A 48,743-nucleotide genomic window follows, 5' to 3' on the forward strand; every position below is an offset into this window, starting at 1 on the left:
TCAATACTTGAATTGAGGCAATTGCTTTTTTTTATATTTGATTTTTATCATTATTATCTGTAATTTCACATTGCGTTTTCTTAAATGTTTCGTTACCTTTTCATGTTAAAACTAATAAATGTGTAAAGAACTATCTTATTGATAGTTCTTTTTTTTAAAATTTGATATCCTAGACATATGAAAAGAATCAAAATTGATGTTGTAGTAGTTCCTTTAAGTGGACATTTGTACCCAACAATGAATTTATTAATCCCCTTACTTAATTACCCTCGATATGATATTCGCTTGTTCACTGGTCCTCAAAAAAAAGACGTTGCTGAGTCTGCAGGTTTTCATGTAGTTCCAATACTAGAAAATCACATTGAGGATTTTGAACGTGCAGCTAATAATGATCAGCAATTAGGGATATTATCAGCTTATCAACAACTTTCTTCTAGTATTGATTTAATTAATCTAGTTTCTGATCAATTATTGGAAGAGTGGCGAGAGAATCGCCCTGATATCGTTATTGCTGATTTTATAACCTTGTCTGGAGGTTTAGTAGCTAATCAACTTGAAATTCCTTGGATAACCACCATGGCTACACAATTTGTTTTAGAGACTACTGACGGCCCGCCTTGTCTAATTGGTGGGATGGGAAGTCCCAAGAATGGTTGGCAAGCTTCGGTCCAATTCCTAGGTAGAAAAGCAACTCGTTTAGTGAAACGAATTGTATCTTTTCTGCTTCGTGATCGCTTAAAAAGATATAATTTTAAATTGTATAATCAACTAGGTCATGAGACCATTTATTCTCCATATTCAATTCTTGGTATTGGTATGAAAGAAGTAGAATTAAAAAAGGGATTTCCAAAACACTACAAGTGGGTTGGTCCTTCTGGTGCTTCAGTTGAGGCAGGAGAGGATTATCCTTTAGATTTGTCTCCTTTTATGGAGCGAAAGAAAGTTTTGATAACTTGTGGGACACAACTAGCTTGGGCAAAAGAAAATCTTATTTATCAAGCTACGCAACTTGCAAAAGCTCATCCTGATTGTCACTTTTTTTTAACTCGTGGTGTAGGTGGAGAGGCCTTCCAATGTGAAAATCTCATGGAGAACCTTTCCGTAGTTTCTTATCTACCTTATAAGGAGTACATTCCCCAGATGGATTATGTGATTCATCATGGGGGAGCTGGGATTTTTTATCAATGCATTATTTATGGTAAACCAGCTTTGATATTGCCTCATGATTATGATCAATTTGATTATGCCGTTCGTGGGGTTGAAGCCGGTGTTGCTTTCTCAGCTAAAAGAGATAATAGCAAGGCCATTGGACAAGCCTTTGAGGAGCTGTTAGCTAAAGAAAATTGGCCAGAATTAGAGACTTTGCGCCAAGCAGCACAGTCTTATCATCCGACGGAAATCTTAGAGAGCGAAATCCATCGTCTGCTGACAAATAAGGAGAAGGAAAAATGAAAACAGTTTTAGTAACTGGAGCGACAGGTTTCTTGGGTAAATATGTTGTAGATGAATTAGTCCAGCATGGCTATCAGGTTCGAGCTTTTGGTAGAAACAGTAAGGTTGGTCGTTCTTTAGAGAATTCTTCGGTTAGTTTTTTTCAGGGTGATTTGACCAAAGCTGATGATGTGCTAGAGGCTTGCAAGGAGATGGATCTGGTCGTTCATGCGGGAGCCCTGTCAACAGTTTGGGGTCCTTGGGAAGATTTTTATCAGGCTAATGTTTTAGGAACTAAATATGTTCTCGAGGCATGTCGCCAAACAGGTATTCAACGTTTAGTCTATGTATCCTCACCAAGCATCTATGCTGCTCCTAAGGATCAGTTGGCTATCAAAGAAACTGATGCTCCAGAGGAAAATAATCTCAATAACTATATCCGTAGCAAATTGGCTTCGGAGAAACTCTTTAAAGACTATCCAGATGTTCCGAGTATCATCTTGAGACCTCGGGGCCTGTTTGGGATTGGGGACACTAGCATCTTGCCACGGGTTATCAATCTGAGTCAAAAAATAGGAATTCCTTTGATTGGAGATGGGCGTCAGCTCATGGACATGACTTGTGTGGAAAATGTTGCTCTTGCAATCCGTTTGGCCATAGAAGCTCCAGAAGCTAAAGGGGAGGTTTATAACATTACTAATGGTGAACCGAGGGCTTTTAGAGATTTGCTAGAGGAAAGTTTGACAGGTCTGGATTATCCAATCAAATATAGAAAAATTCCAGCATCTCTCTTATCAGGAATTGCAAGTAGTTTAGAATTTATATACAAGACCTTGAACCTTAAAGGGGAACCACCTCTAACTCGATATACCTATTATCTGCTTCGCTATAGTCAAACGCTGGATATTAGCAAGGCCGAGAGGGAATTGGGGTATCATCCGAAAATTAGTATTTCAGAAGGGATTGAACAATATGTCCAAGATTATCGAAAGCATTGAGTATTTCCCAGCCGGGTATTGTACTAGTTATGCAGGTTTGCTTTTTAAGGGTGTCAAGAATAGAAAGATGACTTTCCCTGCAGGAGTGTTCCTTATCAAGCACAGGGATAAGGGCCATCTGCTCTATGATACTGGCTATCACTATGATATTAAGACGAAACTTCGTTATGCTTTTTACCGTTTGGGGACGCCAGTTCAAATGACGGAGGAAGATCAGGTTTTGCACTTGCTGAAAGCTAAAGGGATTAAGCCAGAAGAAATCAACTATGTCTTGTTGTCTCATCTACATCCAGATCATTTGGGAGGGGCTAGCTTCTTTCCGAATGCAAACTTTATCCTGGCCCAGGAAGTCTATGATGTTTACAAGAAACCAAAACTAAAAGATTTAATTTTTAAAGAATTTTTGCCGAGTGACTTCGAGGAAAGATTGACAGTCATCAAGGCAAATCAGCAAAATGCTAACTTTAAGTATCGCCCTACCTATGATTTGTTTGGAGATGGTAGTATCTTAGTTGCTTCTATTGATGGGCATGCTAAGGGCCAAGCCTGTCTCTTTATTCCAGACTATGATCTCTTTATCGCAGCAGATCTTTGTTGGGGAATAGACCTCTTACCTTACACCAAACAGATGCATCTGATTCCTTCCTTGGTGCAGGACAACAAGGAAGCCTATATCAAGGGAACAGAGCTCTTGGAAGAACTTTTAAAGGATGGCATAGAAGTACTAGTTAGCCATGACCCTGTAGAAAGGATTGAGCAGATTTTGTATGAAAAAAATAACCTTTCTTAAAACTTTTATCCAAACTCGCTGGCTTCATAACTTTAAGTCTCGAGAAGCTTTAGAAAACTATCAGAAAAAGCAACTGGCTGCCTATATGGACTTTCTCAAACGTGAGTCACCTTATTTTAAAAATGGTGTACCTAGTGAATTTGATCATATGGATAAGGCTTTTATGATGAGTCATTTCAATGAGCTTAATACTCAAGGTGTGGATCGAGACGAGGCCTTGGCTTTGGCTATCGAAAGTGAAAAGACCAGGAATTTTACAGAGCTCAAGGGAGAAATAGCTGTTGGGTTGTCTTCTGGAACATCTGGACACCGGGGCCTTTTTATCACAACTGAAAAAGAGAGAAGTATGTGGGCAGCAGCTATCTTGGCAAAGATGTTGCCCAAGGGCCAACTTTTTGGGCACCGCATAGCCTTTTTCCTCAGAGCGGATAATGAACTTTATCAGACCATCAATACGGCACTTATTCATTTAGAGTACTTTGATATTTTCAAGAATACAGATGAGCATATCGAGCGTCTCAATAGTTATCAACCGACTATTGTAGTGGCACCTGCTTCTATGTTGATTGAATTGAGCAAGCGTCTAAAAGATGGGGAGTTAGTCATTCACCCACAAAAAATCGTTTCGGTGGCTGAAATCTTGGAAGATAGTGATAAAGAGCGAATTTCGAACGCTTTTGAGTTGCCGATTATTGACCAAGTCTACCAGGCAACCGAAGGTTTCCTAGCCTGTACTTGCTCTGCTGGGAATCTTCATCTCAATGAAGACATCATTTTTGTGGAAAAACACTACTTGGATGACCGACGTTTTTATCCAGTCATTACTGATTTTAAGCGGAGCAGTCAGCCTGTTTATCGCTACCAGCTCAACGATATCTTGGTTGAGAATCCTGAACCTTGTCCATGTGGATCTCATTACACAAGGATTGACAAGGTCGAAGGGCGTTCTGACGACATCTTCTATTTTGATGGACGAGATGGAGGTCAGGTAACGATTTATCCTGACTTTATCAGACGTTGCATTCTCTTTGTGGAGAATGTTGGAGATTACCAAGTCAAACAACATTCTGAGAAGCTAGTGGAAGTTTGTCTGAGTCGAAGAGATGAGCAAGTAGAAATAGCGATTACAGAGCAGTTTCGACTTTTGGCGCAACAAAAAGAGTTTAAAGAACCTGAAATACAATTTTCAGATTATCATTGGGATACAAGTCGTAAGCTCAAACGTATCCAACGTTTATGAAAGGACAAAAAATTATGACAGAAGTAAAAAGACATGTAGAAATTGCAGGTTATGGAGTCTGCCTTCCAAAAAATACAGTGCAATTTAAAGACCAGACCCGTCATCGTGTGGTTGAAAATGAAGAAACGCAACTAGATTTGGCAGAAGCAGCTATCCAAGCTGCACTTGAAAATGCAAATTTGAGTATGAAAGACATTGATTGCCTGGTATCAGCTAGTGCGGTTGGTGTTCAGCCGATTCCTTGTACGGCAGCTTTGATCCATGAACGTGTGGCAAAAGGGCTCTCTATCCCGGCTATGGATATTAATACGACTTGTACAAGTTTTATCTCTGCTTTATCAACCATGTCACATTTGATTGAAGCTGGGGAATACTGTCGTGTTTTGATTGTATCCAGTGAAGTTGGTAGCTTGGGTCTCAATCCAAAGCAAAAAGAAAGTTATGAACTCTTTAGTGATGGAGCGGTTGCCTTTATTTTCCAATCAAGTGATAAGGATAAGGGAGTTATCGCTAGTCTTCAACGTACTTGGTCAGAGGGGGCTCACGATACAGAGATTCGTGGAGGCTTAACTTCTTATCAGCCAAAAGAGTACTCTGAAGAGACCAAGACAAATTTTATGTTTGATATGAAAGGCAAGAAAATTCTCTTGCTTTCTGCTCGTGTCATTCCAGAAATGTTCCAAGAATTCCAAGAGAAATCAGGTATTTCTAAAGATGCTGTAGACTATATTATTCCCCACCAAGCCAGTCGCGCTCTTCCTTTGGTCATGGGAAAACTGGGTGTAGACGAAGACAAGTACCTTAATCTCGTTACGGATTATGGAAATATGGTCTCCGTTGCTGTACCTTTTGGTTTGGCTTATGCACTCGATCACGGATATGTGAAGGAAGGAGATACCATCTTCTTAATGGGAACTGCAGCTGGCATGACGGTCAATATGTTGGCTTTGAAATTGTAAAATAATAGCAGGCACATATAAGTGGCCTGCTTTTTAAATTAATTTTAAACATAGAACTATCGGCCTATACAGAAAAAGCTTGATAACTTTTACGAAACTAAGTATACTAGAAGGTAACAAACGTTTTCAGACAGTATATTAGGGAGTATACTTAGAAATTGAGAGGGAGATATGGGAATCAGAAAATTTCGCTTATTAATGTCCAAGTATGGCTTTAGCATTGCGATTATCCTGATAGAATTATTTCTTGTTTTCGGAATTATTCTTTACATGAGCCAGATTGCTCCGATTATTTGGGTGACTCTTGTATTTTTGATTAGCGTAGCAACCGTTATAGCGATTGTCAATCGTTCGATGTCACCTGAAAGCAAAGTGACTTGGTTGATTGTGACCTTTGTACCGGTGTTTGGTCCACTGCTTTATCTCATGTTCGGTGAGAGAAGACTATCAAAAAAAGAACTGAAACAACTCCAGGAATTGAATTCTATTGCATTTCATGAGAATAATGGGCGCCAATTCCATTTGCAACTACAGGAGACAGACAAACCAGCTTACGGAATTATCAATGCCTTGCTACATATGGATAGTAATGCAGAAGTCTATGACCAGACAGATTCACAATTTTTCGCAAGTGGTGAGGAAATGTGGAAACAGATGCTGGAGGATCTTAAAAGAGCAGAAAAGTTTATTTTTCTTGAATACTACATTGTCGACGAAGGTTTGATGTGGGATAGCATACTCAAAATTCTGGAAGAAAAGGCAGCTCAGGGAGTCGAGGTCAAGATGCTCTATGACGACATCGGTTGTATGGTGACTTTGCCTGGGGATTATACTGTTCATTTGCGTTCTAAAGGGATTGATGCTCATAAATTTAATAAGGTGATTCCTCGTATGACAGTGGCTTATAATAACCGTGACCACCGGAAAATATTAGTGATTGATGGACAAATTTCCTATACTGGAGGAATTAATCTTGCAGACGAATATATCAATCATATTGAACGTTTTGGACACTGGAAAGATAGTGGGATTCGGATTGATGGTCCGGCGACTCAAGCATTTACCAGACTATTTCTCATGAACTGGTACATCAACCGTGGGGAAATCAGTGACTTTGATCAGTATCATTTGGAAAATCAGACACGATTTGGTAGCGGTCTTTGTATCCCATACGGCAGTGGACCTAAGCCAATCTATAAAACGAAGGTAGGGAAGATTGTTTATCAAAATCTGATTAACCAAGCAGAAGATTTTGTCTATATCACAACGCCTTATCTCATTATCGATTATGATTTGACAGAGGATATAAAAAATGCGGCGATGCGAGGCGTAGATGTGAGGATAGTCACACCCCATATACCGGATAAAAAACTCATTCAACTTGTAACACGGGGAGCTTATCCAGATCTTTTATCTGCGGGTGTTCGCATTTTTGAATACACACCTGGTTTTATCCATAGTAAGCAAATGATTGTTGATGATCGATTCGCGGCTGTCGGCACTATTAACTTGGATTATCGTAGCTTGGTTCATCACTATGAAAATGCAGTACTACTCTACAAAACAGAGTCAATAGCGGATATTCGCAAAGATTTTGAAGGAATTTTTGAACAATCTCAAGAGATCTTCTCGGATACCATAAATCCTACATGGTATCAAATGATGATTAAAGAAGTAACACAGTTATTTGCACCTATGCTTTAATTGAAAGAATTAACTGAGAATAGATGATTAGAGGAGAGGTTGGGACAAAAGTCCTAGCCTCTCAATTTTCTTTGGATTGTCGAGCAAGACGCAGTGGTTGAGTGGGCTCTACTACGCTGATTTCATCAGCTTTTACAGCCCTACTCAACTGTGCGGAGGTGGGACGATGAAATCGAATTCTAACGAATTACCGATTTCTGTCCCATTCTCTTTTCTGTAAGCAGTTTCCTTGACATCTTATTTATTTTTCGTTATCATATGTCCATATAATATATGGGAGTCTGTGTACAGTCTGAGAGGAAGTGTTAAACTTCGACCGCACCTGATCTGGGTAATGCCAGCGTAGGGAACGATACTTGGCCTAATATTGCACCTTTTTCATATATGGAAGAGGTTTTTCTTTTTTTACAAAGAAAAACTGTAACTTAGAAGGAGGTTTGAATGAAAGCAAGCATTGCTTTACAAGTCCTGCCCCTGTCACGAGGGATTGATCGCATAGCTGTAATTGATAAGGTCATTGACTATCTGCAAGCTCAAGAAGTGACCATGGTGGTGACACCCTTTGAAACAGTTTTGGAGGGAGAATTTGATGAGCTTATGCGCATTCTCAAAGAAGCGTTAGAAGTGGCAGGTCAAGGGGCAGACAATGTTTTTGCCAATGTGAAAATAAATATAGGAGAGATTTTAAGCATCGATGAGAAACTTGAAAAGTATAATGAGACGGCATATTAGTCTGCTAGGATTTTTGGGTGTCTTATCCGCTTGGCAGGTGGCGGGATTCTTAAAACTCTTACCAAAGTTTATCCTGCCGACACCACTTGAGATTCTCCAGTCTTTTGTTCGCGACAGAGAATTTCTTTGGTACCATAGTTGGGCAACCTTGAGAGTAGCTTTACTCGGTTTGGTCTTAGGTGTCTTGATAGCCTGTATCATGGCCGTCCTTATGGATAGTTTGGGATGGCTCAATGACCTGATTTACCCAATGATGGTGGTTGTCCAGACCATACCGACAATTGCCATAGCCCCTATCCTAGTTTTATGGTTGGGGTATGGAATCTTGCCCAAGATTGTCTTGATTATCTTGACGACTACTTTTCCTATCATCGTCAGTATTCTAGATGGTTTTAGGCATTGTGACAAGGATATGCTGACCTTGTTTAGTCTGATGCGAGCAAATCCTTGGCAAATCCTGTGGCATTTTAAAATCCCTGTCAGCCTTCCCTACTTTTATGCAGGTCTGAGGGTCAGTGTCTCCTATGCTTTCATTACAACAGTTGTATCTGAGTGGTTGGGAGGCTTTGAAGGACTTGGTGTTTACATGATTCAGTCCAAAAAACTGTTTCAGTATGATACCATGTTCGCGATTATTATTCTGGTATCGCTGATCAGTCTTCTGGGTATGAAGCTAGTTGATATCAGTGAAAAATATGTGATTAAATGGAAACGTACTTAAAAGAAGCGTTTTGTAAAAAGAAAAGAGGAAATAAAAATGAAGAAAACATGGAAAGTGTTTTTAACGATTGTAACAGCTCTTCTAGCTGTCGTGCTTGTGGCTTGTGGCCAAGGAACTGCTTCTAAGGACAACAAAGAAGCAGAACTCAAAAAAATTGACTTTATCCTAGACTGGACACCCAATACCAACCACACAGGGCTTTATGTCGCCAAAGAAAAAGGTTATTTCAAAGAAGCTGGAGTGGATGTTGATTTGAAATTGCCACCAGAAGAAAGTTCATCTGACTTGGTGATCAATGGTAAGGCGCCATTTGCTATCTATTTCCAAGATTACATGGCTAAGAAATTGGAAAAAGGAGCAGGTATTACTGCCGTTGCAGCGATCGTTGAGCACAATACATCAGGGATTATCTCTCGTAAGTCTGACAATATCAATAGCCCTAAAGACTTGGTTGGTAAGAAATACGGAACTTGGAATGACCCAACTGAGCTTGCGATGTTGAAAACCTTGGTAGAATCTCAAGGTGGAGACTTTGAGAAGGTTGAAAAAGTACCAAACAACGACTCAAACTCGATTACACCGATTGCCAATGGCGTTTTTGATGCTGCCTGGATTTACTACGGTTGGGATGGTATTCTTGCTAAATCTCAAGGAGTGGATGCCAACTTCATGTATTTGAAAGACTATGTCAAAGAGTTTGACTACTACTCACCAGTTATCATCGCAAACAATGACTATCTGAAAGACAACAAAGAAGAAGCTCGTAAAGTCATCCAAGCTATCAAAAAAGGCTACCAATACGCGATGGATCACCCAGAAGAAGCGGCTGATATCCTCATCAAAAATGCCCCAGAGTTAAAGGATAAACGTGACTTTGTCATTGAATCTCAAAAATACTTGTCAAAAGAATACGCAAGCGACAAGGAAAAATGGGGACAGTTTGATGCTGACCGCTGGAATGCCTTCTACAAATGGGATAAAGAAAATGGAATCCTCAAGGAAGACTTGACTGATAAAGGATTTACCAACGAATTTGTAAAATAATGACAGAAATTAGACTAGAACATGTAAGCTATGCCTACGACAATGAAAAGATTTTAGAGGACATTAACCTACAAGTGACTTCAGGTGAAGTGGTCTCTATCCTAGGGCCCAGTGGTGTAGGAAAGACTACTCTCTTTAACCTGATTGCAGGGATTTTAGAAGTCCAGTCTGGGCGAATCATTCTTGACGGGGAGGAAAATCCCAAGGGGCGCGTGAGCTATATGCTACAAAAGGATCTGCTCTTGGAACACAAGACCGTTCTTGGCAATATCATTTTGCCCCTCTTGATCCAAAAGGTGGATAAGGCAGAAGCCATTGCCCGCGCAGACGAAATCCTTGCTACCTTTCAGTTGACGGCTGTAAGGGATAAGTACCCTCATGAACTCAGTGGTGGGATGCGCCAGCGTGTTGCTTTGCTCCGTACCTACCTTTTCGGGCATAAGCTCTTTCTTCTAGACGAGGCCTTTAGCGCTTTGGATGAGATGACTAAGATGGAACTTCATGCCTGGTATCTTGATATTCATAAACAGCTAGGCCTGACGACACTCATCATTACGCATAGTATAGAGGAGGCCCTCAATCTCAGTGATCGCATCTACATCCTAAAAAATCGCCCTGGTCAGATTGTTTCTGAAGTCAAACTCGACTGGTCTGAAGGCGAAGACAAGGAAGTTCAAAAAATTGCCTATAAACGCCAGATTTTAGCGGAGTTGGGCTTAAATAATTAGAAATGAAGAGAGTTGGTGAAGTCTATTCTTTACTTGCTCTCTTTTTGTCTATAAATGGAAATCCTGATAGATAAAAAGTGATATAATTGACGTATGGTGATGTGATGAAAAAAGAAGAAATTAAAAAATATTTAGATACAGATCTTGAATTTAATGTTAATGGCCGAGGTACTTACTTTAAATCAAGTATTTGTGTAGTAGGTAATTATATGAGAAATAGAATCATTGATGTTTACAGAATTGCAAATCGTTTGGTCTCTATTACAGTTGAAAATCCAGACTTTTCTGAATTAAGAGTTAATCAATTTGTAAAAATTGGAGACAAAGAGTATAGGATACGTAGTGTCCCTATGATAAATTCAACCCCACCAAAATCTTTTTTTGAAATGGATACATTTACAATTGACTACACAGAGGATGAATTGATGAATAAAGTGGCAGTATTTACGCTATTGGATAGTCAATCATAGTGTGTTGCACAGAAACTATAGCAATCAATCCGTTCAATGTGTCAAAATGTATTATAAATCTAAAAAATGAAGACGGTGGCTTGAAAGAATCAGGGCAAGTTGTGTGGTACTAAATGACTTGAGCGACTTTAGAATATAGGAAAAAAGCAATGCTTAAACTAATTTAAATTTTTAATTCTAGTATTTTAGGATATTGGTATATTCCTGAAAACCGTGACCCAGGTATGATTGAGATTGATGAGCAAACTGGTGAAGTTACAGTTGTCATCGAGTCAAATTATGATAAAGAACTAGGTTATCCTTACTATGCGAACAAAGCTCGTGGAGCAGTGAAGCAGATGTGGGATAGAGGAGAATTACCAAGCGAGAAATCATTTACCTGGTGGTAATTTTAAGAGATAACAAAAAGTGCCTAAATGATGTTAAATAATGAACTAAATGACTACAGCAAACAAGACCCATTCGATGAAATAGATGAACCCATTTTTTCGGAGTCTAATCTTGAAGGGTACAGTGATTTTTACAAAGATAGTGAAGAGTCAAAAGTTTGGTGGATTTATAGAATAGGTGTTATAGGAGAATTTCTGTTCAGCTTTGATAAGAAAAAAATTTATAACCTTTTTCTTGATTATCCTCACAATATGACGGAAGAAGAGGTTAAAATTTTTGATAGCGAAAATCCGTTTTGGAGAGATTTTTTCTCTCGATAATAGAATATGAACTATAGTAGAAAAAACTGTGAAACACTCACACTACAAAAAACTTCGGTACACCATTAATGATACCGAAGTTTTTTTCTAGACTTTACGAAATATTTCTTAGATTTGATGATAAATAACATACTTTCAAAGGATTTGAAAGCTAGCTGTAACTTCTTTATTATAACATAAATGTAGAATAGAAAATGAAATGGGAATTGCTTGCTATCAGTAGCTATTTTTAAAACTCAGTATTTTCAAGGACTTAGCCTTTAAAATTTGACTTATAGAGTCTTAAATGGTAGTATAGTCAAAGATAGTCAAAGTTTAAGAAGGAGGTAGCAAGCTATGAAATTTAAAAATACATCGGACCATATTGAAGCTTATATCAAGGCGATTTTAGAACAATCTGGTATCGTCGAATTGCAACGAAGTCAGCTAGCGGATACCTTTCAAGTCGTACCTAGCCAGATCAACTATGTGATTAAGACTCGTTTTACAGAGAGTAGAGGATATCTAGTTGAGAGTAAACGTGGTGGTGGAGGCTATATTCGTATTGGTCGAATTGAATTCTCTAACCATCATGATATGCTCCGCGATTTGTTGTATTCAGTGGGTGATGAGGTGAACCAAGTCATCTTTGAAGATGTCTTAAGACTCTTAGTCGAACAAGAACTCATGACCCGCCAAGAGATGAATCTATTATTAGCTATGGGGACAGACCGAATTCTAGGTGAGGAAGCTAATTATATTCGTGCCAATATGCTTCGTCAGTTGTTGCATGAAGTAGATAGAAAAGGAAAATAAAACGACATGAAATATTCAAAAGCATTGAGAGAATGCATCGATAGCGCCTTTTTGGTAGCGAGTCGCTTTGATGCAGATTACCTAGAGTCTTGGCATTTGCTGATTGCCATGGCCAATCATAGCTACAGTGTTGCGGGAGCAACTTTAAATGAATTTCCGTATGAGATTGATCGTTTAGAGGAAGTGGCTGTAGAATTGACAGAAGCCAACTATAACCACAAGGAAGATTACAAGGAACTCCCTTTTTCCTATCGCTTAAATATCTTGATGTTGGAGGCGGAACATGTTGCTTCGGTGGTACATGCCAAGGCATTGGGAACAGAGCATCTTCTCTACGCTATCTTGCATGATGGCAATGCCCTAGCTACTCGCATTTTGGAAAAAGCAGGATTTTCTTATGAAGATCAGAAAGGTCAAGTCAAGATTGCTGGGCTTCGTCGTAGTCTTGAAGCGCGTGCTGGTTGGACAAAGGAAGATTTGAAGGCTCTGCGTCAGCGACACAGAACAGCAGCAGATAAACAAAATTCTATGGCAAATATGATGGGTATGCCTCAAACTCCAAGTGGTGGTTTGGAAGATTACACTCATGACCTCACAGAGCAAGCTCGTTCAGGCAAATTGGAACCAGTTATTGGACGTGACCAAGAAATCTCTCGTATGATCCAAATCTTGAGTCGAAAAACAAAAAACAATCCAGTTTTAGTTGGAGATGCAGGTGTTGGTAAAACAGCTCTGGCACTTGGCCTTGCACAGCGAATTGCCAACGGAAATGTACCTGATGAGATGGCTAAGATGCGAGTCCTAGAACTTGATTTGATGAATGTGGTTGCGGGAACCCGTTTCCGTGGAGACTTTGAAGAACGTATGAACAATATTATCAAAGATATCGAGGAAGACGGTAAGGTTATCCTCTTTATCGATGAGCTTCATACCATTATGGGATCTGGAAGTGGTATTGATTCGACCTTGGATGCGGCCAATATCCTGAAACCTGCCCTAGCGCGTGGAACTCTGAGAACTGTTGGGGCAACCACTCAGGAAGAATACCAAAAACACATCGAAAAAGACGCAGCCCTTTCTCGTCGCTTTGCTAAAGTGATGATTGAGGAGCCGAGCGTGGCTGATAGTATGGCTATCTTACAAGGATTAAAAGCAACTTATGAGAAGCACCACCATGTCCAAATTACAGACGATGCTGTCGAAACAGCTGTTAAAATGGCACATCGCTATTTGACAAGTCGTCACTTGCCCGACTCAGCGATTGATCTTTTGGATGAAGCCGCAGCAACTGTCCAAAACAAATCAAAACACGCTAAAAAAGACGAGTCAGGCTTAACAGCTGCTGATAAGGCTTTGATGGATGGCAAATGGAAACAAGCAACTCAGCTCATTGCAAAAGAACAGGAAGTTCCGGTCTATAAAGATCTGGTAAAAGAATCTGATATTTTGACAACCTTGAGTCGCTTGTCAGGTATTCCAGTTCAAAAATTGACACAAACGGATGCCAAGAAGTATCTCAATCTTGAAACTGAACTGCATAAACGTGTTATCGGTCAGGAACAAGCAGTGTCTAGTATCAGTCGTGCCATTCGCCGAAATCAATCTGGTATTCGTAATAACAAACGTCCAATTGGTTCCTTTATGTTCCTAGGACCAACAGGTGTTGGTAAGACAGAATTGGCCAAAGCCTTGGCAGAAGTTCTCTTTGATGACGAGTCAGCCCTCATTCGTTTTGACATGAGTGAATATATGGAGAAATTCGCAGCTAGTCGTCTCAATGGAGCTCCTCCAGGTTATGTAGGCTACGAAGAGGGCGGAGAGTTGACCGAGAAGGTTCGTAACAAACCGTACTCAGTCTTGCTCTTTGACGAGGTAGAAAAGGCCCACCCAGATATCTTTAATGTGCTCTTGCAGGTCTTGGATGATGGTGTCTTAACAGACAGTAAGGGTCGCAAGGTTGATTTCTCAAATACCATTATTATCATGACGTCAAACCTTGGTGCGACAGCTCTTCGTGATGACAAGACGGTCGGTTTTGGAGCTAAGGATATTCGTTTTGACCAGGAAAATATGGAAAAACGGATGTTCGAAGAGTTGAAAAAAGCTTATCGTCCAGAGTTTATCAACCGTATTGACGAAAAGGTGGTCTTCCACAGCTTGTCAAGTCAAGATATGCAGGAAGTGGTTAAGATTATGGTCAAACCATTGATTGCAAGTCTCGCAGAAAAAGGCATTGACTTGAAACTCCAAGCATCTGCCCTTAAGCTTCTAGCTCAGAAGGGATATGATCCAGAAATGGGAGCTCGCCCACTGCGCAGAACTCTGCAAACAGAAGTAGAAGACAAACTAGCAGAACTCCTTCTTACAGGTGAATTGAAAGAAGGTAAGACACTTAAGATTGGCGTCAAAGCTGGTCAATTGAAATTTGAGATTGTTTAAAATTGTGAGGTTGGAACAGATTGTTTCAGCCTCTTTTTTTTGGGAAGTTGTTACTCAAATAAGCATTTGAATTGTGCATTTAGTTTAAGGAGTTCAAAAACGAATTTCTACTGATCAAGTTTTGTATATCAAGAAAAAATCCGATCATGTAGAAAATATTTTTATAAAAATTAATAAAAAAGTGTTGACAAATAATAGAAGGAGTAGTATGATATAAAATATAAAAAATTATAAAAAGGTTGAAAAGACATGAAAAAAAGGATAGCAGTGGTTTTTGGAACCTTTGCTCCCTTGCATCAGGGACATATTGATTTAATCCAAAGAGCAAAACGACAATGCGATGCTGTATGGGTGATAGTTTCAGGTTATAAGGGAGATCGTGGTGAACAGGTTGGACTTACACTACAAAAGAGGTTTCGCTATATTCGTGAAGCATTTCGAGATGATGAGTTGACCTCTGTTTGTAAACTTGACGAAACCAATATTCCACGCTATCCAATGGGCTGGCAGGAGTGGTTGGATCAGATGTTGCAGGCCATTTCCTATGACCAGACTGGTGAGGAACTAATCTTTTTTGTAGGAGAGTCCGAATACCAACAAGAATTGTCAAAACGTGGTTTCGAGACTGTTCTACAGGAAAGAAAATTTGGAATTTCGGCTAGCATGATTCGTGAAAATCCAAGCAAATATTGGAAATATATCGCTCAACCTTTCCGCCGTCAGTTTACGAAAAAAGTGTTGATTATGGGAAGTGCTAGTAATGGTAAAACAACTCTAGCAAAGGATTTAGCTCGCTTTTATGACGCGCCAGTCAGTCTGGAGTATGCTCGTGAGTATCAGATAAAAAATAATGTCCGAGATGATGAGCTTACCCCAAAAGATTATTATTACCTTCTTTTGGGCCAATATGACCAAACTTCCAAGTTAATCGATAGCAATGCCAATCGAGGCCTAGTCATTGCAGATACCAACTCACTAGTAACCAAGGGCTACTACGATTACTACATGGAAAGCGAAGAGCAGGAGGACCTGTCCATAGAGACCTTTGATAATCTCTTTGTTTCCATCGTAGCCAAGGAAAAGTGGGATTTAATCCTCTTTGTGCAACCTATTGGCTCCTATGTCAATGATGGTTTTCGCGATATGACCATGGCAGAAGACCATATTCGTCACAGTTTTTCTCAGCATTTGGATATGATGAGGGAGCAATATCTAGCCAATATCTCTCATGTTTATCTAGCTGATGACTATCTAGGAAATTATGAAGCAGCAAAAGTGGCTATTGATGCCATTTACCAAGCAGATTAGGAGAAAAAAATGAAAAAAATAGTAGAAAAAATCACACAATTTATCGAAAACTTTAAAAATGTTCACGCGGAAGCTCGTAAAATTGGTTTTGCAGGAGTTATGCGTTTACTTTGGAATGACCTCTTTGTGGGACGCAGTCTTTTCCAGTGGCTCTATTTGATTGTTTTATCAAGTGTTCCTCTTATTCTGGAGTTTACACAAAACACGGAAAGTCATGACTGGATTGGCCTCTTTGCCTCTTGGACAGGAATTGTCTGCGTTATCTTGGTAGCTGAAGGTCGAGCTAGTAACTATCTTTTTGGAGCTATTAACTCTGCAATCTACTTGGTCTTATCTATGAATGCTACTTTCTACGGCGAAGTTTTGACAACAGTTTATTTCTTTGTCATGCAGCCTATTGGTCTCTATACTTGGTTGTCTAATCGGATCAATGAGCAAGGAAGACCAGAGGAGTCTCACTTTGAAGCTAAGAAACTCGGTCTGATTGATTGGCTCAAGTACTTGGCCTTGACTGCTATCATCTGGATTGGCATGGGATTAGCCTACCAAAGTATCAGCAGTGCTCGTCCTTTCCGTGACAGTGTTACCGATGCGACCAATGGTGTTGGTCAGCTCTTGATGACACGTCTTTACCGTGAGCAATGGATTTTCTGGATTGCAACCAATCTCTTTAGTATCTACCTCTGGTGGGGTGAAAACATTCATATCCAAGGAATGTACTGGGTCTACACCCTCAATAGTCTAGTCGGTTGGTACCAATGGACTAAGGCTGTCAAGGAGGGATAAGATGACTGAAACGATAATACCGGCTGGAATGACAGAAAGAGAATATTTTGAGATTCATGCGACTGAGAAGGAATTTTTAGACTGGTACTGTAAACAGGATCTTCCTCAGTATGAAAGACCGAGCGTGACGGTGGATATGGTAGCTTATTGCTTTGTGGAAGGGAAAATCAAACTCTTACTAATCCGCCGTAAGGCCCATCCTTATCAGAACTGTTTGGCCTTAGTCGGTGGTTTTATGGATAAAGGGGAAGATGCTGCCCATGCTTGTCAGCGTGAAGTGAGAGAGGAGGTTAACCTTGACCTTCCTTTGGAAAAAATCGAACAGTTGATGACAGTATCTACTCCAGGTCGTGATCCGCGGGGCTGGACGGTTACTATCGCCCATTTGGTGTATCTACCTAGCCGAGCACTTGATCTCGTTCAAGCTGGAGATGATGCCAAGGATGTGGTTTTTGTCGATGTTGATTTTCAGACGGGTAAGTGCTTCCTAGAGGGACTAGAGCTGGGGGAGCAAGCCTTCGCCTTTGATCATTATGCCATTATCCAAGAGTCTATTAAACGAATCCAAGGGCGTCTTGACTGGAATCCGACCTTTCTCTATCTGCTAGAGGAGGAATTCACTGTCTATGAAGGAACCGAATTAGTCAATCTCATCAACCCAGGACGACCAATCGTCAGCAATAACTTTCTAGTTAAATACGGTGAGTATGTAGAAGAAGTTGGGCTCAAACGAGTGCCTAAAAAGAAACCAAGAAAAACCTATCGATTGAAATAAAAAGCTTGAGAGCAGAAATCGATAACCCAAGTCTTGGTTTCCTAGTTTCAGTCCTGAGAAATTTCAACAAATCCGATGACTGGTTGAGCTTGAGAATAGAGAAAATAAAGTTTGTGTCAAAAGTCAATTCAGCCATCGTGTCAAAGACTTATTAGTCATAAAAAAGTGAGGTCGGGATTTTCCCGACCTCTTTTTGTTTAAGGATGTTTATCTTTATTAGAATTGCTCATGATTCGAATGAATAAATCTTTGTATTTATATTTTAAATAATGTTCGTGTAAATACAATAAAGCCACGTAGACAATCATGAAAATAGTGGTTAAGTAGAACAAATCAAATGTTGTTTGAGCGTAATGAGTAGCAACCCCATAAGAAGAGAAAGCACCAATAATCAACCAAGGAAGATATTTATAATATTTCTTTGACATAAACCTACACCTCCAATATCCTATTTCAATTTTATTATAGCCCTTCAAGATAAAAATGCAAGCGATTACACTTGTAAAATATAGTATTTTTAGTAGGAAAAATTTCCTGTTTTTTAAATTTTTAACGAATAATAGAGATAGGAGGATTAAAAAAAGAACAAGTATAAATAAAAACCAAAACCAAAACCATATATAAATAGTTGACAAACCCTAAAACAAATATTACAATAACGTTACAAAATCATTTCATAACATTTCAAAAAGATTACACAGGAGGCGCATCATGAAAACAAAACATTCAATTCGTTTACTAGCAGTAGCAGTATTGGCTTCAACTTTGCTTTTAGGAGCATGTGGTAATAAAAAAGAAGAAGCTAAAAACGACAATGCAAATAAAACAACACAAACCACGTCAAGTTCAAAGGCAAGTTCTTCCACCAAAGAAAGTAAAACTCAAGCTTCGACAAGCACCACTACTTCAGAAAAAGCTAAAGCTTCCTCTGAACAAGCTTCAAGTCCTACAACTCAGGGTCAAGAATCCAACCAAGCTGCACCAACTCCCCAAGCTCCTCAGCAACAGGAAACTCCATCTCAACCATCTTCTAATCAGCAAGCTTCACAAAGTCAATCTAATCAAGCAAGCCAGTCAACTTATGACCCAACGACTGACCGCAAATTACAAGACCAGCAGGCGGAACATAATAAACGTTACAAAGGCGTTTTAACCATGGTCGATGGGGATTTTTCAGCAGCAGCAGGAAGCTGGAAGGGTGCCAATGGCGAGACTATCACTGTCTCATCAGGAGGTCAATTTACAGTAGAATCTGTTGATGGCAAGAAAGAAAACTACTCTATCCAAGGCTATGCCTATACTCTTGATGATGGTAAATATAATGCCAAAATTGGTGGTGGAAAAATCATCCAGATTACAACAGGAGCAGATGGTACAGTTTCTAGTGTTGTCTTGATTCAACCATAGAATCTGGCGGTAAAACTTTTCTCAAAACAAATGCAAACCCGTAACTCAGTTGAAGTTACGGGTTTTTGTTGTCTTTTATACCTTCTCTAACTGCAAGAGGGCTTCAATCTCAGCCAGAGTGCTGGCTTGTGAGATAGCTCCACGGAGTTTGGCAGCACCAGATGTGCCTCGAAGGTAGTGAGGGGCTAGACCACGGAATTCACGGACAGCGATATTCTCACCTTTAAGGTCAATCAAGCGTTTCAAGTGCTCGTAGGCGATTTTCATCTTGTCTTCGAAGGTCAGATCAGGCAGGATTTCTCCAGTTTCAAAGTAATGATTGATTTGATTAAAGAGGTAAGGATTTCCCATAGCTGCGCGCCCAATCATAACGGCGTCAGCACCGACTTCCTCGATGCGTTGTTTAGCTTCTTGAACCGTACGGATGTCTCCGTTAGCGATAAATGGAATCTTGGTCAGAGCTTGTGCAACCTTATGAAGGGTCTCTAGGTCCGCGTGACCAGTGTACATCTGTTCACGTGTACGGCCGTGCATAGCGAGGGCAGAGACGCCTGCAGCTTCGGCAGCTAGGGCATTCTCAACTGCTAGGGATGGGTCAGACCAGCCCGTACGCATTTTGACAGTGAGGGGGATATCAAGGACAGATTGGACCTTGTTGATGATAGAGTAAATCTTATCTGGGTCCTTGAGCCACATAGCCCCAGCTTCATTTTTCACGATTTTGTTAACTGGGCAGCCCATGTTGATATCGACGATATCGGTCTTGGTGTTTTCTTGGATGAATTCTGCTGCGCGTGCTAAGCTGTCTTCATCGCTACCAAAAAGTTGGATGGAAACAGGGTTTTCGCCCTCGTCGATATGAAGCATGTGTAAGGTTTTTTCGTTGTTGTATTGGATACCCTTATCAGAGACCATTTCCATAACAACGAGCCCTGCGCCAAGTTCTTTTGCGATAGTACGAAAGGCTGAGTTGGTCACACCTGCCATGGGTGCGAGGACCGTCCGATTTGGGATCTCGACGTTCCCAATCATAAAAGGTGTATTAAGATTTGTCACGAATGAGTTCCTCCAGGTCGTTTTCATCAAAGTTATAAGTTGTTTGGCAGAATTGACAAGTGATTTCTGCCCCATGGTCGTCCTCTTTCATTTCCTCAAGGTCTGAACTTGGAAGGCTGGCAAGAGCATCCATAAAGCGTTCTTTGCTGCAGTCGCATTGGAAACGAATTTCTTCTTCGGACAGACGTTTGTAGGGCTCGTCACCATAGATTGCTTTGAGAAGGGCTTCAATATGGTCATCGCTTTCCAGAAGTGTAGAGATAGCAGGCATTTCTTGGATTCGTTTTTCAAAACGTGCGATTTCTTCCTCTTTGGCATTTGGCAATACTTGGAGCAAAAAGCCACCTGCAACTTCGACCTTGTCGTCTTTGTCTAAAAGAACATTGAGGCCAACTGCTGAAGGCGTTTGTTGACTTTCTGTCAGGTAGAAAGCGAGGTCTTCACCGATTTCTCCAGAGATAAGAGGCGTCATGGAATTATAGGGATTTCCAGTGCCATAGTCTGTAATCACTAGAAATTGACCGTTTCCGACAAAAGGTCCAACTAGGACTTCTCCTGTTGCAGTCTTTTTAATGTCAACTCCAGGGTTTTGAACGTAGCCTTTGACGTTACCCTTGGTATCTGCAACTGTGATAATGGCACCGAGGGAGCTAGTTCCAAGAACCTTGACGGTTAGCTTGGTATTTCCTTTTTCGTTGGCAGCGAGAATTTGGCTGGCGATAAGGGTACGGCCAAGCGCTACGGTTGAACTAGCTTGGGTTTGATGTTTTTCTTGAGCAGTTCGGACTGTTTCTGTGCTGTCAAGGACAAAAGCACGAAAAGCCCCGCTTTCTGATATAGTTTTAATAATTTTATCCATAGCTACTATTTTAGCATAAAAATGCCCAAAGAGGGAGTGGTGTGTTTGCTAGTTCTGAGGATTATTCTGGCATTTTTTATATTATGTTCCGCTTGAAGGAGAAAATGAAAGGGGTAACAAATGTATTTAGGTGATTTGATGGAAAAAGCTGAGTCAAATTATTTTTTTACTCTTGGATTTTATTTATTTTGTAAATAATTTTATCTCGTTATTGGAATTTAGTGGTAAGAGTCATTTGTTTTTTATTTTAGGAAATTGGATAATAGAAGTATATAGTTTTTAAATTATGATATAATTAATGAAGTTAATTATCCTTGATAATATGATAGGGACTAATCCTAAAATGACAAATCAGGAGATGAGAAAAAGAGAAAAGGAGTCCATCTGGTATGAATTATTTTGAGGGGAATGAGTTTTTCCTTCTATTGCTTGTGGTTTTACTGATTGGCTTTGTTTTAAACTATTTTGGCAAGCGTAAGGATTATTATATTTTAAGTCTGTCAATTTTATTTGCAGGAGCCATCTATGGTAAGAGTAAAACCATGGTTGTTTATCTATTGGCTTTCATCATCTACCAATATGTCCTAGTTTTTATAGCACAAAGAATGGATTCAAAACGGTTAAAACCTCTAGTTATGTTATCCATATTACCTTTAGTGGTCAATAAAGTCTTTGCCATAACCCAGCTACATTTGTTGGCTTTTATTGGGATTTCCTACATGTCCTTTAAGACCATTCAGATCATGCTAGAGATATCGGATGGTTTAATCAAAGAAAAAATCAGTGTAAAAGATTATCTGCAGTTTCTACTCTTTTTCCCTACAGTTAGTTCGGGACCAATCGATCGTAGCAGAAGATTTCTAAAAGAGATTAACGAAGTCATGCTTAGAAAAGACTACCTTGAGTTAGCAGGTGATGGTATTTATCGCATTGTTCTAGGCCTTCTCTACAAGGTTGTTTTATCAACCTATGTTTACCAGATACTACTTGCTCTAAGCAATACTGGGACAGTTGTCTACTCAATCAAATATATGTACCTGTATACTCTCTATCTGTTCTTTGACTTTGCGGGGTATAGTTTGATGGCTGTTGGAAGCAGTAATGTTTTGGGTATTCAGACAGCGATGAATTTCAATAAACCTTTCTTGAGTATTGATATCAAGGATTTCTGGACTAGATGGCACATCACCTTGTCAACATGGTTGAGAGATTTCGTATTTTCAAGAGTTTTAATGCAGGTTATCAGAAAGAAATGGTTTAAGAATAGATTACACAATGCAGCCTATGCCTATATGGTCAATATGTTGGTTATGGGATTTTGGCATGGAATTAGTGTCAGCTACATCGCTTATGGTTTTTACCATGGAATCTTGATGTCTGGATTTGAAATTTATCAAAAGAAAAGCACTTTTTATAAGAAACATAAAAATAAAACTTGGTACAAGCTAATAAGTTGGTTTGTGACCATGAATTTAGTTATGGTTGGCTTCTTTATCTTTTCAGGTGAACCTTATAAGATAATTATGGCAATTCTAAGTAGATAAAGAGATCTGCTAAAACAAGGAGATTGGACAAAACAAGATGATAAAGTTAAAAGCATTTTTACTATCGCTTGTGCTAGTAATTGCGACTCTTGCTCTTTTAAATGTGACATATGTCAAGAAGATTGACGACTATTATAAAGTCAAGGACAATAGTATTCGCTACAGCACTTCTTATGAAAAGTATAAAAGTAGAGATATTCTAACAAATAATATCACTCCCAATACACTAGTTCTAATGGGTTCCTCAGAGTTAGTTGCGACGATAAATGAAGATTACCATCCCAATAAAATTTTTAACTACAATGATTTTAACATTATGCAGATAGGAACCAGTTACTCTCAAAATATCATTCAAGCTACGACCTTGAGCTCGATTGAGGGGGCTATGAGTAAGCGAAAAGTAGCTATCGTAGAGTCTGTTCAATGGTTCGAAAAGGATGGGACTCATCAAGACGCCTTCTTAAACAAGGCCTCTCAGGAACATATTTTTCACATGCTAGATAACGAGAAAATCAGTAAGGAAACGAAAGAAAAACTGATTAATCGCATTATTGAGATTACCAAAGGAAACAAACAACAAAATGATATCTATAAAAAGTATAAAAGCTATTTTATAGAAGGAAAAGGGACAATCATTGATAAAAAACTGTTGGAGCTTGACAATGCCGTTTATTCCTTTAAGCTTAAACGAAAATTCTATGAAAATCATGCCAAATCAGACTATCCTGCACTAGGAGATAAAACGCCGGATTATGATTGGGAGGAGATGACGAAGAAGTTTGTAGAAGAAGTTAAAAAGAAAACAGATAACAATGATTATGCTGTGGATAATAACTACTACAATACCTACTTGAGAGACCGTTATGCTTCGTTGAAAGATTCTAACAAAGACTTGAGCTACATAGAGTCACCAGAGTATTCAGATATGGAGCTCTTCTTGACAGTTGCTAAGGAATTGGGAATTGAAGTTGAAGTCATTATCTTTCCTGTAAATGGTAAATGGAATGATTACACAGGTGTTTCACGAGAAATGCGTGAAGAAACTTACAAAAAAATAGAAAATATTGCCAAAAACCACGGTGCTACGGTGTTAAACTATGGAAACAGAGAGTATGATGATTACTTTTTATTTGACGTGATGCACGTTGGAGTGAAAGGATGGATGGAAGTTGAAAAAGAACTTTACAAATTTGCAAATGAAACTAACTGACACACATCGTTTACTATTGTGGACCTTGTTTTTCTACACAGTTATTTTAAGCATCGTAATCTACTGTTTTGTGACTGATTTTTCGAACATTCAAGATTTCATCTATAGTGAATTTTAAGATTATATATTATAAAAATCTCTAGATAAAGGGAATTCTACCGATAAAGTGAGACATAAGATAAGGCTCTATAATATTTATAGTGGGGAAGTCCTCTATAGGTAGTATAGAGCCTACTTTTTTGTAGCTCCCAATATAATCTATACTGGAAAGCATTAAAGCTATCATTAGAAGGTATCATATGGAACAATTTAATGATGTTTAAATGTAGTGGAAATGGACGGAAAACAATTGAAAAAATAGTTTATAAAGTGGTATAATAGCAGAAAAATAAGTTAGTAAGAAATTGATTTTATTTTAGTTGAAAATTACAGGAATGAAAGGTTTTTCTTGATGAAACAGAGAAATGAACTCTATCTCTTTCTTGGTCGGACAGCCTTGTATTTTATCATTTTCTTGGGCCTACTTTACTTTTTTAGTTATCTCGGTCAGGTTCAAGGTAGCTTTATCTATAATGAATTTTAACTTAAAGGAGAACCCCTATTGTGTCAAATAAACCAATAGTAGATATGATTGAAACCATTGAGCATTATGCTCAAAAGCAGCCTAATTTTCCGGTCTACAATGTCCTTGGAGAAGAGCATACCTATGGCCAATTGAAGGCTGATTCAGATAGCTTAGCAGCCCATATTGACCAAATGGGACTTCCTGAAAAGTCACCTGTTGTGGTGTTTGGTGGCCAAGAATATGAAATGTTAGCAACCTTTGTGGCCTTGACCAAATCTGGCCATGCCTATATCCCAATTGACAGCCATTCTGCCTTGGAGCGCGTGTCTGCGATTGTTGAAGTAGCAGAGCCAAGCTTAATCATCGCCATCAATGAGTTTCCAATTGAAAACCCAGCTGCTCCAATCATGTCCTTGGAGCAAGTGCGTCAAGCTTATGCAGTTCAACATGCCTATGATTTGCAACATCCGGTCAAAGGGGATGATAACTACTACATCATCTTTACTTCGGGGACAACTGGGAAACCAAAAGGGGTGCAGATTTCACATGATAACTTGCTCAGCTTCACCAACTGGATGATTACAGACAAGGAATTTGCGACGCCAGAGCGTCCGCAAATGTTGGCGCAACCGCCCTATTCCTTTGACTTGTCTGTCATGTATTGGGCACCAACCCTGGCTCTTGGAGGCACGCTTTTTGCCCTCCCATCAGCCATTACTCAAGACTTCAAACAACTTTTTGCAACCATCTTTTCTCTACCGATTGCTATCTGGACTTCGACACCATCTTTTGCAGATATGGCTATGTTATCTGAAGATTTCAATGCTGAAAAGATGCCAGGCATTACCCATTTCTACTTTGATGGGGAAGAGTTAACGGTTAAAACGGCTCAAAAACTGCGTGAGCGTTTCCCAAATGCACGCATCATCAATGCCTACGGCCCAACGGAAGCAACGGTTGCTTTGTCGGCGGTTGCTATCACAGATGAGATGCTAGCGACACTTAAACGCTTGCCAATTGGTTATACCAAAGAAGATTCTCCAACCTTCATCATTGATGAGGAAGGAAACAAATTGCCAAATGGTGAGCAAGGTGAGATCATCGTATCTGGACCGGCTGTTTCAAAAGGTTATATGAATAATCCTGAGAAAACAGCAGAAGCTTTCTTCGAATTTGAAGGTCTGCCAGCCTACCATACGGGAGATGTCGGAACTATGACGAATGAAGGCCTTCTTCTCTACGGTGGACGGATGGATTTCCAAATCAAGTTTAACGGCTACCGTATTGAGCTAGAAGATGTTTCTCAAAACTTGAACAAATCTCAGTACATTGACTCGGCTGTTGCGGTACCGCGCTATAATAAAGAACACAAGGTTCAAAATCTCTTGGCCTATGTTATCTTAAAAGATGGGGTCAAAGAACAATTTGAGCGCGAGATTGATATTACCAAAGCGATCAAGGAAGACTTGGAAGATATTATGATGTCTTATATGATGCCTTCGAAATTCCTCTACCGTGACAGCTTGCCGCTAACTCCAAATGGGAAAATCGACATCAAAGGGTTGATTAGTGAGGTAAACAATAGATGATGGAGCTTCTTAAACAGCTTCCTCATATTGAGCCTTATGGGAATCCGCAGTACTTTTTGTATGTGATTACTGCTATTTTGCCAATCTTTATCGGTCTTTTTTTCAAAAAACGTTTTGGCTGGTATGAAATATTGGTTAGTCTGTTCTTTATAGTCACTATGTTGACGGGAGGCAAGACCAATCAATTAGCTGCCTTGGGTATTTATCTGTGCTGGGAAATATTGCTCCTGCTTTTCTACAAGCACTATCGAAAAAGTAAGGATGGCAAGTGGGTATTCTACCTCGTTAGTTTTCTGTCCCTCCTTCCGATTACCTTTGTCAAGGTGCAACCGGCTATCAATGGAACGCAGTCTTTGTTTGGGTTCTTGGGAATTTCTTATTTGACCTTTCGTTCAGTGGGAATCATCATCGAACTCAGAGATGGAGTCATTAAGGATTTGAAGATATGGGAGTATTTGCGTTTTCTTCTCTTTATGCCGACATTTTCAAGTGGTCCTATTGATCGTTTCAAACGTTTTAATGAAAATTATCAGACGATACCGGAGCGCGATGAGTTGCTAGATATGCTAGCCGAGTCCGTTCGGTATATCATGTGGGGATTTCTGTATAAATTTATCCTAGCTCATATTTTAGGCGAGATTTTATTACCACCGCTAAAGAATTTAGCTTTACAAACAGGTGGCGTCTTTAACTATTATGTAGTGGCCATCATGTACACATTTGGTTTGGAACTCTTCTTTGATTTTGCAGGTTACTCTATGTTTGCTATAGCTATTTCAAATCTGATGGGAATTCGTAGTCCGATTAACTTCAACAAACCTTTCCTGTCAAGAGATTTGAAAGAGTTTTGGAATCGTTGGCACATGAGTTTATCCTTCTGGTTCCGTGATTTTGTCTTTATGCGCATGGTCATGGTGATAACGAGAAAGAAGCTTTTTAAGAATCGAAATGTGACTTCAAGTGTTGCCTATGTCCTGAACATGCTACTTATGGGGTTCTGGCATGGGATAACATGGTTTTATATCGCTTACGGACTCTTTCATGGGATAGGCTTAGTGATGAATGATGCCTGGGTCAGAAAGAAAAAAATGCTCAATAAAGAACGGAAAAAAGCAGGGCAACCACCTTTTCCTGAGAACCGTTGGATTCAGTTGCTTGGCATGGTTATAACTTTCCATGTCGTAATGGTTTCATTCTTAATCTTTTCGGGATTTTTGAATGATTTATGGTTTAAAAAATAAATGGAATTAAAAAATAGAAGGAAATTTAAAAATGGATATCAAATCAGAAGTTATTGAAATTATCGATGAATTATTTATGGAAGACGTTTCTGACATGATGGATGAAGATCTTTTCGACGCAGGTGTCTTAGACAGTATGGGAACGGTTGAATTGATTGTGGAAATCGAAAACCGCTTTGATATTCGTGTCCCGGTTACAGAATTTGGTCGTGACGATTGGAATACGGCTAATAAAATCGTAGCAGGGATTACGGAGTTAAAGAATGCTTAAACGCTTGTGGCTGATCTTTGGGCCTATCTTCATTGCTGGATTTTTGGTTCTTCTACTCATCTTTTTTTATCCAGGTACAACAAGCCATAATCTCATGGAGGAAAAATACTCTGCGGCTTCTGTTAGTACAGAGAGCTTTAAGGAGAGAAGCCAAAAAGTGAGAGCTCTCACGGATTCTAATATGCGTTTTGTCCCTTTCTTTGGGTCGAGTGAATGGATTCGTTTTGATAGTATGCATCCAGGAGTGTTGGCTGAAAAGTATAACCGCTCCTACCGTCCTTATTTTATGGGGCAGGCAGGAGCCGCTTCTCTTAGTCAGTATTTTGGGATGCAACAAATCACATCTGAACTTGAAAATAAACAAGCGGTATTTGTAATCTCTCCACAGTGGTTTACAAAGGAAGATCAAGATCCGGTTACTTTTCAAACCTATTTTAACAATGATCAGTTGACTGCTTTTTTAGAGAATCAATCTGGGGATGTAGCCTCTCAATATGCGGCTAATAGACTCTTAAAACAAAATCCAAGAGTTCCGATGAAGAGGATTGTTGAGAAGCTGGCTAAGAATGAACAATTGTCAGATTTTGATCAAACGGTGGTTAATCTCTCTGCCGAGTTCAATGAAAGACAAGCTGCCCTTTTTGGTCAATTTTCGATTCGAGGTCGATTAAAGTACAAAGATCATATTGAAAAATATTTGAGCAGTCTCCCAGATCAGTTTTCGTATGAAGAATTGGAAAATATTGCACGTAAGGATGCAGAAGAAAACACGACCAATAATGATTTGGGAATGGAGAACCACTTTTACAATACTCAACTAAAGAAAGATATAAAAAAGTGGGAAGGGTATCAAAAAAATTACAACTTCCTCCAGTCAAGGGAATACAATGATTTGCAGTTAGTGCTCGATCAATTTGCCAAATCTAAGGTGAATGTACTCTTTGTCTTTCAACCTGTCAAAAAAAAATGGATGGACTACACAGGCTTGAGTGAAGAAATGTATCAACACTCTGTCGAAAAAATTCGTTACCAGTTGGAAAGTCAAGGTTTTACCAATATTGCTGATTTTTCAAAAAACGGTGATGAACCTTATTTTGTCAAGGATACGATTCATATCGGTTGGTTAGGCTGGCTGGCGTTTGATAAGGTTGTAAATCCTTTTTTGAGCAATCCAACAACAGCACCTAGTTACCAAATGAATGACCGCTTCTTTAGCCAAGATTGGGCGGATTACGATGGTAACATCAAAGATTTTCAATAAAATGAGCTAAAAGTTTGGGATTTTAATCCAAGCTTTTTTGTTTAAATGGTGAATATTTAAGATGCAAATAGGTCAAAAGTTTCAAAATTTTTAGAAATAGCGTATAATATAAAAGAGAAAAAGAAAAGAAAAGGATTTCAAAATGAAGAAACAGTTCTTATTACCCATCCTATCTACAGCTTTATTAGCTCCAGCCTTCTTAGCTGGACAAGTATTCGCTGAAGAAGCAACAACTCCTGCAGAAAGTTCAGCTGTCGCAGCAACTCCAGCTCCGTCGGCGACTCCAGCTCCTGTTGAGAGCCCTGCGGTACCGGAAACTTCGACAACTTCAGAAGCGATTGCACCTGCAGAAGCTCCGTCAGCTCCTGCTGAATCTCCTAAAAGCGAAGAAAAGGACACTGTTATCTTACACACCAATGATGTCCATGGTCGTATTGTAGAGGAAAAGGGAGTCATTGGAGACGCTAAGTTGGCTACAGTCATTGAACAAGAGCGTGCAAAAACCAACCAGACCACCTTGGTAGTGGACGCTGGTGATGCTTTCCAGGGTCTTCCTATCTCAAACTCATCAAAAGGTGAGGCACGTGCTAAGATTCTTAACGAGATGCAGTATGATGCCATGGCTGTAGGAAATCACGAGTTTGATTTCGGACTTGATGAAGCTAAAAAATACAAAGAAATTTTGAAATTCCCCTTGTTAAGCTCAAATACTTATGTAGATGGAGCTCGTCTCTTCCAAGCTTCTACTATTGTTGACAAGAATAAGGATGTTGAAGGCGATGAGTTTGTAGTGATAGGTGTGACAACGCCGGAAACAGCAACGAAAACTCACCCTAAAAATGTTAAAGGAGTAACTTTTACTGAGCCAATCGAAGAGGTTAATAAGGTCGTTGAAGAAGTTCAAGCCAAGGCTAAGGCGGAAGGTAAGGATTATAAGCATTATGTAGTCTTAGCCCACTTGGGTGTTGATACAACAACGCCAGTGGCTTGGCGTGGCTCAACACTAGCAGAAGCCCTGTCTAAGAACCCTCTTTTGAAAGGGAAACGTGTAACAGTCATTGATGGTCACTCTCATACAGTAGAATCAACTACTTACGGAGATAATGTGACTTACAACCAAACTGGAAGTTATCTCCATAACGTTGGTAAAATTACTTATAAATCTCGTCAGCTTTTGGGCAATCCAACTCAGATTACTGCTGCTGAAGCCAAAAAATTAGAAGCAAATCCAAAAGTTGCTAGTTTAGTTAAAGATATTAAGGCAAAGTATGATGCAGAAAATGCAGTTGAGGTTGTGTCTAACAGTCCTGTTGAACTAAACGGAGACCGTGAAAATGTTCGTGTTCGTGAAACGAATCTCGGAAATGTCGTCGCAGATTCTCTCTACCAGTATGGTCAAACAGGATTTAGTCATCCAACAGATATCGCTGTGACAAATGGTGGTGGCTTGCGTGAGACAATTGCTAAAGACAAACCAATTACAAAAGGAAATGTCATTGCAGTCTTGCCATTTGGAAACACAATCTCACAAATCCAAGTAACTGGTCAGCAAGTTCTGGATATGTTTGAAAAATCACTCGGATCTATTTTGCAGGTGGATAAAGCAGGAAAAACTGTCTTAGACGAAAATGGTCAACCATTGCTCGAACCAAGCGGTGGATTCTTACAGATTTCAGGAGCCAAGGTCTACTACGATACAAACCTAGTCGCAGGTAAACGCGTCTTGGCTATTCAAGTGAAGAATCGTGCAACTGGTCTTTATGAAAAACTAGATTTGGCGAAAATCTACTACCTAGCAACCAATGACTTCCTTGCAGCAGGTGGTGACGGTTATACCATGCTTGGTGGTGCTAGAGAAGAAGGTCCTTCAATGGATGCTGCCTTTGAAGACTATCTTAAAACAGCTGATTTGACTCAGTATGAAAAGGTCAATCCAAATTCACGCACGATTTCTGTGGACTCAAAAACATTTAAACTTCCTGAAGAAGGTAAAGAGCAAGATCCAGCTAAACCAGTAGAAGACCAAGCAACAAAACCGACTCAACCTTCTACTGTAAAAGTTGATTATAAGGTTGCAGATAAGTTTGCTAAGAAAACAGTAGTCTCAGAGAAACTACTTCCAAATACAGGTAGTGAGCAATCTATTTTCATGATGCTACTTGGTGTGATTCTTGGAGCGACAGCCCTCTGGACTAGCCGTAGACAAGAAAAATAATTCTAAAGGATGAAAACATCTCAGATGTTTTCATCTTTTTTCTTGATTCTTTTTTGGTTTATGATATAATTAACCAGTAAAGAATCTGTGGTAATCTATATTGTTTTGGGAAAAAGATAACTAGGAAAGGAGAAGTTCATGAGACAATTAGCAACAGACATTGATCATTTTTTAAATGAAGTAATCCTGAAAGCTGAAAATCAGCATGAAATTTTGATCGGTCATTGCACCAGTAATGTGGCTTTGACCAATACCCAGGAGCATATTCTTATGCTCTTATCAGAGGAATCATTAACGAATTCGGAGTTAGCTCGCCGTCTCAATGTCAGTCAAGCAGCTGTCACCAAGGCCATTAAGTCCTTGATTAAAGAGGGGATGCTGGAAACGTCTAAGGATCCAAAGGATGCTCGAGTGATTTTCTATCAATTGACAGACCTAGCTCGACCGATTGCTGAAGAACACCATCATCATCATGAGCACACCCTCTCGACGTATGAACAAGTTGCCAGTCAATTCTCGGCTGAGGAGCAAAAAATTATCCAGCGGTTTTTAACTGCTTTAGTAGGAGAAATCAAGTAATGAGATACATCACAGTAGAGGATTTGTCCTTCTATTATGACAAGGAACCTGTGCTTGAGCATATCAATTACAGTGTTGATAGTGGGGAATTTGTCACCCTTACTGGAGAAAATGGAGCAGCCAAGACAACGCTAATTAAGGCTAGTCTGGGAATTTTGCAACCAAGATTTGGCAAAGTTACCATTTCAAAGACCAACACTCGTGGGACAAAACTAAGAATCGCCTACCTTCCTCAACAGATTGCAAGTTTTAATGCAGGCTTTCCAAGTACCGTTTATGAATTTGTCAAATCAGGTCGTTATCCAAGAAAGGGCTGGTTCCGTCGTCTAAATGCTCACGATGAGGAACATATCAAGGCTAGTTTAAACTCTGTTGGTATGTGGGAACATCGGGATAAACGCATTGGCTCCCTTTCTGGTGGGCAAAAGCAGAGGGCTGTTATCGCACGTATGTTTGCTTCAGATCCAGATATCTTTATCTTGGATGAGCCGACGACAGGGATGGATGCGGGAACCAAGGATGAGTTTTATGAGCTCATGCACCATAGCGCCCACCATCACGGCAAGGCTGTTTTGATGATTACTCACGATCCTGAAGAAGTTAAGGACTACGCAGATCGTAATATTCACCTGGTCCGAGACCAAGATTCCCCATGGCGTTGCTTCAATGTCCATGAAAGTGACCAGGAGGTGGAGCATGCTTAATCTATTGTCTTATGATTTTATGCAGCGAGCCTTTTTGGCAGTTATTGCCATGAGTCTCTTTTCACCAGTTCTGGGGACCTTCCTTATCTTGCGTCGTCAGAGTCTTATGAGTGATACTCTGAGTCACGTATCGCTTTCAGGGGTTGCCTTTGGCTTGGTTTTAGGAATTTCTCCGACCATCTCAACTATTGTGATTGTCTTGATTGCAGCGGTCTTCCTTGAATACCTACGTACGGTTTATAAAAGCTTTATGGAGATTGGGACAGCCATTCTCATGTCTACAGGACTGGCAGTTTCACTTATTGTCATGAGTAAGGGTAAGAGCTCTAGCTCGATGAGTTTGGATCAATACCTTTTTGGTTCTATTGTGACTATTAGTCAAGAGCAGGTCATTGGTCTCTTTGTTATTGCAGCGGTTGTTTTAATCCTGACCTTCCTCTTTTTAAGACCCATGTATATTCTAACTTTTGACGAGGATACAGCTTTTGTCGATGGTCTTCCAGTGCGTACCATGTCTATTCTCTTTAACATGGTAACGGGTGTGGCTATTGCCCTCATGATCCCAGCAGCGGGAGCGCTTTTGGTATCGACTATCATGGTCTTACCAGCTAGTATCGCTTTGCGTCTAGGGAAAAACTTTAGTTCTGTGATGATTCTTGCCAGTGTTATTGGTTTTCTAGGTATGGTTGCGGGACTCTATATTTCCTATTATGCAGAGACACCACCGAGTGCAAGTATCACCATTATCTTTGTAGTTGTCTTTTTAGTAGTCAGCTTACTCAAACGTTTTATCAAATAGGAGAAGTACATGAAAAAACTAGGCCTACTTTTGGCAAGTCTTGTGACCTTATTCTTAGTTGCTTGTTCCAATCAAAAACAAGCAGACGGGAAATTAAATATCGTTACAACTTTCTACCCTGTCTATGAATTTACCAAGCAAGTAGCAGGTGATACAGCCAATGTCGAACTCTTAATCGGGGCTGGAACAGAGCCACATGATTATGAACCATCAGCTAAGGCAGTCGCTAAAATCCAAGACGCAGATGCCTTTGTTTATGAAAATGAAAATATGGAAACTTGGGTCCCTAAGTTACTAGAATCCCTAGATGCGAAAAAAGTAAAAATGATTAAAGCTACTGGAGATATGCTGCTCCTTCCAGGAAGTGAAGAAGAGGAAGACCATGACCATGGTGAAGAAGGTCATCATCACGAGTATGACCCTCACGTATGGTTGTCTCCTGCGCGTGCAATCAAACTTGTAGAACATATCCGTGATAGTCTTTCAGCTGACTATCCAGATAAGAAGGCGACTTTTGAACAAAATGCAGCAGCCTATATTGAAAAACTACAAGCCTTGGATAAGGCCTATAGTGAAGGGCTTTCTAATGCTAAGCAAAAGAGTTTTGTGACTCAACACGCAGCCTTCCGTTATCTAGCCTTGGACTACGGACTCAATCAAGTCGCTATCTCAGGTCTTTCACCAGATGCGGAGCCTTCAGCAAGCCGTTTGGCAGAATTGACCGAGTACATCAAGAAAAATAAGATTTCTTATATCTACTTTGAAGAAAATGCCTCACAAGCTCTAGCGAATACTCTCTCAAAAGAAACAGGAGTGAAGTTAGATGTTCTGAATCCTCTTGAGAGCTTGACCGAAGAGGACATGAAGGCTGGAGAAAACTATGTCTCTGTCATGGAGAAAAACCTCAAGGCACTCAAGCAGACAACTGATCAGGCAGGAGCAGAGATTGAACCAGAAAAGGCAGAGGAAACTAAAACCGTTCAAAATGGCTACTTTGAGGATGCAGATGTTAAGGACCGTACCCTAAGTGATTATGCTGGCAACTGGCAGTCTGTCTATCCTTTCCTTGAGGATGGGACTCTTGACCAAGTATTTGACTACAAGGCTAAATTGACTGGTAAGATGACCAAGGATGAGTATAAGGCTTACTATCAAAAGGGCTACCAAACAGATGTGACCAAGATTAACATCACGGATAATACTATGGAATTCATCCAAGGTGGTCAAAGTAAGAAATATACTTACAAGTATGTCGGCAAGAAAATCTTGACTTATAAGAAAGGGAATCGTGGAGTACGCTTCCTCTTTGAAGCGATTGATGCAGACGCTGGGCAATTCAAGTATGTTCAGTTTAGCGACCACAATATCGCTCCGGTCAAGGCAGAGCATTTCCATATCTTCTTTGGAGGCACTAGCCAAGAAGCCCTCTTTGAAGAGATGGACAACTGGCCAACCTATTATCCAGAAAACTTATCTGGTCAGGAAATTGCTCAAGAAATGTTAGCTCATTAAATCCAAACAATCCTTCCTACATGGGGAGGATTTTTCTTGTTTTATCAGCATTGAGCATCTAGATTGACATTGTCAGATAAAGACGGTATTGTTACGAGAGTCAGAGTGGAGAACTAGGAGGTTTTATCTTTAAGATAAGTGCTCTTTTTGACAAAGGTCTGTATTAGAGATATAATGTAGAAAAATCGTTTAAGGATAAAGATATGACAAAATCAAAGTACATTACACGTCTCAAACGCTCAGAGGGTCAATTGCGAGGTATTCAAAAAATGATGGAGGAAGAGCGTGATTGTGTCGATATCATTACTCAATTAACAGCAGTGCGATCCAGTGTTGATCGTATTATTGAACTGATGATAACGGAGAATTTAACAGCTTGTATTAATGAACCTTTAGGCGACCCTCAAGCGCAGAAGGAAAGATTGGAAAAGGCAGTTAAATACTTGATTAAACGGAAGTAACAGAATAAAGGCTTACTTTAAGAGTTGATAGAATAGTAAAAGAGCAGTTGGTTTTCTTTAGAGTAAACCAACTGCTCTTTTTGTATTTGATTTATTCTACATCACCGGGCCAGGCATTCATGCCACCTTCTACATTGGTAACGGTGAGACCTTGGGCGCTGAGAAATTGACAGGCAGAGGCAGAACGCACTCCACCTTGACAGATGACATGGTATTCATGGTCAGGTTTGAGTTCTTTGTAGCCTTGCTCCAAGGTACTTAACGGAAGATTTTTGGCACCTGGTGCATGTCCTGCTTGGAATTCATGTGCTTCACGGACATCGATAAAATCTAGATTTTCATTTTGATATTTTTCATAAAAGTCAGCCATGCTGATATTAGTTAGCATATTCTACTCCTTCTGGATTAGCCATTTTGTATAGTGAATAAGCGCCGTCAAGGTTTTGGACGGTAAATCCTGCTTGCTTGAGGATACGCTCTGCGATATAGCTGCGTAAACCACTGTGGCAGCTGACGATGTAGTTTTGATTTTTGTCTAGTTCATCCAAGCGTTCCCGTAGTTCGTTTAGGGGAATATGAATGGTATCGACTTTGAGTCGACCACTCTGGAATTCGCTACTGGTCCGTACATCCAGGAATTTCTTGCCAGTAGCTATTTCATCTTCTAGCTGGTACCACTGTATATTGTCGCTGAAACCTTCGATAAGGTTCAAGGCTGCGTAACCCAGCATATTGACGGGATCCTTGGCAGATCCAAAAGGTGGCGCATAGGTAAACTCTAACTCTGGTAAGTCAAAGAAGGTGAGATTTTCCTTGATAGCAGTTGCGAGGATGTCAATTTGCTTGTCGACTCCTTTAGCTCCGACTCCTTGGGCGCCATAAATTTTGCCACTGGTTGGGTCAAAGAGGAGCTTTAAGGTCATATCAGTAGCACCTGGATAATAACCAGCGTGGTCTTTCCCGCTAACATGAATTGCCTTGTATGGGAGTTGATTGTCACTAAGAGTGCGCTCACTAAGACCTGTCGAAGCAGCGGATATACCAAAAGCACGAACGATAGCAGTACCGATACTACCCTTGTTTTTGCGCTCCATTCCAGCAATTACGTCTGCCACTTGACGTCCTTGACGGTTTACAGGAGAAGCTAGTGAGATGATAGCATCTTCCATGAGACGTCTGAGATGAGTCGCCACTGACATACCACTTGCAACTCATCCAACAATGATAATCTTCATTGAGTTTCTCCCTTTTAGTTCTATATAGTTTCGCCTGTCCAAGCGATCATACCGCCTCGGACGTTGATAACATCATAGCCTTTTTTCTTGAGCTTTTTAGCAGCCATCTTACTTCGGACACCAGAATGACAGATGACATAGAGAGTTTCTTTTGTCGCAGGTGTGTAAGATCCGATTTCGGTTAGAGGAATATTCTTTGCATTATTGATATGACCTCTACGGAATTCCGTAGGCGTCCGAACGTCCAATAGCTGAATCGGTTCCTTGAGTTTAGCTTCTAATTCGCTGGTAGAAATACTATCAATTTTTGTAAATAAGTAAAACATAGGCACCTCCAATATACCTCTATAGGGTATATTAAAGCACTAAGAAGTGCTTTTGTCAAGCAAGTTGAATTGATCAGCATTCTTTCTTACTTAGAAAAATTTTTGTGCTTTTCCAGTATGTTAGATGATACCCTATAAACAAGGGAGAAGCGTTTTTTCAGTTGATTGGCAAGATATATCATACAAGTGATTCTAATTATTCAAGAACGAATCTCTGAAAACATTCTTTTCTGAAAACAAGCCACACCTATACTAAAGCAAGAAAAATCCTTCAAAGGACTTGAAAAATTAGAGAAAATCGGGTATAATATGAGTAATCATTTGTCGTAGGTTTTGTCTGAAATATTGTCCGGACAAGGCTCACAGCAGTTAAATCTCCTGAAAAAAGTCAGATTTAACTGCTCTTTTTGTGCTTTTTTTCGGTATTTTTTTGCATCTGTAACAGAGATTTAAAGATTCTGAAAAATTAGTCAATGGGGATAAGTTGATAGGGGTTTTAGAACCATTAAACGATAATTATTGGCTTAGGCGACTAAGCTTGGAATTTTATTTACAAAGGAGAATCATCTTGGCAGGACATGACGTTCAATACGGGAAACATCGTACCCGTCGTAGTTTTTCAAGAATCAAAGAAGTTCTTGACTTACCAAATTTGATTGAAATTCAAACTGATTCATTTAAAGATTTCCTAGACTATGGTCTGAAGGAAGTGTTTGAAGATGTATTGCCAATTTCAAACTTCACAGAAACCATGGAGTTGGAATTTGTTGGCTACGAAATCAAAGAACCTAAATATACGCTTGAAGAAGCTCGCATCCATGATGCAAGTTATTCAGCACCAATCTTTGTAACTTTCCGCTTGATTAACAAAGAAACTGGCGAAATCAAAACTCAAGAAGTCTTCTTTGGAGATTTCCCAATCATGACTGAGATGGGTACTTTCATCATCAATGGTGGTGAACGTATTATCGTATCACAGTTGGTGCGTTCTCCAGGTGTTTACTTTAATGATAAAGTAGACAAAAACGGTAAAGTGGGCTACGGTTCAACTGTAATCCCTAACCGTGGAGCTTGGTTGGAACTGGAAAGTGACTCAAAAGACATCGCCTACACTCGTATCGACCGTACACGTAAAATTCCATTTACGACTTTGGTTCGTGCTCTTGGTTTCTCAGGCGATGACGAAATCTTTGATATCTTTGGGGACAGCGAGTTGGTTCGCAACACTGTTGAAAAAGATATCCATAAAAACCCAATGGACTCTCGTACAGACGAAGCTTTGAAAGAAATTTATGAGCGTCTTCGTCCAGGTGAACCAAAAACTGCTGAGAGTTCACGTACCTTGCTTGTGGCTCGTTTCTTCGACCCACGTCGTTATGACTTGGCAGCTGTTGGACGCTACAAGATTAACAAGAAATTAAATAATAAAACTCGTTTGCTCAACCAAACAATCGCTGAACCATTGGTGGACCCTGAAACTGGTGAAATCTTGGTTGAAAAAGGTACTGTTATGACTCGCGATGTCATCGAAAGTATCGAAAGTCACTTGGATGGCGATTTGAACAAGATTGTCTACACTCCAAATGACTCAGCTGTTTTGACAGAACCAGTTGTTCTTCAAAAATTCAAGGTTGTAGCACCTACTGATCCAGACCGTGTTGTAACAATCATCGGAAATGCAAATCCAGATGATAAAGTTCGCACTATCACTCCGGCAGATATCCTTGCTGAAATGAGCTACTTCCTTAACTTGGCTGAAGGCATCGGTCGTATCGATGATATCGACCACCTCGGAAACCGTCGTATTCGTGCCGTTGGTGAATTGCTTGCCAACCAAGTACGTCTTGGACTTTCACGTATGGAACGTAATGTTCGTGAACGTATGTCTGTTCAAGATAACGAAGTATTGACACCTCAACAAATCATTAACATCCGTCCAGTGACTGCGGCGATCAAAGAATTCTTTGGTTCTTCACAATTGTCACAGTTCATGGACCAACACAACCCACTTTCTGAGTTGTCTCACAAACGTCGTTTGTCCGCCTTAGGGCCTGGTGGTTTGACACGTGACCGCGCTGGATATGAAGTGCGTGACGTGCACTACACTCACTATGGTCGTATGTGTCCAATCGAAACACCTGAAGGACCAAACATCGGTTTGATCAACAACTTGTCTTCATACGGGCACCTCAACAAGTATGGTTTCATTCAAACACCATACCGTAAGGTTGACCGTGCAACTGGTAAAGTTACCAACGAAATTGTTTGGTTGACTGCTGATGAAGAAGATGAATACACAGTAGCTCAGGCTAACTCTAAATTGAATGCAGATGGAACTTTTGCTGAAAAAGTTGTCATGGGACGTCACCAAGGGGTTAACCAAGAATATCCAGCATCAAGCGTTGACTATATGGACGTTTCTCCTAAGCAGGTAGTTGCCGTTGCGACAGCATGTATTCCTTTCTTGGAAAACGATGACTCCAACCGTGCCCTCATGGGAGCTAACATGCAACGTCAGGCTGTTCCGTTGATCGATCCTAAAGCGCCTTTCGTTGGTACTGGTATGGAATACCAAGCAGCCCATGACTCAGGAGCTGCAGTTATTGCACAACATGGTGGTAAGGTTACCTATGCAGATGCGGACAAAGTAGAAGTTCGTCGTGAAGATGGTTCCCTTGATGTTTACCACATCCAAAAATTCCGTCGTTCAAACTCAGGTACTGCTTATAACCAACGTACTCTTGTTCGAGTTGGCGATGTCATCGAAAAAGGTGACTTTATCGCCGATGGACCTTCTATGGAAAAAGGTGAAATGGCGCTTGGACAAAACCCAATCGTTGCCTACATGACATGGGAAGGTTACAACTTCGAGGATGCCGTTATCATGAGCGAACGCTTGGTGAAAGACGATGTTTACACATCAGTTCACCTCGAAGAATACGAATCAGAAACTCGCGATACAAAGCTTGGGCCTGAAGAAATCACTCGTGAAATCCCAAACGTTGGTGAAGATGCCCTTAAAGACCTCGACGAAATGGGTATCATCCGTATCGGTGCTGAGGTTAAAGAAGGGGATATCCTTGTAGGTAAAGTCACACCTAAGGGTGAAAAAGACCTTTCTGCTGAAGAACGTCTCTTGCATGCTATCTTCGGTGACAAATCTCGTGAAGTTCGTGATACTTCCCTTCGTGTACCACACGGTGCCGATGGTGTCGTTCGTGACGTTAAAATCTTTACACGTGCAAACGGTGATGAATTGCAATCTGGCGTTAATATGCTAGTTCGCGTCTACATCGCACAAAAACGTAAGATTAAGGTCGGAGATAAGATGGCCGGACGTCACGGGAACAAAGGGGTTGTCTCTCGTATCGTTCCTGTAGAAGACATGCCTTACCTTCCAGACGGAACTCCAGTCGATATCATGTTGAACCCACTTGGGGTACCATCACGTATGAATATCGGTCAGGTTATGGAGCTTCACCTTGGTATGGCAGCTCGTACTCTTGGTATCCACATCGCAACACCAGTCTTTGACGGAGCAAGTTCTGAAGATCTTTGGGATACTGTCAAAGAAGCAGGTATGGATAGCGACGCTAAGACTATCCTATACGATGGTCGTACTGGTGAACCATTCGATAACCGTGTGTCAGTTGGTGTCATGTACATGATCAAACTTCACCATATGGTTGATGATAAATTGCACGCTCGTTCAGTCGGACCATACTCAACCGTTACACAACAACCACTCGGAGGTAAAGCTCAGTTTGGTGGACAACGTTTCGGTGAGATGGAGGTTTGGGCGCTTGAAGCCTATGGTGCATCAAATGTCCTTCAAGAAATCTTGACTTACAAGTCTGACGATATCAACGGACGTTTGAAAGCTTATGAAGCTATTACTAAAGGAAAACCAATTCCAAAACCAGGTGTTCCAGAATCATTCCGAGTTCTTGTAAAAGAATTGCAATCTCTTGGTCTTGATATGCGTGTCCTTGACGAAGATGATCAAGAAGTGGAACTTCGTGACCTTGATGAAGGAATGGACGAAGATGTCATCCACGTAGATGACCTTGAAAAAGCCCGCGAAAGAGCAGCCCAAGAGGCAAAAGCAGCCTTTGAGGCTGAAGAAAATGCAAAAGCGGAAGCAACAGAAGAAGCTGCTGAACAAGAATAAGCAGTTCACTTAAAATAGAAAGGGAAGAAATAGTGGTTGATGTAAATCGTTTTAAAAGTATGCAAATCACACTAGCTTCTCCAAGCAAAGTCCGTTCATGGTCTTATGGAGAAGTCAAAAAACCTGAAACAATCAATTACCGTACGTTGAAACCAGAACGTGAAGGACTCTTTGACGAAGTGATCTTTGGTCCTACAAAAGACTGGGAGTGTGCTTGTGGAAAATACAAACGCATTCGTTACAGAGGGATTGTTTGTGACCGTTGTGGTGTTGAAGTAACGCGTACAAAAGTTCGTCGTGAACGTATGGGACACATCGAGTTGAAAGCTCCTGTATCTCATATCTGGTATTTCAAGGGGATTCCAAGCCGTATGGGCTTGACCCTTGATATGAGTCCTCGTGCCCTCGAGGAAGTTATCTACTTTGCTGCTTACGTGGTGATTGATCCAAAAGATACACCACTTGAGCACAAGTCTATCATGACAGAGCGTGAATACCGTGAACGCTTGCGTGAGTTTGGTCATGGTTCATTCGTTGCCAAAATGGGTGCTGAAGCTATCCAAGACCTCTTGAAACAAGTAGATCTTGAAAAAGAAATTGCTGAACTCAAAGAAGAGTTGAAAACAGCTACTGGACAAAAACGTGTGAAAGCTATCCGTCGTTTAGATGTTTTGGATGCTTTCCACAAGTCTGGAAACAAGCCTGAATGGATGGTTCTTAACATCCTTCCAGTTATTCCACCAGATCTTCGTCCAATGTTGCAGTTGGATGGTGGCCGTTTTGCCTCATCTGACTTGAACGACCTTTACCGTCGTGTTATCAACCGTAACAATCGTTTGGCTCGTTTGCTTGAGTTGAACGCGCCAGGTATCATCGTTCAAAATGAGAAGCGTATGCTTCAAGAAGCGGTTGACGCTTTGATTGACAACGGTCGTCGTGGTCGTCCAATTACAGGACCAGGTAGCCGTCCGCTTAAATCATTGAGCCACATGCTCAAAGGGAAACAAGGACGCTTCCGTCAAAACTTGCTCGGTAAACGTGTTGACTTCTCAGGACGTTCCGTTATCGCCGTTGGTCCAACTCTTAAGATGTACCAATGTGGTGTGCCACGTGAAATGGCAATCGAGCTCTTTAAACCATTCGTTATGCGTGAAATCGTTGCGCGCGATATCGTTCAAAACGTTAAAGCGGCTAAACGCTTGGTAGAACGTGGAGATGAACGTATCTGGGATATCTTGGAAGAAGTGATCAAGGAACACCCAGTGCTTTTGAACCGCGCACCTACCCTTCACCGTTTGGGTATCCAAGCCTTTGAACCTGTCTTGATTGACGGTAAAGCCCTTCGCTTGCACCCGCTTGTCTGTGAAGCCTACAATGCCGACTTTGACGGTGACCAAATGGCCATCCACGTACCGCTTTCAGAAGAAGCCCAAGCAGAAGCTCGTATCTTGATGCTTGCTGCTGAGCATATCTTGAACCCTAAAGATGGGAAACCAGTTGTTACTCCATCTCAGGACATGGTTTTGGGTAACTACTACTTGACTATGGAAGAAGCTGGTCGTGAAGGCGAAGGTATGGTCTTCAAGGACCGTGACGAAGCTGTCATGGCTTACCGTAATGGTTATGTTCACCTCCACTCACGTGTTGGTATCGCAACAGATAGCCTTAACAAACCATGGACAGAAGAGCAAAAACACAAAATCTTGCTTACAACTGTAGGTAAAATCCTCTTCAACGATATCATGCCAGAAGGACTACCTTACTTGCAAGAGCCAACAAATGCTAACTTGACAGAAGGTGTTCCGGCTAAGTACTTCTTACCATTAGGTGGAAATATCAAGGAAGCTATTGAAGGACTTGAACTCAACCCACCATTCAAGAAGAAAAACCTTGGAAATATCATCGCTGAAATCTTCAAACGTTTCCGTACGACAGAAACATCTGCCCTACTTGACCGTATGAAGAACCTAGGCTACCACCATTCAACTCTTGCAGGTTTGACAGTAGGTATCGCCGATATTCCAGTCGTTGAAGACAAGGCTGAAATCATCGAAGAATCACACAAACGTGTAGAACAAATCACAAAACAATTCCGTCGTGGTATGATCACAGATGACGAACGCTACAATGCTGTTACAGCTGAATGGCGTGCTGCCCGTGAAAAACTCGAGAAACGTTTGGTTGCCAACCAAGATCCTAAGAACCCTATCGTTATGATGATGGACTCTGGAGCCCGTGGGAACATCTCAAACTTCTCACAGCTTGCCGGTATGCGTGGTCTGATGGCTGCTCCGAACGGACGTATCATGGAATTGCCAATCCTTTCAAACTTCCGCGAAGGTTTGTCAGTACTCGAAATGTTCTTCTCAACTCACGGTGCCCGTAAAGGTATGACCGATACGGCCCTTAAGACAGCCGACTCAGGTTACTTGACTCGTCGTTTGGTTGACGTTGCCCAAGACGTTATCATTCGTGAGGATGACTGTGGAACTGACCGTGGTCTCTTGATCCGTTCTATTACTGAAGGTAAAGAGATGATTGAGTCTCTTGAAGAACGTCTCAATGGTCGTTACACTAAGAAAACTGTTAAACACCCAGAAACTGGTGCAGTTATCATTGGTCCAAATGAATTGATCACAGAAGACAAGGCCCGTGAAATCGTCAATGCTGGTGTTGAAGAAGTGACTATCCGCTCTGTATTTACATGTAACACTCGTCATGGTGTCTGCCGTCACTGTTATGGTATCAACTTGGCGACTGGTGATGCGGTTGAAGTTGGTGAAGCAGTTGGTACAATCGCTGCCCAATCTATCGGGGAACCTGGTACACAGCTTACAATGCGTACCTTCCACACGGGTGGGGTTGCCTCAAATACCGATATCACTCAGGGTCTTCCTCGTGTCCAAGAAATCTTCGAAGCCCGCAATCCTAAAGGGGAAGCGGTCATCACAGAAGTCAAAGGGGAAGTTACAGCAATCGAAGAAGATGCTTCAACTCGTACTAAGAAAGTCTTCGTTAAAGGTGAAACTGGCGAAGGCGAATACGTGGTACCATTCACAGCACGTATGCGTGTCCAAGTTGGCGATCAAATCTCTCGCGGTGCAGCGTTGACAGAAGGTTCTATCCAACCAAAACGTCTCCTTGCTGTTCGTGATGTCTTGTCAGTAGAAACATACCTCCTTGGTGAAGTTCAAAAAGTTTACCGTAGCCAAGGGGTAGAAATCGGTGACAAACACATCGAGGTAATGGTCCGTCAAATGATCCGTAAAGTTCGTGTCATGGATCCAGGTGATACAGATCTTCTCATGGGTACTCTTATGGATATCAACGACTTTACTGATGCCAACAAAGATGTTCTTATCGCAGGTGGTGTTCCAGCAACTGGTCGCCCAGTCCTTATGGGAATCACTAAAGCCTCACTTGAAACAAACAGCTTCTTGTCAGCTGCTTCCTTCCAGGAAACAACTCGTGTCCTTACAGACGCGGCTATCCGTGGTAAGAAAGACCATCTCCTTGGTCTCAAGGAAAATGTTATCATCGGTAAGATCATCCCAGCTGGTACTGGTATGGCTCGCTACCGTAACCTTGAACCACAAGCAGTCAACGAAGAAGTTTACCTTGAACCGTCTCAAGAAGATGAAGAAACAAATCTTGTTGTAGAGGCTCAAGTTGAAGTAAACGAATAGAATATTTTACTTGAAATGAAAAAGAGGGGATACCCCTCTTTTTCCGGGTAAAAATATTGCATAAAATTGCGCAAAATATGCAAAAAATAATAATATTTTGACGCTTCGAAGTATATATATTCTTTTTGAAAATATTAAGCACAATACTTTGTATTTTAGGCAATTGAATGCTAAAATGTTAAATGGTTGTTTGTGTATTCATGAAAAACAACGCATAAAATATAACAATATATGCAATCCCGCAAGGGTATTGGAGGTAATATCGTGAAAAATGATTTGTTTAACGATCGTATCAGTCGATTTTCGATTCGTAAACTAAACGTCGGAGTTTGCTCGGTCCTTCTCGGAACCTTAGTTATGCTTGGTACAGCTGCAAACGTTAGTGCGGATGAAGCTGTAGAGGACAAAAAAGTTGAGGGAGTTACTGCGACTACGGAGGTAGAAAGTCCAGCTAATCTTCCAACGGTTGAAACGGAAAAGGCGCCTGAAACAACTTATCAAGCAGATGCAGCTCCTGTAGTTCCTGTAGAAAAAACAGCTCCAGCGACAACTGATAAAGCTGAAGCTCCTGTAACTGCACCAGAAACAGTCCCAACTACAACAGCACCTGTTGAAGAAAAAACTCCAGTTGTGGCACCTGTTGCCCCAGCGCAAGCAGACCAGAAAACAGAAGTTCCTGCTGCAGGCGTAGAAGCACCAGCAAAAGAAGAGAAAGCTGCAACAGTCCCAGCAGAAAAAACTGGGAAACGTCGTAGCCGTCGTGCACTTGGTGACGCCAATGATCCTAACTTGATCGCGGATGATGTGGAAGACGCAACATCAACTCCTAAGGTTGAGAAACCAGGCTATTCAACCTCAAATGCTAAAGAATTCACAAAACAGATCAACTGGCTAGATTTCGGAGATACTGCAAATTGGACCAACACAACTACAGGAGACAATGGTCAAACAGCTCTCCAAGTTGGTTCAACCTATACAAAAGAAATTATGCCTGGATATGTAGTTACTGTAAAAGTGAAGTCTTTGAAACCCTTCCAAGCAACTGAAATTTATAAGAAGCGTATGGAGGAGCGAGGCGCAACTGCTGAAGAAAAAGCTACCTATGATCCAAATGCAAAAAATGGTGTTGTAAGTGGAGTTATGACACCAGCTACTAAAGAAGCGTTTAAAAATGGTGAAGAAGCAAAAATTATCGCCGATCCTCAGAATCGTTGGACAGAGATTCGACAGGAAGGTATTAATACTGGTACAAAGCAAACCACAATTGGTTCTGAACTCAATGGTTCCAATATCGGTGTACAATTTGAAATTTCTGCTACATTTAGAGGCAAATCTGTTAAGCCAGCAGTAGTTATGGCAGATGGAGAATCAGCCAATCCTGGTGAATTGGTTCTATTCACGACAAATGGTACGGGTTGGCAACATGTCGGAGAATGGAAAAAAGGTCCATATGGTCAACCTTATGTAGTTCAAGACACAAATTACCTTTTTGATCCTGCGAATGGATTCATTAATAACAAACTGGTTAAAGTTAATGGAGCTAAGCTTAATGGACTAAATTTGCAACTTCTGATTAAATCGGATCAAGTTGGTCCAGATAAGAAACCAGTCGCATGGAAGTACTTTGGTAGTGCTGATTTGACAACAGGTGGTCTTGGAACTGGCGTGTTTGGACCAAATTATTCATCCGGTAACGTTTCAGTACCTTTGGTTATGACGCGCGGGGCATCTGAGATTGGCTTGTATATTGCTTCATCTGGTAAACAAGCAGCTATGCTTGGTTTCTTCCCGCTTGATGAGGGAGATGCACCGGAAAGTTATGGCAAAGCTTCTCATGCGATTGGAACAGTAGACGGAGTTACTGGTGGGAAGGTAAGTCAACCATACTTGGGAGATGTTAGCCCAGATATGGATGAAAACAACAAGGGCGACTGGGAAGGTGACGACAAATCGGTTACTGCTGACGAAGGAATCGACCAACTCTTACCAGATGACTTGAAGGGCGCGACTAATGAGATGATCAAGCTAGATCGTACTCGTCCAGGAAACTATACTTTGAAGGTTGAAGCCCATACAGATGGAGCAGATAAAGCTTATCTATATGGTTGGATTGATTTTAACCAAAATGGGAAGTTCGATGATAACGAACGCTCTGATCTTGCTACAATCACAAAAGATGGCACTGTTGAGTTGAAGTTCAACAATGGTAAAGCGATTACTGATCCGACTGTTACAGAGCTTGGTGTCCGTGTCCGTATCGCAAAAGATGCAAAAGAGATTGAAAGTCCTACTGGCATGGCTCTATCTGGTGAGGTAGAAGACTTCAAGACTCAAGTAACCTTCCCGCCAAAAGGTGAACGCAAGGAAACAAGTGACGTCCAAGGAGCGAAACAAAGTTCAACTATCGCCTTTACTCCACAAGGATTAGCTAAATATAGCCGCACTCAAAAAGCAGTCATCAACGAAAAAGTTGCACCAGTCATGGTCGATAACAAGACAAAACAAGTCGTGACTCCAGGACCTGATGGCTATTACGCAGTAGCTGGTCAAGGTAAATACAAGATTACTGCTAATGGTAAGGACGTCGACGTAGAGTTTATCCCAGAAGACAACTTTGTCGGAACTGCAGATGGTATTTCAATTCGTCGTACAGACAACAATGGAAACGATACTGATTGGAATTCTAAAGACGCAGCGGAACTTCCTTCAATCAACGAAGCTTTGGATAACATGGATGGTCTATACATCCCTACTGTAACTCCTAAGAACCTTGAAGGTATTGATAAAGAAACAACAGATGTTCAAGGTGCTACTCAACTTGGAACACCAACTTTTGCAGTAGAAGGAACAAATAGCAAGGGTGAGAAAGTTAAAGTATCGCCAAGTGGAGAATACCCTGCAAAATTCGTAGATCCAACGACTGGTCAAGTTACAGATAACACTGCTATTACAGTCCCAGGCGAAGGAGAGTATTCATTAAACCGTGCAACTGGTGAGGTAACCTTCCGTCCAGAACCTGGATTTGTGGGAACTGCTAAGGGTGTAACCTTGTCTCTAACTGCTCCAGTTGGTCGCGATAAGAACGGGGATGCTCCAGCAGAAGCTATTAAGACTGCGACAGCTAAATACATTCCAACTGTAACACCTGTAACAATTACTCCTACTAACAAGGAGTCAGTGGACATTCAAAATGTTCCTCAAACTCAAACTCCAACATTTGATTTGAGTAACGATAAGACTGCAAAAATCACAAGCAAGAAATTGGTAGATCCAGCAACTGGACAACCTACTGATGAAACAACTGTGACAGTAGCAGGCGAAGGTACTTATACAATCGATCCTACAACTGGTGCTGTGACATTTACTCCTGAAAAAGATTTTGTTGGAACAGCAAAAGGGGTAACAGTTCAAGCAACTGCGACTATTACCAATGCTAATGGTAAGACAGCTACAATTACTTCCGATGCGAAATACACACCAACTGTACTTTCTGCAGCTCCAACGGCTCAACCTGCAACATCTAAAGATATTCAGGGAGCTGTACAAACTGGAACGCCAACTTTTGCAGGTGCGACAGTTAATGTAAATGGTCAAGACAAACAAATTCCTCTGAAAGAAAATAGCTATAAGCTTTTGGATAAAGATGGAAATGAAGTTATTGGTACAACTCCAGCTTATGCAGAAGATGGAACAACACCAATTGGTACTTTCTCTATTGATTCAACTACAGGTAAGGTAACTTTCACACCAACTGATAAATCTTATACAGGTAAAGTTACCCCAGTTAAAGTTCAAGCTGAAAGCTCAAATGGCCTTAAAGTAGATACTACTTACACTCCAGAGATTGTGCCAGTAACACCAACGGCGACACCTGCTGAAACTATAAATGTTCAAGGTGCCACTCAAACTGGTAAACCAGAATTTAAAGGTGGTACTGCTGATATTGACGGTGTTGAAAAGACTGTAGCCATTAACGAAGCTGTTCCTGCTAAATTTGATGATGGTACAACAAGTAAGAAGGTTGAAGGAGTAGGTACTTACACAGTAGCTCCAGACGGAACAGTTACATTTGTTCCAGAAAAATCATTTGTTGGTAAAGCACCAGCAGTAACAGTAGTTCGTGAAGACATGAACGGAACAAAAGCTTCTGCAACATACACACCAACAGTAACACCTGTAACACCAACAGCAACTCCAGCTGAATCTGTTGCACCTCAAGGTGTGGTTCAAACTGGTACTGTTACATTCACAGAAGGTGACCCAGTTGCACCAATCAACAAGGATACCATTACTCTTCTTGACGAAAATGGCAAACCAGCTACATCAGTAGTTGCTAAATCACCAGAAGGTAAAGAAATTGGTACTTTCACAGTTGATAAGGAAACAGGTGTTGTAACATTCACACCAACTGACAAGTCATAC

The 48,743-nt window shown here is 40.7% G+C and carries 40 protein-coding genes and 1 pseudogene; 35 read left to right on the top strand and 6 right to left on the bottom strand.

Annotation, left to right across the window (positions count from 1 at the left end; translation table 11 throughout):
* Positions 1-177: 177 nt before the first annotated feature.
* From HMPREF9423_RS02325 to HMPREF9423_RS02405, 18 genes are all read left to right on the top strand, one after another.
* A complete protein-coding gene (locus HMPREF9423_RS02325) occupies positions 178-1,452 on the top strand; it encodes a glycosyltransferase (RefSeq protein WP_006147738.1) in 1,275 nt (424 codons plus the stop codon).
* Entirely contained in the window at positions 1,449-2,429 is a 981-nt protein-coding gene (locus HMPREF9423_RS02330; protein WP_006147739.1) for an NAD-dependent epimerase/dehydratase family protein, read from the top strand. Before HMPREF9423_RS02325 ends, HMPREF9423_RS02330 begins: the two co-directional genes overlap by 4 nt.
* Entirely contained in the window at positions 2,404-3,219 is an 816-nt protein-coding gene (locus tag HMPREF9423_RS02335) for an MBL fold metallo-hydrolase (RefSeq protein ID WP_006147740.1), read from the top strand. Before HMPREF9423_RS02330 ends, HMPREF9423_RS02335 begins: the two co-directional genes overlap by 26 nt.
* Entirely contained in the window at positions 3,197-4,459 is a 1,263-nt protein-coding gene (locus HMPREF9423_RS02340) for a F390 synthetase-related protein (protein ID WP_006147741.1), read from the top strand. The genes HMPREF9423_RS02335 and HMPREF9423_RS02340 overlap by 23 nt, the downstream gene beginning before the upstream one ends.
* 14 nt (positions 4,460-4,473) lie before the next feature.
* Positions 4,474-5,418, top strand: coding sequence for a 3-oxoacyl-[acyl-carrier-protein] synthase III C-terminal domain-containing protein (locus HMPREF9423_RS02345; protein ID WP_006155868.1), 945 nt, complete (start codon positions 4,474-4,476; stop codon positions 5,416-5,418).
* Positions 5,419-5,589: 171 nt separating this feature from the next.
* On the top strand, positions 5,590-7,122 hold the full coding sequence (cls, locus tag HMPREF9423_RS02350; RefSeq protein ID WP_006155864.1) for a cardiolipin synthase: 1,533 nt from the start codon (positions 5,590-5,592) through the stop codon (positions 7,120-7,122).
* Between the two features lie 441 nt (positions 7,123-7,563).
* Positions 7,564-7,854, top strand: coding sequence for a thiamine-binding protein (locus tag HMPREF9423_RS02355; RefSeq protein WP_006147744.1), 291 nt, complete (start codon positions 7,564-7,566; stop codon positions 7,852-7,854).
* Entirely contained in the window at positions 7,817-8,575 is a 759-nt protein-coding gene (locus HMPREF9423_RS02360; RefSeq protein WP_006155874.1) for an ABC transporter permease, read from the top strand. Before HMPREF9423_RS02355 ends, HMPREF9423_RS02360 begins: the two co-directional genes overlap by 38 nt.
* A 36-nt stretch (positions 8,576-8,611) precedes the next feature.
* Complete coding sequence (locus tag HMPREF9423_RS02365; protein WP_006147746.1) at positions 8,612-9,619, top strand: ABC transporter substrate-binding protein; 1,008 nt, start codon at positions 8,612-8,614, stop codon at positions 9,617-9,619.
* A complete protein-coding gene (locus tag HMPREF9423_RS02370; RefSeq protein ID WP_006147747.1) occupies positions 9,619-10,347 on the top strand; it encodes an ABC transporter ATP-binding protein in 729 nt (242 codons plus the stop codon). The genes HMPREF9423_RS02365 and HMPREF9423_RS02370 overlap by 1 nt, the downstream gene beginning before the upstream one ends.
* Positions 10,348-10,451: 104 nt before the next feature.
* Positions 10,452-10,817, top strand: a complete 366-nt coding sequence (locus tag HMPREF9423_RS11815; protein WP_006147748.1) for a hypothetical protein — start codon at positions 10,452-10,454, stop codon at positions 10,815-10,817.
* Positions 10,818-11,041: 224 nt separating this feature from the next.
* Positions 11,042-11,206 (top strand): hypothetical protein, encoded by a 165-nt coding sequence (locus HMPREF9423_RS12380; RefSeq protein ID WP_006147750.1) that lies wholly within the window; start codon positions 11,042-11,044, stop codon positions 11,204-11,206.
* Between the two features lie 27 nt (positions 11,207-11,233).
* Positions 11,234-11,527: a DUF7675 family protein gene (locus tag HMPREF9423_RS02380; protein WP_006147751.1), complete on the top strand. Its 294-nt coding sequence runs from the start codon at positions 11,234-11,236 to the stop codon at positions 11,525-11,527.
* 336 nt (positions 11,528-11,863) lie between these two features.
* A complete protein-coding gene (locus HMPREF9423_RS02385) occupies positions 11,864-12,322 on the top strand; it encodes a CtsR family transcriptional regulator (protein ID WP_006147752.1) in 459 nt (152 codons plus the stop codon).
* 6 nt (positions 12,323-12,328) lie between these two features.
* On the top strand, positions 12,329-14,761 hold the full coding sequence (locus tag HMPREF9423_RS02390) for an ATP-dependent Clp protease ATP-binding subunit (protein WP_006147753.1): 2,433 nt from the start codon (positions 12,329-12,331) through the stop codon (positions 14,759-14,761).
* A 249-nt stretch (positions 14,762-15,010) separates the two neighbouring features.
* Positions 15,011-16,069: an AAA family ATPase gene (locus HMPREF9423_RS02395; RefSeq protein ID WP_006147755.1), complete on the top strand. Its 1,059-nt coding sequence runs from the start codon at positions 15,011-15,013 to the stop codon at positions 16,067-16,069.
* Positions 16,070-16,078: 9 nt separating this feature from the next.
* Complete coding sequence (gene pnuC, locus HMPREF9423_RS02400) at positions 16,079-16,855, top strand: nicotinamide riboside transporter PnuC (RefSeq protein ID WP_006147756.1); 777 nt, start codon at positions 16,079-16,081, stop codon at positions 16,853-16,855.
* 1 nt (position 16,856) lies between these two features.
* Positions 16,857-17,630: an NUDIX domain-containing protein gene (locus tag HMPREF9423_RS02405; protein WP_006147757.1), complete on the top strand. Its 774-nt coding sequence runs from the start codon at positions 16,857-16,859 to the stop codon at positions 17,628-17,630.
* Positions 17,631-17,827: 197 nt separating this feature from the next.
* Here HMPREF9423_RS02405 and HMPREF9423_RS0101935 read toward each other — a convergent pair whose 3' ends face one another.
* Positions 17,828-18,058: a hypothetical protein gene (locus HMPREF9423_RS0101935; RefSeq protein WP_006155869.1), complete on the bottom strand. Its 231-nt coding sequence runs from the start codon at positions 18,056-18,058 to the stop codon at positions 17,828-17,830.
* Positions 18,059-18,341: 283 nt separating this feature from the next.
* Here HMPREF9423_RS0101935 and HMPREF9423_RS02410 point away from each other — a divergent pair, with 283 nt between their 5' ends.
* On the top strand, positions 18,342-19,037 hold the full coding sequence (locus tag HMPREF9423_RS02410) for a hypothetical protein (RefSeq protein WP_006147760.1): 696 nt from the start codon (positions 18,342-18,344) through the stop codon (positions 19,035-19,037).
* Positions 19,038-19,112: 75 nt separating this feature from the next.
* Here the strand turns inward: HMPREF9423_RS02410 and dusB are convergent, their stop codons facing one another.
* Positions 19,113-20,093 carry a tRNA dihydrouridine synthase DusB gene (dusB, locus tag HMPREF9423_RS02415; protein WP_006147761.1) on the bottom strand — a complete coding sequence of 327 codons (981 nt, stop codon included), beginning with the start codon at positions 20,091-20,093 and terminating at the stop codon, positions 19,113-19,115.
* On the bottom strand, positions 20,080-20,952 hold the full coding sequence (gene hslO, locus HMPREF9423_RS02420; protein WP_006147762.1) for an Hsp33 family molecular chaperone HslO: 873 nt from the start codon (positions 20,950-20,952) through the stop codon (positions 20,080-20,082). Before hslO ends, dusB begins: the two co-directional genes overlap by 14 nt.
* Positions 20,953-21,341: 389 nt before the next feature.
* Between hslO and dltB (HMPREF9423_RS02425) the strand changes: the two genes are divergently transcribed.
* The 13 genes from dltB (HMPREF9423_RS02425) (at position 21,342) to HMPREF9423_RS02485 (ending at position 34,903) form a co-directional block, all read left to right on the top strand.
* Entirely contained in the window at positions 21,342-22,496 is a 1,155-nt protein-coding gene (gene dltB / locus HMPREF9423_RS02425) for a D-alanyl-lipoteichoic acid biosynthesis protein DltB (protein ID WP_006147763.1), read from the top strand.
* Positions 22,497-22,533: 37 nt separating this feature from the next.
* Entirely contained in the window at positions 22,534-23,706 is a 1,173-nt protein-coding gene (gene dltD, locus HMPREF9423_RS02430) for a D-alanyl-lipoteichoic acid biosynthesis protein DltD (RefSeq protein WP_006147764.1), read from the top strand.
* Between the two features lie 451 nt (positions 23,707-24,157).
* Positions 24,158-24,289, top strand: coding sequence for a teichoic acid D-Ala incorporation-associated protein DltX (locus HMPREF9423_RS02435; RefSeq protein WP_004254020.1), 132 nt, complete (start codon positions 24,158-24,160; stop codon positions 24,287-24,289).
* 20 nt (positions 24,290-24,309) lie between these two features.
* On the top strand, positions 24,310-25,860 hold the full coding sequence (gene dltA / locus HMPREF9423_RS02440; RefSeq protein ID WP_006147765.1) for a D-alanine--poly(phosphoribitol) ligase subunit DltA: 1,551 nt from the start codon (positions 24,310-24,312) through the stop codon (positions 25,858-25,860).
* Complete coding sequence (dltB, locus tag HMPREF9423_RS02445) at positions 25,857-27,101, top strand: D-alanyl-lipoteichoic acid biosynthesis protein DltB (RefSeq protein ID WP_006147766.1); 1,245 nt, start codon at positions 25,857-25,859, stop codon at positions 27,099-27,101. Before dltA ends, dltB (HMPREF9423_RS02445) begins: the two co-directional genes overlap by 4 nt.
* A 31-nt stretch (positions 27,102-27,132) precedes the next feature.
* The gene (gene dltC / locus HMPREF9423_RS02450) at positions 27,133-27,372 is read left to right on the top strand and encodes a D-alanine--poly(phosphoribitol) ligase subunit DltC (RefSeq protein ID WP_000351968.1); all 240 of its coding nucleotides are present in this window, start codon (positions 27,133-27,135) and stop codon (positions 27,370-27,372) included.
* The gene (gene dltD / locus HMPREF9423_RS02455; protein ID WP_006147767.1) at positions 27,365-28,633 is read left to right on the top strand and encodes a D-alanyl-lipoteichoic acid biosynthesis protein DltD; all 1,269 of its coding nucleotides are present in this window, start codon (positions 27,365-27,367) and stop codon (positions 28,631-28,633) included. Before dltC ends, dltD (HMPREF9423_RS02455) begins: the two co-directional genes overlap by 8 nt.
* Positions 28,634-28,775: 142 nt before the next feature.
* On the top strand, positions 28,776-30,848 hold the full coding sequence (nt5e, locus tag HMPREF9423_RS02460) for a cell surface ecto-5'-nucleotidase Nt5e (RefSeq protein ID WP_006147768.1): 2,073 nt from the start codon (positions 28,776-28,778) through the stop codon (positions 30,846-30,848).
* Between the two features lie 138 nt (positions 30,849-30,986).
* Positions 30,987-31,427, top strand: a complete 441-nt coding sequence (gene adcR, locus HMPREF9423_RS02465) for a zinc-dependent transcriptional regulator AdcR (protein WP_006147769.1) — start codon at positions 30,987-30,989, stop codon at positions 31,425-31,427.
* A complete protein-coding gene (locus tag HMPREF9423_RS02470) occupies positions 31,427-32,131 on the top strand; it encodes a metal ABC transporter ATP-binding protein (protein WP_006147770.1) in 705 nt (234 codons plus the stop codon). The genes adcR and HMPREF9423_RS02470 overlap by 1 nt, the downstream gene beginning before the upstream one ends.
* Positions 32,124-32,930 (top strand): metal ABC transporter permease, encoded by an 807-nt coding sequence (locus HMPREF9423_RS02475; protein ID WP_006147771.1) that lies wholly within the window; start codon positions 32,124-32,126, stop codon positions 32,928-32,930. Before HMPREF9423_RS02470 ends, HMPREF9423_RS02475 begins: the two co-directional genes overlap by 8 nt.
* A 9-nt stretch (positions 32,931-32,939) precedes the next feature.
* Entirely contained in the window at positions 32,940-34,442 is a 1,503-nt protein-coding gene (locus tag HMPREF9423_RS02480; protein ID WP_006147773.1) for a zinc ABC transporter substrate-binding protein AdcA, read from the top strand.
* A 203-nt stretch (positions 34,443-34,645) separates the two neighbouring features.
* Positions 34,646-34,903, top strand: coding sequence for a metal-sensitive transcriptional regulator (locus tag HMPREF9423_RS02485; RefSeq protein WP_003002739.1), 258 nt, complete (start codon positions 34,646-34,648; stop codon positions 34,901-34,903).
* Between the two features lie 91 nt (positions 34,904-34,994).
* Here HMPREF9423_RS02485 and HMPREF9423_RS02490 read toward each other — a convergent pair whose 3' ends face one another.
* The 3 genes and pseudogenes from HMPREF9423_RS02490 to HMPREF9423_RS02500 form a co-directional block, all read right to left on the bottom strand.
* Entirely contained in the window at positions 34,995-35,291 is a 297-nt protein-coding gene (locus HMPREF9423_RS02490) for a rhodanese-like domain-containing protein (protein WP_006147774.1), read from the bottom strand.
* Positions 35,281-36,069, bottom strand: a pseudogene (locus HMPREF9423_RS02495) (rhodanese-like domain-containing protein); the annotation flags it as partial. The gene HMPREF9423_RS02490 and the pseudogene HMPREF9423_RS02495, both read right to left, overlap by 11 nt.
* Before the next feature lie 89 nt (positions 36,070-36,158).
* On the bottom strand, positions 36,159-36,464 hold the full coding sequence (locus HMPREF9423_RS02500) for a rhodanese-like domain-containing protein (protein ID WP_006147776.1): 306 nt from the start codon (positions 36,462-36,464) through the stop codon (positions 36,159-36,161).
* Positions 36,465-37,032: 568 nt separating this feature from the next.
* On the opposite strand from HMPREF9423_RS02500, the gene rpoB reads away from it, so the two are divergent.
* From rpoB to HMPREF9423_RS02515, 3 genes are all read left to right on the top strand, one after another.
* Positions 37,033-40,635, top strand: a complete 3,603-nt coding sequence (gene rpoB, locus HMPREF9423_RS02505; RefSeq protein WP_006155873.1) for a DNA-directed RNA polymerase subunit beta — start codon at positions 37,033-37,035, stop codon at positions 40,633-40,635.
* Between the two features lie 32 nt (positions 40,636-40,667).
* Complete coding sequence (rpoC, locus tag HMPREF9423_RS02510; protein WP_006147778.1) at positions 40,668-44,321, top strand: DNA-directed RNA polymerase subunit beta'; 3,654 nt, start codon at positions 40,668-40,670, stop codon at positions 44,319-44,321.
* A gap of 231 nt (positions 44,322-44,552) precedes the next feature.
* A partial coding sequence (locus tag HMPREF9423_RS02515; protein WP_006147779.1) for a CshA/CshB family fibrillar adhesin-related protein occupies positions 44,553-48,743 on the top strand: 4,191 nt, incomplete at its 3' end.

The organism is Streptococcus infantis ATCC 700779, assembly GCF_000187465.1.
Classification (GTDB): Bacteria; Bacillota; Bacilli; order Lactobacillales; family Streptococcaceae; genus Streptococcus; species Streptococcus infantis.

Excerpts from the sequence above, each read along its gene's own strand:
- hslO (WP_006147762.1), bottom strand. The coding sequence starts at position 20,952 with ATGGATAAAATTATTAAAACTATATCAGAAAGCGGGGCTTTTCGTGCT.
- HMPREF9423_RS02395 (WP_006147755.1), top strand. The coding sequence starts at position 15,011 with ATGAAAAAAAGGATAGCAGTGGTTTTTGGAACCTTTGCTCCCTTGCAT.
- HMPREF9423_RS02360 (WP_006155874.1), top strand. The coding sequence starts at position 7,817 with ATGAGAAACTTGAAAAGTATAATGAGACGGCATATTAGTCTGCTAGGA.
- dltD (WP_006147767.1), top strand. The coding sequence starts at position 27,365 with ATGCTTAAACGCTTGTGGCTGATCTTTGGGCCTATCTTCATTGCTGGA.
- HMPREF9423_RS02490 (WP_006147774.1), bottom strand. The coding sequence starts at position 35,291 with ATGCTAACTAATATCAGCATGGCTGACTTTTATGAAAAATATCAAAAT.
- dltB (WP_006147766.1), top strand. The coding sequence starts at position 25,857 with ATGATGGAGCTTCTTAAACAGCTTCCTCATATTGAGCCTTATGGGAAT.
- cls (WP_006155864.1), top strand. The coding sequence starts at position 5,590 with ATGGGAATCAGAAAATTTCGCTTATTAATGTCCAAGTATGGCTTTAGC.
- HMPREF9423_RS02325 (WP_006147738.1), top strand. The coding sequence starts at position 178 with ATGAAAAGAATCAAAATTGATGTTGTAGTAGTTCCTTTAAGTGGACAT.
- HMPREF9423_RS02380 (WP_006147751.1), top strand. The coding sequence starts at position 11,234 with ATGATGTTAAATAATGAACTAAATGACTACAGCAAACAAGACCCATTC.
- nt5e (WP_006147768.1), top strand. The coding sequence starts at position 28,776 with ATGAAGAAACAGTTCTTATTACCCATCCTATCTACAGCTTTATTAGCT.
- HMPREF9423_RS11815 (WP_006147748.1), top strand. The coding sequence starts at position 10,452 with ATGAAAAAAGAAGAAATTAAAAAATATTTAGATACAGATCTTGAATTT.
- HMPREF9423_RS02335 (WP_006147740.1), top strand. The coding sequence starts at position 2,404 with ATGTCCAAGATTATCGAAAGCATTGAGTATTTCCCAGCCGGGTATTGT.
- HMPREF9423_RS02500 (WP_006147776.1), bottom strand. The coding sequence starts at position 36,464 with ATGTTTTACTTATTTACAAAAATTGATAGTATTTCTACCAGCGAATTA.
- HMPREF9423_RS02405 (WP_006147757.1), top strand. The coding sequence starts at position 16,857 with ATGACTGAAACGATAATACCGGCTGGAATGACAGAAAGAGAATATTTT.
- HMPREF9423_RS02385 (WP_006147752.1), top strand. The coding sequence starts at position 11,864 with ATGAAATTTAAAAATACATCGGACCATATTGAAGCTTATATCAAGGCG.
- HMPREF9423_RS02355 (WP_006147744.1), top strand. The coding sequence starts at position 7,564 with ATGAAAGCAAGCATTGCTTTACAAGTCCTGCCCCTGTCACGAGGGATT.
- HMPREF9423_RS02330 (WP_006147739.1), top strand. The coding sequence starts at position 1,449 with ATGAAAACAGTTTTAGTAACTGGAGCGACAGGTTTCTTGGGTAAATAT.
- HMPREF9423_RS02470 (WP_006147770.1), top strand. The coding sequence starts at position 31,427 with ATGAGATACATCACAGTAGAGGATTTGTCCTTCTATTATGACAAGGAA.
- adcR (WP_006147769.1), top strand. The coding sequence starts at position 30,987 with ATGAGACAATTAGCAACAGACATTGATCATTTTTTAAATGAAGTAATC.
- HMPREF9423_RS02390 (WP_006147753.1), top strand. The coding sequence starts at position 12,329 with ATGAAATATTCAAAAGCATTGAGAGAATGCATCGATAGCGCCTTTTTG.
- HMPREF9423_RS02345 (WP_006155868.1), top strand. The coding sequence starts at position 4,474 with ATGACAGAAGTAAAAAGACATGTAGAAATTGCAGGTTATGGAGTCTGC.
- HMPREF9423_RS02475 (WP_006147771.1), top strand. The coding sequence starts at position 32,124 with ATGCTTAATCTATTGTCTTATGATTTTATGCAGCGAGCCTTTTTGGCA.
- dltD (WP_006147764.1), top strand. The coding sequence starts at position 22,534 with ATGATAAAGTTAAAAGCATTTTTACTATCGCTTGTGCTAGTAATTGCG.
- HMPREF9423_RS02365 (WP_006147746.1), top strand. The coding sequence starts at position 8,612 with ATGAAGAAAACATGGAAAGTGTTTTTAACGATTGTAACAGCTCTTCTA.
- HMPREF9423_RS02435 (WP_004254020.1), top strand. The coding sequence starts at position 24,158 with ATGAAACAGAGAAATGAACTCTATCTCTTTCTTGGTCGGACAGCCTTG.
- HMPREF9423_RS0101935 (WP_006155869.1), bottom strand. The coding sequence starts at position 18,058 with ATGTCAAAGAAATATTATAAATATCTTCCTTGGTTGATTATTGGTGCT.
- HMPREF9423_RS02485 (WP_003002739.1), top strand. The coding sequence starts at position 34,646 with ATGACAAAATCAAAGTACATTACACGTCTCAAACGCTCAGAGGGTCAA.
- HMPREF9423_RS02370 (WP_006147747.1), top strand. The coding sequence starts at position 9,619 with ATGACAGAAATTAGACTAGAACATGTAAGCTATGCCTACGACAATGAA.
- dltB (WP_006147763.1), top strand. The coding sequence starts at position 21,342 with ATGAATTATTTTGAGGGGAATGAGTTTTTCCTTCTATTGCTTGTGGTT.
- HMPREF9423_RS02410 (WP_006147760.1), top strand. The coding sequence starts at position 18,342 with ATGAAAACAAAACATTCAATTCGTTTACTAGCAGTAGCAGTATTGGCT.
- HMPREF9423_RS02480 (WP_006147773.1), top strand. The coding sequence starts at position 32,940 with ATGAAAAAACTAGGCCTACTTTTGGCAAGTCTTGTGACCTTATTCTTA.
- HMPREF9423_RS02340 (WP_006147741.1), top strand. The coding sequence starts at position 3,197 with ATGAAAAAAATAACCTTTCTTAAAACTTTTATCCAAACTCGCTGGCTT.
- HMPREF9423_RS12380 (WP_006147750.1), top strand. The coding sequence starts at position 11,042 with ATGATTGAGATTGATGAGCAAACTGGTGAAGTTACAGTTGTCATCGAG.
- pnuC (WP_006147756.1), top strand. The coding sequence starts at position 16,079 with ATGAAAAAAATAGTAGAAAAAATCACACAATTTATCGAAAACTTTAAA.
- dltC (WP_000351968.1), top strand. The coding sequence starts at position 27,133 with ATGGATATCAAATCAGAAGTTATTGAAATTATCGATGAATTATTTATG.